Raw genomic sequence first — 57,671 nt, forward strand, 5'->3', positions numbered from 1 at the left:
ACCTTTTTCGATTACTTGGCGCACGGCCTCTTGTTTAAACTCGTCTGGATATTTTTTATTCATAACGCTTTTTACCTTACTTCGGTTTCTAAGTAAAAAGTGTCTACAAAGTTAGGGGAAGATCATAATTCACTCCTATTTAGAGGTGGGGTTTCCTACAAAAAGAGCCGTTGTACTTTAATTCAAATCGATTGAGGATTTTTACTGGGCTCTTGACGGTTGACGGTTGATGGTTGAGGAAAGAGATGGCGTTTAAGGTCAGTTTTTACGTAGGGGAATAGGCTACAAGATATGCTTGGCATGTGTTCGTTAAGGTTATTTCAGGCGTGTTTTAACAGCTGCAACAACTGCTTCGCTTTGGTCATTCCTCGAAGCCGTTGAGCAGAATCTAAGTTTAGTCGTTCTAGTATAGAGCTGTGAGTGTTGTCGATATGGCCCTTATTATCATCACGAATGCAGCGGCCTGTGATATCGACAAACTCACAATAGTCTTTTGGCTAATTCGGCTGTTTCGAGGTTAAGGCACAGCCCATCCACCTCACAGAATGAAACCCAAATTGGGTGTCTTTATATCGTCTTTCATCTGAGCAAAGAAACATGCCTGTCTTGGTTAGATGCCTCTTATGAGTGCCTGTACCTCAAAAGCTATCAATTTTAAGGTGTTATTTTGACTGGCGTTTATCAATTACATATTGAACGGCCATTCTAGCGAGACCAGCACCAATGCCCGACACTACTGCCCACGTTACAGCCTCTTTAAGGTCAGTGTTTTCACTTTCCTTGTCTTTCGGTGCGGGTTCGTTAGTCACCTTTTCCCACGATTTTTGTAGCGTTTTTCTTGCTAGAATGCCTGCCGATGCGGCGGCAAGTCCAATACCTACGTTCGTAATGAGTTGTTTACTGCTCATAATGTACCCCTCCAGATTATTAGTTAATATCTCAGTGCAAACCATAGACCTACTCTGTCAGTTTCTTACGTTATTGTTCGAGTTGTAGTCGTAATGCAGCTTGTAGGCTGATCACAACGAAAAAGAGAAGTGTGCTTTTGCGCCATAACAATCCCAGTAGTAAAATTCGTTAACTATCTTACGGGTACAATTGTAAATATTTCTCAAATAAAGGGCTTTCTTATCTTCTGTGAAAGCATTTGCGCATACCCATAATGTCAGGTAGCCGTTTATAACGTTGAACTTGGCCATTTTTATACAACGCAGCTTCGATTGTTTTGTCGTTTATTGCTTCCTGCAACGGCCGCGATAAATCATTGAGTTGACTTTCTTAAGATCAGACCGATTGATGATTTTCACTGGAATCTTGAGCGCTGAGGAAGGCAACGGTGTTTAAGGTCAGTTGTTAGGCAAGGGAGTAGACTACAAGATATGTAGGGAATGTGTTTGTTATGAGACATAAATCGAGTGTCGTTTAACCTTAAAATTGACCATCCTTATCATGGGCATCTTTATATCACCTCTCTTTATATCGCCTCGTTATATCGTCCAAAATCTAACGCCATCGAAGAACGCCGATCGTTATACATATATCGAACTTAGCGTTTATTCCCATCTGTAATCATTTTGCGGGCTCTCGCATCCGAATTTCGAATCATATCGTCAATCAGTGCTGTTTCAGGCATGTTCTTCCAATACTTTTTGGGCATTGAGCTTAACATCGCGCTCTTTTTGATACGGGCGGGATTAAATATATTAGTGTAATAAGTGAGCCAATATTTTTCTATACGGTCTTCATCAGGACACACACTCGGATCGGGATTATCTTCTAACACTAATTTTTCAGTATCCCAATGAGCAGCACGATAAGGCGTCAGTATCGACCAACGCATATTTTTAAAGCGGGTTTGGAAGAAGTCGAGTTTAACCTCCAAGCTGAAATGCTCTGGTTCATACCAAGCGATAAAGTGCTCTTGTCCGTCAAGTGCAACCTCTCTAAATCTCAAAAAAGCACTCATTTTGTACGCATCGCGTTTTACCGCTTTGGCTAATGTATTGAGTTGCAGTATATCTTCGTCAGTTTTTAACTGAATAAGGTTTTTGTTCTCGAAAATAACGCGCCATAAAACCCGATAACACAGTGCGAAGCGGCTAGCATCTTGATGACACAACGCATATTTAAAAAGCATTAAGACAGACTTGGGAATCGAGTGTTTCACTTGCTCTTTAGGGGCGGGCATAACCTCTTCAGTATGGCCAAACAGGTCGTCTTGTATAGACTCTGAACTTTGCCAAATAATGTTTTCAGGGGGGATAGATTGCGCTAAACATTCTCTTGATGCTATGCGCCACTCGTTGTATCCAGGCACTGAAGTGATAGTAATTGTTCTCATCTTGATGCTACTTCATTTAGGCGCCGAAGAGCTCAAACTGTTTCGGCTGTTTGAACTGCAATTCAAAATTATTGCCATCGAGTAAATGAATAGCAGGTGAGTAGTCACTCACAGTAATGAAAGGTTTTAGCTTTTGTAATGGCAGACGCATTTTAGTGAGATCCATCCAACTAAGCTTTGTATAACGGCGGATCGCCAGAATTTTTTGTACGGTGCGAGCACCAAGACCAGGTACTCTTAACAACATGAGTTTGTCGGCTTTATTTAAATCAATTGGAAATACATGACGATTGCGTAATGCCCATGCGAGCTTGGGGTCATGGTCCATATCAAGCATGTCGTCGTGCACGATTTCGTCAAGCGTGAATCCATAGAAACGCAGTAGCCAATCAGCCTGATAAAGACGATGCTCTCGCACCAAAGGCGCAGGCTTAAGCGGCAAAACTTCTGATGCATCGGGTATTGGTGAGAACGCAGAGTAATAAACTCGGCGTAGCTTTTGTTGGCTATAAAGCTGAACGCTCGCTCCCAATATGACTTTATCGTTTGAGCCATCGGCCCCTATGATCATCTGGGTTGACTGTCCGCCAGGGGCAAAGCGAGGAGGACGTTTACCTGTATGCGTTTTATCTACTTTATGCTCGGCTATTTTGTCTTTCAGAGTATTCATCGAGCTATGAATAGCGCCCAGGTCTTTTTCTGGCGCGTACTTATTTAATGAAAGCTGGGTTGGCATTTCTACATTAATGCTTAGCCGGTCGGCATATAAACCAGCTTCAGCCTGAAGTTCAGGCGAGGCATTGGGAATTGTCTTAAGGTGTATATACCCCTTGAACCCGTGATCGATACGTAAGGATTTTGCAATACGTACCATGCTTTCCATTGTAAGGTCTGGGGAACCGACGATGCCTGAACTAAGAAATAAGCCTTCGATATAGTTACGCTTATAAAAATTCAGTGTTAGCTCTACTGTTTCTTTCACAGTGAAACGGGCGCGTTGAACACTACTTGATACCCTATTGATGCAATAGTGACAATCGTAAATACAGTAGTTCGTCATTAGTATCTTTAGTAAAGAGACACACCGCCCATCAGGGGTAAAACTGTGGCATATTCCTGTACCGCCAGTAAGCGAACCTATGCCAGTTTTATCAGTTTTGCCAGCCTTACGTTTACCTGCCGTACCGCTTGCACATGAAGCGTCATACTTGGCTGCATCTGAGAGAATTTCGAGTTTTTGAATCAGTTTGTCATGCATCGCAGATTATTACTTTCTCTTAATAAATACACAAAGGCGGTCGATTCAGTCATAAATAATGAAAAGACACGGGTGTATCGGTTATTTAGTTTTCAAATTTTCCTAGGGTTTATATCATGTATAAATATACAGTACAATTTACATTCTAGAATAAAAGGGCCATCAATAATGAAGGGAGTCGAGTGCTTTTAAATAAGGGGGACTGTTGGCGCAAAAAGTTCTCTTACCTCATACCTGCCTACCCCATCACAGCCCTTAACTCAGCGAGTGTTTTATACACATTCTTTTCACCACCTTTTACAGCTGGATGAACCTAAAAAGATACCCATAATTAGAATGACGAAATGGTCATCTCTAGTTTCAATAAGGAGTTTCCTACTAGAAGAGTTGAAGTACTTTAAGTCAGGCCGATTGATGATTTGTACTGGGCTCTTAATGGTTGAGGGTTGAGGGAGGAGATGGCGTTTAAGGTCAGTTTTCAGGCAGGAGCCTAAGTCACAGGATATGTATGGAATGTGTTCGTTAGAAGTGCTTTAACCACGCTTTATAGCTGCGTTATACCTCTTTGGCTATGCTCTGTTAGTTTCAAAAATAGGGGAGGGCACATTATCACCTAGTGACTTTATTGAGTGGCATTGGGTAGGGCTGATGACAGCCCCGTTCAAGATTTGTTACTCGCTCTTAGAAGCGATTTAAAAGAAAGCAGGTAAAACAACAGGTGTACTATGACAAAAGCACTAGCCTTCTATCGCATTTAAGCCGAGGGTTGCCTGAAAGGTGAAAATCGTTCTGTTTTCATCTGAACTTACGGTTAGGCTTCCATCATGGGCAGAGGTAATTTGTGAGGCTATGAACAAACCTAAACCTAGGCCGCCGGTTTGTTTGTTGCTTTCATTGCGCCAAAAAGGTTGAAAGAGTTTATCAACCACCTCTGGTCTTATGGGCTCACCGCCATTGGTAACGCTTAATGCGAATACGCCGTTTTCAATGCTTGCGTTAACCTCAATGGCTTGTTGCGGGTCGCCATGCACAATGGCGTTTATCAGCAGGTTCGACAGCAACTGGGCAATTCGCTCAGGGTCGCAATTAACCGAGCCCTGGATATCAATGTGAGTTTGAATTTCTCGCTGTGGATGCAGCCCAGAGAGTTCATCAATCGTATGGATTAACATATCTTGCAGGTTGTTCACCGTCTTGACGTTTAATTGCATGCCGTTACCCATTTTACCTCGGGTTAAGTCCATCACATCGCTAATTAAACGTTTCATTCTTGTTGCGCTGCTGTCCATGCGCGCAAGTATTTTTTGGGAGGTGGCGTCTGTTACGTGGTCTTTTAAAAAGTCTACACCCATTGTCAGTGCTGATTATGGTGTTCTCAAATCGTGCCCTAGAATGGCAATGTATTGCTCTTGCAGTTTGGTTGCAGCCTTCTCATTGAATAGCTCAGATTGGGCAGTGATGAGCTGTTCGTCAACTTCAATCTGTCTAGAGAGTAATTCAGAGAATGACTTGATTTGCTGTTGAATCTCAACCGTTTTTAATTTTACCGGTAGAGGGTCTAAACCGCATAACGTGCCGAAGAAATCACCATTTTTGCTGTATATGGGAAAGGAAAAGTAACTTTCAAACCCATACATAATGGGAATTTCACTTTTACTGTAGTGCTCATCTTTTAAAGCATGCTCAATAACAATAGGTTGAGTCGACCTTTTAACCTGAATGCAAAAGGTGGTTGATATATCAAGTTCATCCCCTGGAAGAAGGTTGAAATTAACCTGATCGAGTACCGCGCATGTGGTCCACTTTTCATCTGTTACCCGGGCAATACAAATGAAGCGCAATCCGGTGGCATCTGACAACATCTGCATGATGTGTGGCACAGCTTCAATAGACTGAATAGTCTGAATATCTTTCTCAATTAACGCGTTCATTAGGTACTCTTTACTTTGCGATCTTATGGCTTATAACCGTTTACGACCTGTATATATTGCCATTCCATGGTCGATAAATCACTGGGGATTTTTGTTATAAATGTTGGCGGTTTAATCGTTAAGTCAATTCGGTGGAATATATAGCAAAACCGAGTGACTTCTTAAATGCCATTAAACCGTTTACTTGGCCTCAAGTCGATCCCTGAAAGGCTAAATTGCTGAATCTGTAATTTAGCGTTTATAAATCCAGTCATTTTAGTCATACCAATTCCACTAAATATTTGCCCTCTCTTCTTACCACTTTTTCCTTTCACTCTGACATTTTTCATTGATTTACAAGCGCTCAATAAAACAACAATTAATGTTGATCTGGATCAAGATGATGATCAATGAAATCGAGTTTAATTTTATTAGCTGATAGGCGATGTTGTGTTAGCAAGCTTATCAGCCAACCCAATTCAAATTTTTGATAGGAGATTGATGATGAGTAATATCAACTTAACGAATCGTTCTACTGACAAAAAACCTTCCGGCCAGTTTCCTCATTTGTTTGGCCAGCATTTTTTGGATGATTTTGTACAAAACTTCAGTTCGCATTTTCCGTTCGTACGAGAGACACCAGCAAAGGGCGACAGCAAACTAGATTTTGTGGATCCAAAGGTTGATATCACTGAGAACAAAAAAGCGTACACCTTAACCGCCGAGTTGCCCGGCCTTGATAATGACGACATTACCTTGGATTTATCCGACGGAATATTGACCTTGAGCGGTCAGAAAAACTACGAAAATGAAGCTGACAAGGACGACAACATACACATTATGGAGCGCAGCTACGGTAGCTTTCAACGTAGCTTTAGCCTACCGGTAAGCGTTGATCAGGATGCGATAAAAGCTGAGTTTAAAAAAGGCTTACTCCAGGTGACTTTACCTAAATCGGTAAAAGCTCAAGAGCTACAGCGAAAAATCGAAATTTCTGGTTAAGGTTAACTGGGTTAGCAGTTTATTAAGCGTTAGCGCTTAACGAATAGTAAAACACTTGGTCAGGGAAGACCTTTATCGGAGCTTGTTATGAATGTGGAAGCAGATATGCAAACGGTAGTAAAAGACACCTTAGTATTAGTGCTTGCTGGCGGTCAGGGCTCACGCCTTGATGGGCTAACGGAGATGCGCGCTAAACCCGTATTAGAATTTGGCAGCCATTGTCGAATTATTGACTTTCCTCTGTCTAATTGTGTGAATTCGGGGCTGAACCAAATTGCCGTGCTGACACAATACAAGTCGCAATGCTTAATACGTCATTTAATGCAGCATTGGGGGCGCTTAAACAGCAACGTTGGCGGTTGTTTCGATGTGCTGCCTGCGTCCCAGCAGAATGACCAGAGCTGGTATCAAGGTACCGCTGATGCTTGTTTTCAAAATATCGCTTACATTAAAGCAAAAGCGCCGAAGTATGTGATGATCCTCTCTGGCGATCACGTTTATCAAATGGACTACCGCAAACTGTTAGCTACCCATGTGAACAATAACGCAGATATGACGGTATCTTGCATTGAAGTACCCACAAAAAATGCTGCCAAACAACTCGGTGTACTCAGTGCAGCGCGCGACGGGCGTATTACAGCGTTTGCTGAAAAACCAGACTCGCCTCACGCTTTAATTGATGCGCCGGATTACTGCTTAGCGTCCATGGGTAATTATGTTGTGAATGCCGATGTCTTGTATGCGCTTTTAGAGAATGACGCGCAAATCGCTGATTCTGCTCATGACTTTGGTAAGAATGTGATCCCTAGCATTATTCAACAACATCGCGTTTTCGCTCATCGTTTTCGCGATGCCAGCGGCGACCAAATACCTTATTGGCGAGATGTTGGCACATTAGACAGCTATTGGCGTGCCCATTTAGATATACTCAACAACCGTGACATGCTGAATTTTACCGACCCTGACTGGCCGATATGGGGCAGTGCATTTTCAAATTCGCCAGTGGAGATCACGAACAGCTCTGACTTGGGCAAGTGCGATATCGAGCAAGTGCTAATAGGTTCGGGTTGTCGTCTAGATAGCTGTAGTGTTAAACAGTCGGTATTGTCTACTAATTGCAAAATTGACCCGTGCGCGGTCTTAGAAAGGTGCGTGTTGTTACCGGATGTCGCAGTCGGCTTTGGTGCTAAATTAGCAAACGTGATTATCGATAAGGGGGTAAATGTACCGGCTGAATTTGTTGTGAACGACAAAGACATAGCTAATCAACAAGGTTTTACCGTGACGCCAAAAGGTATTGTATTAATAACACAAAAGGTACTGGATGCTGTGATAGATGCCCAGCAAGAAGACGTGATGCCCACGCACGTACTGAAACTGTGCGGTGACGAATGGCTTACCGTCGGCGCGAGCGAGAGCGAAACTGAACATGATACAAGAAGGTTAAAAGGAAGCGAAAGGGACAGGGAATTAGTCGATAGAAGAGAATCAAAAACGGAAACGTCAAGGATTAACCAAGCCAACGCTACAGCAAATGAAAAGGTAAGGGCCCGTCACACAGCATCTCAGCGTTAACGCAAGTTCAGGGAGCAAGTTAGCGTCGTTTGCATGTACACCTAGACTTTAACGGCACGAAACGCGGCTGTTACTAAGCTTAGATAAAACGCCACCCCTAAGAGATATAGAAATTGATTGCCTTAGGGGGGGCTTAAAATAATGGCTCACAAAATAGGGCGTTTTCGCTAACGCTTAATCGGTAACGAGTCAGGGTGAAAAACGCAGCCAATACCTACATTACTTCCCTCAAAAAAACGCTTCAGGCTCAATTCATAACATTTTGATATCGATTTCATAGAATAACGTAACCAATTAGCGGTAGTTAATTTAACCAAAACAGGGTGTTTTCATTCGATTGCTTATCTTCGATTGTAGCTAAGTAACTGATTTTTAGTGATTAAGTTTGAGGGCTATGGTTTTTCTTTAACTTATTTAGCTAATAATATATTTCAAAACAAGACGTCTAGACGGTTGACATATAGACGTCTATACGGCAAATTGAGCTCCATGAACGTAGATTCGAAAATAATAACAAGCACCACCGGCATGATTATGATTATTACCTCTTTGAGGTGATCGCTGGCTTGTGCACATTAAACAGACATAAAGCCCGCAAATATAGCGGGCTTTTTTGTTATTTAGCGCAGCAAAAAGTTAATTAATGGTTGTTTCGACGCGGTGAAAGCCCTGCGTAAACAACCACCAGAGGAGCAAAATAAATGAAGGTGTTGAAGTTTGGCGGTTCGTCATTAGCTGATGCAGAGCGTTATTTACGGGTTAAAGATATCTGTTTGGATACCCACGCAACTAACGGCGCAGCAGTTGTGTTATCAGCCCCTAAAGGCGTAACCAATGCGTTATCTCTGTTATGTGAAGAAGCGGGTAATGGTAAAGATTACGGCGAGTTGTTCGCTAAACTGAACATGGTGCTTTTCGGTATTCTAGATGATTTAAAAGATACCCTACCTGAATTCGATGACAGCAAGCTTGCCCCTTACATTCAAAATGTATTGAATGAGTTAAATCAACACCTTGAAGGTTTCGCGCTACTTCGCTGTGCACCTGAATCCGTGGTGGCTAAGATTTTAAGCATCGGCGAGTACATGAGCGTGAACATTTTCAGTCAAATATTGACTACGCTTGGTACTAAAAACCAAATTATTGACCCTGCTGAACTGATTCTTGCCGAAGGCGATTACCTTGATAGCATCGCTGATGTAGCTGTGAGTAAAGCGCGTTTCAGTGACGTAGATAGCTCTGGCGACGTGGTATTGATTATGCCAGGTTTCGTAGCGGTTAACGCTGAAGGTGAAAAGGTCACGTTGGGGCGCAATGGCTCTGACTATTCAGCCGCTATTTTAGCTGCATGTATCGATGCTGAGTGCTGTGAAATTTGGACTGATGTAGACGGTGTTTATAATGCCGATCCTAACCAAGTTGATGGCGCAGTGTTGCTTGATAAATTAACCTATCAAGAAGCTATGGAGCTGTCTTATTTCGGGGCTAAAGTACTTCACCCGAAAACCATTGGGCCAATTGCTCAGCATCATATACCTTGCCTTATTCGTAATACCTTAAACCCAGCTGCCCCAGGCACGCTTATCAGCAATGAAAAAAGCACTAAGTGGACCAGTGTTAAAGGCATCTCACACCTTGACGACATGACCATGTTTAACGTGGCAGGCCCAGGTATGAAAGGCATGGTTGGCATGGCCAGCCGTGTATTTGAAGTGATGTCGAATGCCAACATCTCTATTAGCTTAATTACGCAGTCATCGTCTGAATACAGCATTAGTTTTTGTATTCACAGTAAAGATGCCACCCGCGCTCAAGACTTGTTAGAAGACTCGTTTGCCCTTGAGTTGGCCAATAACCTGCTTGACCCTATCGAAGTGCGTCACGATTTAGCGATAGTGACTTTGGTCGGTGACGGTATGCGCCATTCACAAGGCTTGGCGGCTAAGTTCTTTAGTTCATTAGCGCAAGCACGCGTGAATAACGTAGCGATTGCTCAGGGCTCTTCTGAGCGTTCAATTTCAACGGTAATTGAAAGCAGCAAAGCGAAAAAAGCAGTGAAAGTGGTTCACCAGAATTTCTTTTCAAATTTACACGCTATCGATGTGTTCTTAGTGGGCTGCGGTACGGTCGGCAAAGAGTTGCTTGGGCAAATCTCTCGCCAGCAAGCGGTGTTACTTGAACGTGGTATAAGCTTAAAAATTTACGGTATTGCCAATAGCCGTAAGCTTTTGTTGGCCTCAGGCGGTGTGGATTTAAACTACGATTGGGCAAGCCAATTGAATGACAGCGACCAGTCGCTTTCTGTTGATGCTTTGCAAAATTTTGTGATGCGCAACAGCTTGGTTAACCCGGTGGTAATTGATTGCACCAGTAGCACGGTGATTGCTGAGCTGTACGTTGAGCTAATGAACAGCGGCTTCCATGTGGTTACCCCAAACAAAAAAGCCAATACAGCGACTTATGCTTATTATCAGCAGTTGCGCGAAACGGCACAAAATACCAATCGCCAGTTCTTGTATGAAACCACAGTAGGCGCGGGCTTACCGGTAATCGATAACTTGCAAAAATTGATTTATGCCGGGGATGAGCTGCAACGTTTCGAAGGGATATTGTCAGGTTCATTATCATTCGTATTTGGCAAGTTAGATGAGGGCTTAACGCTTTCTCAAGCCACTGAAATTGCTAAAAAGAACGGCTTTACTGAGCCAGACCCACGAGATGACTTAAGCGGCACTGATGTGGCCCGTAAGCTATTAATTATGGCTCGAGAAGCGGACTTACAGCTTGAACTTGACGATATTCAAATTGAGCCCGTGTTGCCATCGCATTTTGACGATAGCGGCAGCATCGACGAATTTATGGCGAAGCTACCTGAGTTAGATGCCCTGTATTCAGATAAAGTTAACGCGGCCAAAGAGGAAGGCAAAGTACTGCGTTATGTAGGCTCTATCAGCAAAGGTAAGTGCGTCGTGTCGATTCAGGCTGTTGGCGAAGATCACCCTTTGTTTGTGATTAAAGAAGGCGAAAATGCCCTGGCTATCCACAGTAATTACTATCAGCCTATTCCTTACGTAATACGTGGTTATGGTGCGGGCGCTGCGGTAACTGCTGCGGGTGTTTTTGCTGATGTACTTAGAACCATGCCATGGAAGCAAGACGTGTAATGAGCGAATTAAATGACATGACGGGTAAAACGCTTCGCGCTTTTGCCCCGGCTTCAACAGGTAATGTTAGTTTAGGCTTTGATTTGCTAGGCGCTGCGTTAAAGCCCATTGATGGCACAGTACTTGGGGATGAAGTTGACCTTGAATTGGCTGACGAGTTTAGCCTTGCTGTCGAAGGTGCCTTTGCGCATAAATTACCGGCAGATCCTGACACCAACATAGTGACTCGTTGTTATCAGCATTTTGTAAAAGTGATGAGTGAAAAGGGTGTTGAACTCCCGCCAGTCAAAATGACCTTACATAAACATTTGCCTATTGGCAGTGGTTTAGGGTCTAGTGCGGCATCGGTTGTGGCTGCGCTGCATGGTTTAAATGAATTTTACGGTCAACTGCTAGGTGACGTGCCATTTAACCAGCACGAATTGTTGTTGATCATGGGCGAATTGGAAGGTCAGATCAGTGGCAGTGTACATTATGATAATGTCGCACCTTGTTACTTAGGTGGCTTGACCTTAATGGCGGAACAAGCTGATACGCTAGCCTTACAATTGCCAACGTTCAAACATTGGTATTGGGTGGCGTGTTATTCAGGTATTACGGTATCAACCGCGGCGGCCAGAGATATTCTGCCGAAGCAGGTGTCTATGCCAAATACGTTAAAATTTGGCCGTCAGTTGGCTGTTTTTGTGGATGCGCTTTATCGCCAGGACGAGAAGCTCGCGGTGAATATGATGACGGATGTTATCGCAGAACCGTATCGAAAATCATTATTGCCACACTTTGATGAGTCTCGTGAGTTTGCGATGCAAAATGGCGCTATGGCGTTTGGTATTTCAGGATCTGGGCCAACCGTATTTGCGGTGTGCGACAACCTTGAACAGGCGCAAACCATCAGCACGTGGTTGCAAGAGAATTATATCCAAAATGACACCGGCTTTAGTCATGTGTGTCAGCTTGATGAACAAGGCGCTGTGGCAAAAGACATCAGCGCTTAGCATAATATTAAAATACGCTTAGTTGAATAAGCACAAAAGGTAAGAAACGTGGAACTAGTTAATTTAAAAGACCCCTCGGACAAAGTCAGCTTTGCACAAGCGGTTAAAAAAGGGTTAGGCAAAAACCAAGGGTTATATTTCCCTACTAGTTTGCCAAAATTTGATGATATCGATGCCATTCTTGATATGCCATTTGTTGAGCGTTCAGTTGAAATTTTAAGCCAGCTAATTGGTGATGAGATCCCTAGAGACCGTTTGCAGGGCATCGTAGAGCGTGCCTTCGCTTTTGAAGCCCCGTTAGCGAAAGTAACCGACAACGTTTACAGCCTTGAGTTATTCCACGGCCCAACGTTGGCGTTTAAAGATTTCGGTGGCCGTTTTATGGCTCAGTGTTTAACTGAAATCGCCGCTGGCGAAAAAATCACCATTTTGACTGCTACCTCAGGTGATACTGGCGCTGCGGTTGCTCATGCATTCCATGGTTTAGATAACATCAATGTGGTTATCTTATTCCCGAAGGGCAAAATTAGCCCACTGCAAGAGAAGCTGTTCACCACCTTGGGTGACAACATTCACACGGTCTCGATTGAAGATGACTTCGATGCGTGTCAGCAAATGGTGAAAAGCGCGTTTGATGATGTTGAAGTACGTGAAGGCTTGCACCTTAATTCAGCTAACTCTATTAACATTAGCCGTTTAGTAGCGCAGGTTTGCTACTATTTTGAAGCCGTTTCACAGCTAAGCAAAGAGCAGCGTGATGACGTGGTTATCTCAGTGCCTAGTGGCAACTTTGGTAACTTAACCGCAGGCATGATTGCAAAAACCATGGGCTTGCCTGTTAAGCACTTTGTGGCTGCTACTAACTTGAATGATACCGTGCCACGTTACTTGAAAACCGGTGAATGGGATCCAAAAGATACAATAGCAACCATATCTAACGCGATGGATGTTAGCCAACCTAATAACTGGCCGCGCATTGAAGCCATAATCGAACAAGGGTACTTGTCACGTGAAATACTATCAGGTGATATGATTGATGAAGACTACACCCAAGTGGCTATGCGTCAACTTGCGCAATTAGGCTACGTTTCAGAGCCGCACGCGGCGATTGCATACAAAGCATTGCTGCGCCATATGGATGAAGGCGATACGGGGATATTCCTTGGAACAGCGCACCCAGCTAAGTTCCGCGAAACGGTCGAAAACGTATTGGGCCAACCGATTAGTTTACCTCAACCTTTGGTTGACTGTTCTACCAAAGAAAGCTTCGCTGTGGATTTGCCAAGCGATTATGAAGTGTTGAAAAAGCACTTGTTTAGCCTACTAGGCTAAGCGATTTTTTACCGTTTTTAAGGCTGGGTAAATGACGCAAGCCGCAACGTGGCAAACCCTACTCGGAGAAGAAAAGCGGCAAGCTTACTTCACCCATATGATGGACTTTATCGCTAGCGAGCGCGCGAGCGGTAAAGTGATTTATCCCGCCGCTGAAGACGTATTTAATGCATTTAGTTGCACCGAGTTTAATCAAATTAAAGTGGTTATTCTTGGGCAAGACCCTTACCACGGGCCTAATCAGGCCCATGGTTTGAGCTTTTCAGTACAAAAAGGTGTGAAAACACCCCCTTCTTTGAAAAACATGTACAAAGCACTGCAACACGATTTTCCGGATTATATCTTGCCTGAGCATGGCTGTTTGCAATCGTGGGCTGAACAGGGTGTGTTTTTGCTTAATACCGTGCTCACCGTTGAGCAAGGTAAAGCCCATTCGCATGCCAAGATTGGCTGGGAGAGATTCTCGGATAAAGTGATTGCACTTATCAACGAGCATGCACAAGACGTGGTGTTTTTGTTATGGGGCAGTCATGCCCAGAAAAAGGCAGGGTTGATTGATACATCAAAGCACCATATTTTAACCGCTGCGCACCCATCCCCATTATCTGCTTATCGCGGTTTTTTTGAATGTGGGCATTTTGCTCAGACCAATCAAATATTAATAGATAGCGGTCGCACGCCTATTAACTGGCAGATTTAAGCGGCATTAATCCCATGTTCACTAACGACTGTATTGCGACCTCTTTGTTTGGCTTTATAAAGCGCGCTATCGGCTACGTTAAATAGCTCTGTGAAGTTCTGATTGCGCTTAAGCTGTGCCACACCAAAACTACATTGTATGGGCTGACCAGGAGCGACCTCAGCTTTGTTCACACTATATAAAATACGCTGAGCAACCTGCTGGGCATCGATAATGGTCGAGTCTGGCAGTAACGCCACGAACTCATCGCCACCGAAACGCCCTAGTAAATCGGTGGGACGCAACGAGAGCTGAGCGACCTTACAAACACGTTGCAGCGCTTTATCACCGACACTGTGACCGAAGGTATCATTAATTTTTTTGAAGTTGTCCATGTCAAAGACGATGAGACAAAGCGGGTCGCTGTCTTTCAAACTGCGGTTAACGGCTCGCTCAGCTTGTTGCATGAAATGCTGGCGTGACGCCGTTTGGGTGAGAGCGTCAATTGTGATGATGGCTTGCAGCTTTTCGTTGTCGGCCATTAAAGCAGGCACCGCTATGCCAAACAGCGCGTTAGCGGCGATGACAATAATGCCAAATTGGTAAATTAACACGAACTCATTCAGACCAAATAGATTAGTGCATAATGCAATCATCATACAGCTGTAGGTGAGGCTGAGCATGTTGAATAAAGCACTCTCAGTGCACGCTATCCACATGTGCGGAATAACTAACAGAAAGATAACAAATGCACTTTCTGGCTGTTGGGTAAATCGATTCAAGGTCACCGTGAAGAGCACTAATAACGTGACTACTAACAGCTTAGTGAGAAAAAAAGAGTTGGGCTGGGTTTGATTAGGGCTAAGGTATCTTTTTAGGTCAAAACGGCTGTCGGCTAATTTGTTACTCAATACGGCTGCAAAAATAGGCGCTAAGATTAACAATCCTGCGTAGTCACCAATCCAAAAAGCTAACCATGTTTGTTCGAATTCTTCAGGCTGCATCATATTGCTAATGATTAAGCTGTAGATAACTAACAGAGTTGTGCCTAAAGATGCCACGCCTGTGTTAATGATATACATGATGGTTAACCCGGGTATGCTCAATCGTTCAGAACGGGCAGCCCATAAAAACACTTGCGACCCAAGCCAATAAGGAATGATATGTGCGCAGCCAAAAAACAAACCTGCCTGAATACTTTGTGCAAAATCTAGGGGTAAGTTGTATTGCATACAGGTGATGACGGTGACAACAACAGCGCAAAACAGAATCGGGACTAATGCCGCTGTGCCAGCCACAAGAAGCGCTGCATATGTTAAACCGGAAGCTGGGAACCAAACACTTGCGTGGGCGGTATATTCCATCAGCTGAGCAATGGACCACACACCTAGCCACAAAAGTATAAACATTAGTGCATGACTAATCTTTTGCGTTATTGATACTGGGCTGGTATCGGCTGACAAGATTTATACACTCCTCAATTGAACAGCACGAACATCATGGACAAACTTAAGCTATTAATCATGATGACTGACTCAACGCGCAGACCGGCTGCTTGTCGTCAATCGATAAACTCATATGCACGAGTTGTATCATATTGACACATATTTCATTTTGTCACACCTCATAACGTCTTTATCGACAGGCACAATACCTTACGGTATAACGGTTGGAGAGATTTTCAACCTTTTGAGCTGGCAAGTAGATGAAGTGCCGAGCAATCGTTAAGGGTACAAAAAAGCCCAATATATGCACAGAATATATTGGGCTTAATAAAGCGTTCTTTTGTCAGTCACTAAGCATCAAAGTCATTAGACAGAGTCGTTAAACAAGGTCGTTAGACAACATTGGTCCCTGACTATTTTGTAAGGCAACCAAGCAATTTATTTTTGTTTAGATAACCAAACAATCAAATTAACAATGTCGTCGTTGTTCATGTCACGGGTAAACTTAGCTTGGTATTTACCGTTAACAATGAAGTTAGGTACACCACGCAGGTGACTGCGGTATTCCTGAACTAGCTTATTGTTCTTTTTCAACATGCTGTTGACGCCAAAGCTACTCACAAGTTTATCGAAATCCGCTTCTTCTACACCATTAACCATAAAGATATTTTTTAAATCTTTGATGTTGGTGATAGGTGATTTCTGTACATGAATGTAACGGAAAATAGCGGTGCTTAAAGAATCTTCTTTCTTTAATGCGCGGGCAACCATAAGGGCACGACTGGCATCGTCTTGGGTTTCACCACTGGTAAAGCCCATGAAGTTCACGTGTACTTTTTCGAATTTTACGTCATCGCCCATTTTTTCTTGGATCTTTTTAGCGATGGGTTCGAACTGAAAACAATGTGGACACCAATAAGAGAAGAATTCATTAATGACAGGTTTGTCAGTGGCGGTTTCGTTAATGATGGTGTAATGCTCACCTTCTTTCCATGTTTCTTGGGCGCATGCTTGAAGCGGTACTAACACCGCAATAAAAAAAGCAAGTATGATTTTTTTCATTGTTAATTCATCTCTTTAGTAAAAATAACTCGGGGCAGATTAGCATAGCTAACATAAAATGCCGACTGCACTTTGTAACCAGTTATAAGAAAATATATCTTATGGGGCACGCATTAACAGAATCTGAATAAGCTTAAATTCGCAGTTCAGTTTCGTGCAAAGCGGAGAACTGCTCTTTTAGAGCCAGTATTTGCTGCTCCCAATACTTGGGCTCGGCAAACCAGGCAAACGCCTGAGGAAAGGCAGGGTCTTGCCAACGTCTATGCAACCACGCCATATAATGCACCATACGCATAGCACGAAGAGGCTCAATTAGACTTAATTGTGCGGGGTTAAACTCACAAAACTCATCATAGGCTTCAACTATGGTGCTTAGCTGAAGCGATTGAGCTTGGCGCTCGCCAGAGAGCATCATCCATAAATCTTGCACGGCTGGGCCATTGCGGCAATCGTCTAAATCCACAAACGTTGGCCCATCACGCCACAAGATATTACCTGGATGGCAATCTCCATGTAAACGCATAATGTCGCTTGTGTGGTAGCGCTCACGGGTTAGCGTGACCACTTGCTCTAAGATAGTGAAAAACGCTTCGTGTAAGCTTGAAGGAATAAGCTGACTATTTTGTAACTCAGCCACTGACTTTACCAGATAGTCTTCAATATTAATGGTTGGCCTGTGGGTGAATAAACGTGTCTTAGCTACTTGGTGAATACGTCCGATAAAACGGCCCATCCACTCAAGTTGATCCAAGTTATCAACTTCAAATTGACGCCCACCCACTGAGGGAAAAAGCGCAAAATGATAGTCTTGATATAAATGCAGGCTCTTACCGTTGATCACGAGGGGCGCGACGACAGGCACCTCATGTTCAGCGAGTTCTAACGAGAAGCTGTGCTCTTCGTTTAGTTGCGCTTCGCTCCAGCGCTGGGGCCGATAAAACTTTGCCACATAACGCTTACTATCTTGGCCAACAAACTGATAAACGCGATTTTCATAGCTGTTTAGGGCGAGTAAGCCGGATTCTACCAACACGCCTTCAGATTCGATGGCATCTAAGATAAGGTCCGGGGTTAGCTCGCTAAAATTAAATGTACTCATTAACGGTACAAGAATTTAGAGGTTTGCTCGATAACGGCGTCCTCGTCTTCTTGAGCACGAATGGTAAAGCTGAAGGCCGTCACCGGATCTTCTAATTGGTACGGGTCGATTGCGATACTAATTGGCAGGTTATATACCTCGCCGCCCATTACCGTGACACTTTTTTCACCTATGTATCTGTGGCCTTCAAGTCCATTTACTTCAATATCAAAATGCTGAGTATGCTGTGATTTATTCAGTATCTTAAGCGTATATACGTTTTCTATTAAGCCGTCGTTGGTTTCGCGATAAAGCGCGTTACGATCTCGAATAATATCGACTTCTAATGGGACTCGGCTTAACAATTCAAAGACCAGCAAAGCACTCATTAAGACCAAAACAACGGCATAGCCCATGAGTTTCGGGCGAAATATTTTGGTTTGGCCACCGGCTAACTGGGTTTCAGATGTAAAACTGATAAGCCCTTTGGGGTAATTCATTTTGTCCATCACGCCATTACAGGCATCGACACAGGCGCCACAGTTTATGCACTCGTATTGTAAACCGTTGCGGATATCGATACCCGTTGGGCACACTTGCACACATAAGTTGCAATCAACACAGTCACCTAAACCTTTGGCAGCATTTTGCTCTCGAGTTGCTTTGCGCGAACGTGGCCCGCGTTGTTCGCCGCGCTGTGCATCATACGCCACGGTAAAAGTGTCTTTGTCGAACATAGCACTTTGAAAACGTGCGTAAGGGCATATGTGGGTACACATAATTTCACGCATGTAGGCGGCATTACCGTAAGTACAAACCGCAAAAAACAGCACACATACGGTTGCCCAAAAGCTTGATGAAAAGGTAAAGAAGTCGACGAATAAGGCGTCGATAGGCGTAAAATAGCCCACGAAAGTGAGTGATGTGAGCAATGCCACACTCACCCAAGCGATATGCTTCAAGGTTTTGCGGATGAACTTGTCTGTGTCCATCTTGCGTTCATCTAATTTGATGCGCTTGTTACGGCTGCCTTCAATCTTCTCTTCAAACCAAATATAGATGAAGGTCCATGTGGTTTGCGGGCACATAAAGCCGCACCAAACACGACCAGCAAAGGTCGTCACGAAAAACAAGGCGAATGCGGCAACGATGAATATCCACGCTAGCAGTGTTAAGTCTTGTGGCCATAAGGTTAAGCCGAATATTTGAAAACGTTGAGCGCCGATATCCAGCAAAATGGCTTGGCTGCCTTCAAATTGCAACCACGGAAGAATGGCAAAAATAGATAGAAACACTAAACCAAAAAAGCGCCTGAAGTTTTCTAGGGCGCCTTTAACGGCTCTCACATAGATGCGATTGCGAGGTGTGTACTGATCATTGTGTTTGCTTTTGTCAGGGCGATGAACCTGAACTGGAGAAATATCTTTTACGGGAATGCGGTCACTCATTGCTGCTCCTTGACTGAACCGAGATACATAGGGCACTTTAACGCGGCGCATATTAGCATTTTTTTGCTGTCATTACGCTAGTTTGCGTTATCGATTATGTTAAAGGTTGATACAGATCAGCCTGTTGGCTTTTTACTAAATGTGAGTAGCAACACAAGAATAGGGTTAGCGGTCGTGACGGGGGTATCTCAAGGTAAACTTAACACCACCTAACACTGAATCTTGCACTTGGCAGTCTCCCTCATGCCACTGCTGTATTCGTCGGACAATGGCTAAGCCTAGTCCCGCACCACCGTAAGCGCGCGTGCGCCCTTCATCGGGACGATAAAAAGCATCAAATATTCTTTCTTGAACGTCTTTTGGAATACCAGGCCCATCGTCTTCTACACTTAGCACCACGTAGTCATCGTCTTGAGTGATATTGATTAAAATACGTGATTTTGCATATCGACTGGCGTTAACCAATAGGTTTTCTAGCGCCCTTTGTACAAAATGGTCATCCCCAAGAAGCAGTAAATTTTCACCTGTGATAGAGATGTCATGATTGGCTAAATGCGGTGTTTGCAAATGCGAAACCACTTGCTCTACGAGTTCTTTGATGGGAATTTCAGCTAAGTTAAGTTCAGGATAAAGTACATCACTACCCGCGTAATCAAGCATTTCTTGGACGAGCCTTTCCAGCTCTTCCACATCCAGAGACATGGCATTCCATTTTACAGAATCGCTGGCGGGTCGTGCTTCAAGCGCGAATTTTAAACGCGCTAGCGGAGTGCGAAACTCATGCGCCACAGCCCCAGATAGCTCTCGCTGGGATTGCAGTAAACTCTTCACCTTTAGGCTCATGTTGTTGAGTGCTTGGGCAATAGGAGCGATGAGTGATGTATTAGGAATGTGGTTATCTACTAGGCTGCCGTCATCTTGAACGTGACTAACACTGCGTTTAAGAGCGCTTAAATCACGCCACAATGGCCAAAGCCAAAGGGCGATTAGTCCCCCAAGGCACACAAAAAAGATGCCACTGTAGAGCATGAACGTTTGACTGTTGTTTTGTGGACGGGTGATGTTTAGCTCGAGTAAGTCGTTCTCGTTAAGAGCGATGTATAATTGTTCGCCAAATTGCTTGTCGTACAATAAAACACTTTTGCCGTCTTTAAGCTGTTCTGCACTTTGGGCGTTCCAACCAATACTGTGGAACGGCAAGACCGTGTGGGGCAGTGCGGTGCTTTGGGCTAACGCAAGTAAGTTATCATGATTATTTTTGGCCGCATCAAACAAGGTCATTATTGTTGCAACATGACCTGTTGGCTCTTGGGATGTATGGCTGAAAAGTCGCTCTAACCCCGCACTTAGGCCAATCATGGCTAGCACAATAAAAAGGTACAAACTGACAAACAATCTAGCCATGTTGAAAGGTTATTCCCATGCGTCAGCGACGAAGTAAAATCCTTTTCCCCAGATGGTTTTAATACGGTAGGGGTGGCGCGGGTCATCCTGCAGCTTTTTACGCAAACGTGAAATGCGCACATCCGCTGAGCGGTCTAAACCGTCGTATTCTCTGCCGATAAGTTCACGATAAAGCGTGTTGCGATCGACCAGTTGAGACGCATTTGAGGCCAACTTCCAGAGCATATCGAATTCATGACTCGTCAGGGGCACATCTTCTTTTTGCAGAGTTACCTGGCGTGCTAAATAATCAAGCGTTAGCTGGCAAAAACGCAGTTGGCTGGCTCTCTCAAGTGGGGGCTGAACTGCATTACTTCTCCTCAGTAGGGCCTGAATACGCGCTAACAGCACCCGTGGTTCGACAGGTTTCATAACGTAATCATCTGCGCCAATCTCTAGGCCGAGTACATGATCAAAATCGCTGTTTTTTGCTGTCATAAATAATAATGGACCTTGATAGTCGGGCCGTATTTTCTTGCACAGGGTAAAGCCGTTATCTCCTGGTAGCATTACGTCTAACACGACCAAATCTGGCGGGTTCTGCTTAATTTCAGCAAGCAAGCCTTTACCGTCATGCAAACAGCTCACAGTGAAATTATGCTGCTGCAAATATTCACTGACGAGCAGGCTGAGTCGTGCGTCATCTTCAACAAGTAAAATGTGTGGCATTAGAATAGGCTCCAAGGGTTGTTGACCCGAAAACGGGTGCTGCGCTGAGTAGATTTAACGCTTAGCGGTTGTTGAAGAAAAGTTTCGCCCTGCACGTTTTTTAGCAATAAGCTTGTATTGTCATCTATCGTCAGTGTTAAGTCTTTTTGCAGTAGGGCCTCGCTAGAGCAAAACAACTGCTGTGGCGACAGCGTTACAACATAAACACAGTATTCTTGCTGGCGTTGATTTTGTACCTGTACCGACAGCGTAAAATGGCACTGCGCACCAACGTGCTGGTTAACGCACACCGTGGGTTGAATTTGCCAACTAAACTCAAGCTCCTCAGCGCATACTTCGTTCCATAACACCATGCTCAAACAGGCCAGCAGCACTCTCAAATTATGCGTGCTCCAACGATTGAGTTAAAACCATCTGCATCATCTGAATACATATCCAAGGCCGATAAACACAGTACTGGTATATTCTTTGTCTACCAGAGGGCTGTGGGTCATACCTGAATGTAGCCAGGTTACGCTGGTGCGGATCAACCACTGCCATTGCTGATTGATTTTTTTGTTAGCGCTAAGAGCCAAACTAGGTTGCCAGCCCGCTGAAGCGTCATAGTAAAGCTCTCTAAGTACATTATCTTGCTGATCAATGCCGTAGTAATAATCCACTAACTTGCTACTTTTCCAAATTAAGGTTGATGCTAAGCTGACTTGCCACTCGTTTAATGACCAATAATGCTCATAGCCAATATCTAATTGATGGCCATGATGAACGTTAGTCGCATCTGTTTTAGCCGTAATGCGCCACTGTGAGTGGGCGCTGCGTTTATGCCAACGCACACCTGCATCTATTGCCCATTTTCTGCTTTTGACCTCGTCGATTGAGACTCTTCGATCATCGAAAGGAGATGCATTCGAAGGCCCAATGGCATTACTGAGAAAATTGCCAGACGAGCCAAGTACATTGCTGGGATGCCAAAAGGTGAAAAATGCTTTTTCTGTGTTCACGCTGAAAAAAGTGTCCAACGCAGATGTAGGGGCTTGCATCCATTGATAACCGATTTCAGCGTTATCGAGATAAAGATTATCTCCGTAATAGGCAATATCAGGAATGATCACCAAAGGGATAGCGTCGCCACCAACGAGTGGATTGGTCTTCGCACCAGCGCCTAAGGCAATGCCCACGCGCCATTTCTCAATTTCAATGCACTGAGACGGGTTGCAGTCTGCGTAGGCGTGCTTAACGAGGGTGAAAAAGCACAGCAAAATAGATATAACGCCTAGTTTTTTTATGCTGCTTGTACCCATTTGCGACACCTGCACTTCGAAATGACCTTGGTTATAAGACGATTGATAAACATGAATAAAAACTGCGTACTTTTCTATTAATGCATCCTATCAAACCCGCGGGTAAAGCTCACCACAGGGTTACAATTATTCACAAATCCTCGCAATTATGATCGAGACACTCAATGCAGTGTCATTAGGATAATAGCCTACACGTTAAGCCTGTATTAACACGGGCAAAATTGACTCATAACATCAAGGAAACACACCATGTTAGGTACTGGTTTACGCGGCTTATTCATTTTGATTCTCACTTGGCAACTCAGCGCATGTGGGGGTTCTGACGATAAAGAAGACAGCAAAAAATATGATAAGCCCTACCTGCAGTTTTATAACGGCTCTGGGGGAAGTGGTTCTGTTTTCCTCAGTGTTGATGAGGGCAGTAGTGCAGGCTCTGCCGTATACGGCGATGCGACTAGCGTACTCACACTTGATGGTAATGACGTTGATTTGACCTTCACTGAAAAAGACAACGATGGCGTTACGCATACACTGGAAGAATTATCTGTAAAAGTAGCTACGGGTCATAAAATGCTGGTGGTGCTCAGCGGACAAGACAGCGCAACCACGTTCAATACTTATGAAATTGAACGTACAGAACTGGATAAACGTTTTCGCTTATTTGCCACATCAGTACTGACAAGCGATCAAGACTATGATGTGTACTTAGGTGAGAGTGGCAGCTCTTTTGCGAATGCTCATTTGCTGGCGACTGTATCAGCAAACCATCTTGAGCAATTTGACTCATGGCAAACCGAAGATACGAGTTCGTTTAGTCAGGGAGAATACCAGGTGTATTTGACCTTGCCCGGTGAAGCTACCCCTGTGTTCGAAAGCTCGGCGATTGCCTTTAACTATGCCACTGAATACACAATGATCATTCGTGCTAGCTCTGGCGCTATCAAAAATAATCTTGAGGTGGACTTAGTCATCAATTCCTCTTCCGTGAACAAATACACGTCAACTGATGAGGCGGCGCAATATCGCATTTACAATAGTCTTGAAGAAAGAGACGTGATTGTAGATGTAAATGGTGGCCAGGATAACCAGCAACAGGTGACTGTGCCTGCCAACGCTATAAGTGATTTTCGTGCTATTGTTTTCGGTGATTATCAATTGTCAGGCAAGGTCAGTGACGATGACAATCTTGCGTTCTCAAATCGCTTGCTAACCTTGAGCCAAGGCAGAAGTAATGCAATCGTGATATACCAAGATGAGGAGCAAAACTTAGTCTCGCTTAACTTTGAAGAAAGTAACTTGCCACAAAGTGTCGAACACGACATTCAGGTAGTTAATGTGAATCCAGATTATGATGACCTTGATATCTTTTTCGTACGCCAAAATGAAACCATTAGTACGGCGAAGTACCGCACCCAAAATTTAGCGTTTGAGCACTCAGCACGCTTAACCATAAAAAGTGGTCAGTATGAAATTGTGATGGTGCACAACGATGAGAACAACAGCCCGTTGTTACTCGCTCGAAGTGAAATGCTGGAGATTGATCAAGACGTTAATTACATTGTTAGCCTGCAAGCATCAGCATTATCACCCAGCGGCTATAAAATCGTGTTACTGCACTAATGCGTAAGCGTGGGTGAGGCATTAGCGCTATTTGCTAGTGAAGCTAGGCCTTCTGATAGTGGTGGCAGAGTTACAAGAGCGACAATAACGCTCGATATAAGCATTCTGATAGCGTGCGGCTAATGCATTGCGAATTTATTCGCCGCTATCCGGTCTATTTAAAATAAGCAGAGATGAAATACTGTTTTTGGCCCCGATGTTATAGTCAATGCATGTTACTTTTAAGGACTCATATTAGAGAAAGCGCTCTCATAAGTCGTTCTTATTAATAGCCGTTATAAGTAGCGCTAAAAGGTATTAGATAATGTTCAGGCAGTATTCAGCGCGTTTGCAGTACGCTTTGATTAAATGCGATATGTTACAAGGCTCAAGCGCATCTTAAATTCGCACTAAAAGAGGTGGATGAATATGAAAAATTTAGCTGTCGTTCTGTTAACGGGCGTAACGTTAATGTTATCTGGGCAGGCCTACAGTCAGGCCAAAGTGGACGTGACATGGGAGAAGCCAGAGAAGTACACCGATGTGCGCCCGTCAAATGAGTCACGTACGCGTTTTAAAGAGCGCACGTTTAAACAATTAGATGAATATATTGTAGAACTAGCTGAAACTTTGCCTGAAGGGCAAACGCTTAAGATGAACGTGACCAATCTAGACTTAGCAGGGCAGGTTTGGCCTGCTTCGTTTGTTGGTATGGGCAGCGGCGCTAATGACGTGCGCCTGATCAAAAGTATTGATATTCCGCGTATCGCCTTTAGCTTTGAGTTACTTGGGGCCGATGGCGCTGTCATTCAGCAAGGAGAGCAAAACTTGAAAGACATGTCTTTTCAAAACCGCCACAATCCGTTTTTTGCGTCTGAGAATCTAAGGTACGAGAAAAACATGATACGAATGTGGTTCGACGAGCAATTTCCGCAGGAAGTGGCAAAAAAGAATACTCACTAATTTAGAACGTCGCATTATTTGCGACGTTTTTTTGCGCATTACTATGAGGTGATAATATCCGAATAATGTACCATTCGGTCACGGCCACTTTGTTTGGCTGAGTAGAGTGCATGATCCGCTAAACGTTGAACATAGTCTGCATCTTTCGGATCTTGCTGTTGGCAGGTTGATGCACCGATACTGATGGTCAAATGGTCTTCCTTGGGACTGTATTTATGCTCAAGGTTAGCATCGCGCACTGCTTCAAGTAACGCTGTGGCAACACGTATCGCCCCATCTTTATCAGTGTTGGGTAAAATAAATACGAATTCCTCACCACCGTACCTAGCGGCAAAGTCGCCACTGCGCTGGGCGAAGCCTTCGAGCAGCTGTGCAATCGCTACCAGGGCTGTGTCGCCAGAGGCGTGACCATAATTGTCATTGTAAAGTTTGAAATAATCCACATCAATCATGAGTAACGACAGAGACCATTTTTCGCGATTTGCTAGTTTTAGTTCATGCTCTAATCGCTCATCTAACGCTCTGCGATTGGGAATGCCAGTTAATCCATCTAGCAATGATAGTTCTTGTAGGGCCAGTTTTTGCTGCTCAATGGTAGTGGCGAAATAGTCGATGGTATCGGCAATGTCAGATATTTCATCATTGCCTGAGATATGCGTAGTATTGCTCAAGCCATTGGCCCGGTCTTGAACCACCATATTGAGCTGAACTAGTCGTCTTACCACGCGGTTTTGAATAAAGAAAATAATCACTAACAGTAAAATGAGTGCGCCAATGACGTACAACCCCACATTGTCTATTTGTTCTTTGATTCGGGTAGAAGTTCTGCTGGTTTGGGTGATGAGAGAATCACTCAACTGATAAGACTTAAAGTTAAGTAAACGCGCATAATCGGTGATCAAACTATGCACAAAGTTACCACGCCCAGTCACCCGGCCTGATATACGCAACAGGTTGATTTGCAGTGGAAATATTCCTTGTTCATGGATTGCTACTTGGGTGAATTCATCGACAATTTTTATTAATCTGGGGCGTAAGGAAATGGGCAATTCGTCGGCGTTTTTATACAAGGTATCAGTGATAGTTTTAGCCGCAAATGATGACTGGCGGATAGCTTGTAACCGCGACATGTTTACTGCATTGCTTGATAGGGCAACAGCTTCGTACAATGCGGCTTGCCAATTCTGTAAAGCTTGAATATCCTGCTTTGACAATGATGGGGCGGTAGTGATTTTAACCACTTCATTATTGAGCGCATATAAGGCTTTTTGTTGCAAAGCCAGTTGCTTGGCAAGTTTGATCCTGTGTAGCGCGATGGTTTTTAATTCAAGAATTTCACTTTCAATCGCATTCAAATGAAAATCGAGGTACTGGGTCTCTCCGTGACGCTCAGCAACAGTTCGAATCTGTTCCATCTTATCATTGACTTGCCGCTCAGCAATACGCAGTGCCGCCTCAGAGTTGGCATAACTTAGGCCATCACTGATGGCTGAAAGGGCAGTAATATGGTTGTTTATTTGCTCTGAAAATACCACGTTGGGTAACGATTTATTCGCAAGGTTATCGAGGATTTCACGAAAATCACTTAGGCGTGAATGGGCCAATATAGTCACACTGATAAAGATAACGAACACGCTGACAAACGCTATTGCAAACACGCTGCTCAATGAGAGGCGCGCCTTTGATGTATTAAGCGCTTTGCTGGTTTCAGGGAGCTGTTTACTCATGGATATCTACCAGTCGCGCATCCAGTTTTGGACCTAGCTCTTTGTTATTTCTCATGCTTTCCATAAATACGTCAACCACCATTGGCGGCTCCATATACCCCAACGTAATTTGAGGGCATGCACTGAGTACTTGATAGCCATCCCCGCCTTGAGCCATGTAGTCTGTGGTGGCTAGTTTGTACGCTCGGGTTGGCACAATTGCTTTGCCATCAAGGGTGATAGATACGACCCGTTCCCCTGCTTTTTGACTTGAATCGTATTTAACCTCAATACCTGAAATCTGAGGGAAACGGCCGCGTACAGTTTCAATTTCACTTAAACCATTTTCAATCGCACCTCTTAACTGTAAACCTGTCACTGTTAATACAGCCAGTTTACTGCGAAATGGCAATTCTTCAGCTATTTCACGTCGTGTGAGTTGTTGTCCCTTGGTATATGATCGATTTCCGCGAATTATGCCACCGTTAAGCAGCGCCATATCGGCATTAGCAAATGATTTCAATGAGTCAGCCACAGCATTAGCAAAGGCATTTTCTTCGGTGCGCACACTGACCCTTTTGGTTTGAAAAGCTCGTGTAACGTTAGCTATGGGTTGATCAAGTAGGCGGTTTAAGCGAGACGTATAGCCTTTTACTTGCCCTGCTACTATGGGCTCTTTGGTAAATTCAGATAGGCTTTTGTCGACCCAGCTCATTTCGAGCTTAGGCTGCTTGCCTATATGCACTTTTAAGTTTATTTCAGCCAGATGATTTAGGTAATTCAACACAACGGCGTGAGGATGTTGAGGCAATACCTCATCGGGTAAGATCGTGGATTCAGGTGTTGTTGTTACCGAGATGTCGATAACCCGCTTGTTCAGTAGTTGATCGATAAAAGGAAAGCTGTAGGAATACATCAAGATGATAATATCAGCCCCTTTTTCTCGCAACGTTCTGGACGTTTCAGTGATGATTTGTTGTGGGTCGCGAATAACAATCTGTTTTAGTAGGTAGTCGGTGATTGCGCTGTCATCTAGCACAGAAATAACGCCGAGCTTTAACCCTTTTTGCTCGACTATGACGTAATCGAGTAATCCATCTACATTCGCTTTACTGCGTTTGTCATAAACATTACTGGATATAAGCGGAAAAGCCGCCTCGTAAGAGCGTAAGGACAATTCGTCTTCAAAATAGCTAAATTCACGCTTAGTAACAGACATTACGTCGGGCTCTAGGCTATTAAGAATATCAATTATGTGTGTTCCGCGGTCGAGGGATGAAAGCGGACTAGGCGCTAGACTGTTACCACCGAATAAAAAGAACGTGCTGGTATCTCTTCGATTGCGATACAGTTGCAGTGCGCTAGAGAGCTCAGGATAACCTCCGACATTTTTTAAGCCTACAACCGGCATGTCAGATGCGTAAATGATTGTCACATTCTCACTTTCAAGCTCGTCAGCTGTGACTTTAAAAGAAAAACAAGTCAGCATGCTGATGCAGAAAAGTACAAATTGTATCCGTTTGATGTTGCGGTCCTCTAGATCAAAAAAGCGTGTAACTAGCTGAAACGTATCAAACAAGTATTACATATTGACGTTATTCAATAATCAGCTTTTAGTCTAATTTGCACGAAATGATTTCGTTATTTTTTTTAAATCCTTTTTCTCAAACCGCTTTTCTCACACATTCAACCTGTGCTGTTTCTATAACCTGTGTAAGTTATGTGGTGTATGTATTGTTCGTAAATATATTGCTGGCAATAAGCTGCGCAGGCAAGTGCGCCTGCGCAAGAGTGACTACATTCTTACAAATTCTCGATAGTCTGTTTTTGCTCTTTTAACTTCTTCATTTGCATGGTGAAGTCATCAAGCTTGGCTTTTTCTTTATCAATAACCGCGGGCGGCGCATTGCTAACGAATTTTTCGTTACTCAATTTACCTTGAGTGCGGCCAAAGTCAGCTTCAATTTTTGCCAATGCACGGTTAATACGCGCTAATTCGGCGTCTTTGTCTATTAGGCCAGCCATAGGAATAAGAATTTCCATTTCACCCACCAAAGCAGTTGCACTTGCTGGGGCTTCTTCTTCTGGCTGCAACAATTCAACGCTTTCAAGTTTGGCTAGCGCACCTAAAAACTCACGGCTGCTTTGCAAACGTTGCCAATCTTGAGCACTGGCGTTACGTAGCAACACATTTAACGGTTTATTAGGCGAGATATCCATTTCGCCGCGAATATTGCGAATGCCTACGATCACGCTTTTGATCCACTCCATTTCTGCCAGTGTGTCTTCGTCGCGCAGCGCTTCGCTTTGTGCAGGGAAAGGTTGAGTCATGATGCTGTCAGCTTGAATGCCACATAGCGGCGCCAATCGCTGCCATATCTCTTCTGTGATAAACGACATAATCGGATGGGCTAAGCGCAAAATGCTTTCAAGTACGTTAACCAAGGTATGGCGGGTACCGCGTTTTTGTGCGTCAGTGCTCACTTCAGAGTTAAGTACCGGCTTTGATAGCTCTAAGTACCAATCACAGAATTGATTCCAAGTGAACTCGTACACCAAGTTTGCTGCAATATCGAAACGATAACCCGTTAAGGCATCTTCAAAGTCCTTCAAAGTTTGCTGGAAGCGCGCCAAAATCCACTTGTCCGCTAGGCTAAGCTCCATGTCGCCGCCATTTGCGCCAGTGTCTTGGTCTTCAGCGTTCATCATCACAAAGCGCGATGCGTTCCATAACTTGTTGCAGAAGTTGCGATAGCCTTCAACGCGTTTCACATCAAAGCTGATATCGCGGCTGGTGGACGCCATGGCAGCAAACGTAAAGCGCAATGCATCGGTGCCATAAGCAGCAAAGCCTTCTGGGTAGCTCTTGCGGGTGTTCTTTTCAATTTTGGCCGCAAGTTTTGGTTGCATCATGCCTGAGGTGCGCTTGGCGACTAAGTCATCAATGCTGATGCCATCAATCAAATCGATAGGGTCAATAACATTGCCTTTCGATTTAGACATTTTATCGCCTTGCTCATCACGGATAAGGCCGGTGATGTAAATCTCTTTGAACGGAATTTGCCCAGTGAATTTCTTGGTCATCATGATCATTCTGGCTACCCAGAAGAAGATAATGTCAAAACCGGTGACTAATACGGCGCTAGGTACAAAGGTATCAAGCTCAGGGGTTTTCTTTGGCCAGCCCATAGTAGCAAATGGCCATAGGGCAGAAGAGAACCACGTATCTAGCACGTCTTCGTCTTGGCGTAATGCAACGTTGGCATCAAGGGCGTTTTTTTCACGTACTTCGGCTTCGGTGCGGCCAACGTAGATTTTGCCATTTTCGTCATACCAAGCGGGAATGCGATGACCCCACCAAAGTTGACGAGAAATACACCAGTCTTGAATGTTGTTCATCCACTGGTAATAGGTTTTGTCCCAGTTTTCAGGAACGAATTTAATCTCACCACTTTTCACTGCGTCAATCGCTGGCTTGGCTAGCTCTTGAACGGCTACATACCACTGGTCAGTTAGGTAGGGTTCGATAACAGAGCCTGAGCGATCGCCTCGGGGCACTTTCAATTTGTGATCTTCGATTTTAACCAATACGCCAGCGGCGTCTAAATCAGCAACGATTTGTTTGCGCGCATCAAAACGGTCAAGACCGCGGTATTGCTCAGGTGCTTCGTCGTTAATTTTAGCGTCATCGGTGAGAATATTGATCATCTCAAGATCATGACGTTTACCCATATCGTAATCGTTAAAATCATGAGCTGGGGTGATTTTTACGCAGCCAGTACCAAAGTCCTGCTCAACGTAATCATCAGCAATGATCGGAATCAGACGCCCGGTAATCGGCAGTCTGATTTGCTTACCGATAAAGGCTTGATACCGTTCGTCATCAGGATGAACCGCAACAGCTGTGTCACCCAGCATGGTTTCTGGGCGCGTGGTGGCGACAATCAGCTCACCTGTGCCATCGGCTAATGGGTAGCGCATATGCCACATGAAGCCATTTTCTTCTTCGCTGAGTACTTCTAAATCAGATACTGCGGTATGTAATACCGGATCCCAGTTGACGAGGCGTTTACCACGGTAAATTAAGCCTTCTTCGTGTAAGCGCACAAAGACTTCATTCACCGCTTCAGATAAGTCGTCATCCATGGTGAATACTTCACGATCCCAATCGGGTGAAGTACCTAAGCGACGCATTTGCTGGGTAATGTTGCCACCAGACTCTTTCTTCCAGTCCCAGATTTTTTCAACGAACGCTTCACGGCCTAAGTCGTGACGGGTTTTACCTTGGGCGTTCAGCTGACGTTCCACCACCATTTGCGTAGCGATACCCGCGTGGTCGGTACCACATTGCCATAAGGTGTTGTCACCCTTCATACGGTGATAACGAGTTAGCGTATCCATGATGGTTTGTTGAAAACCATGGCCCATGTGTAAGCTGCCAGTCACGTTGGGGGGCGGTAGTAATATGCAGTAAGGTTGGCCTTCGCCGCTGGCTTTAAAATAGCCTTTATCTTCCCACGCTTGGTAGCATTGCTGTTCAATGTTTTGTGGGCTAAATGTTTTATCCATTGTGTTTGGTCTCGTTATTGCGATGACTAATGACCAGCGAGGGAGTTGAGTAACTCAGTGCTGGGTAACGTATCTAGTTGGTGGCCGGCGGCTCGATAATGCTTATAGCGCTCACGTGCTTGTTGCTTGAGGGCATCTGCGGCGGGCACGAAATCAAAAATTCGACTGAATTTGCTATGAAAATCAGGCATGTTGTCAGCCAAATTAATCAGTACCGGCTTGTTAAATTGGCTTGGGCGTTGCCAGCAAATCTCAACAGGGGTACCCGCTTGAGGCCCTTCGCCAGTGAGGTTGTGGGGCACAAAACGATCGTTAGGCAGTTGCCATAATAGCTCGTCGAACTGTTCTGCTTGTGCTTGACTTTGGCACATCACCACACAGCGCTGTTTATTGCTAAAACACTGGGCCGCCAATTGACAAGCCAGCGCAAGGTGCGCTGGCTGTTGGCTGGTTGCTTCTGCTTCTTGTTCAAGCAGGTAAAACGTGACCTTTGACATCAGGTTTTCCGTTTATTAATTGCTGACTAATCTTCTGACTCAATGCCTGCTCGGTTCATTAAGAACTGAGATAGCATAGGTACAGGGCGACCAGTAGAGCCTTTTTCTTTACCGCCAACCCAAGCTGTACCAGCGATGTCCATGTGCGCCCAGTTATATTTACGGGTAAAGCGAGATAAGAAACACGCTGCGGTGATTGAGCCTGCCGGGCGACCACCTAGGTTGGTCATGTCAGCGAATGGGCTTTCCAATTGATCTTGGTATTCATCCCACAGCGGCATGCGCCATGCTTTGTCGCCACTTTGCTCTGACGCATTTACTAACTCATGGGCAAGAGGGTTATGGTTACTGAATACACCCGTTGCGTGGTGACCAAGAGCGATAACGCAGGCACCGGTTAAGGTGGCTACATCGATAACCAATTCTGGGTCGAAGCGTTCAACGTAAGTCAATGCATCGCACAATACCAAACGGCCTTCGGCATCAGTATTTAGCACTTCAACGGTCTGACCTGACATGGTAGTTAAAATGTCACCAGGGCGATAGGCGTTGGCATCCGGCATGTTTTCACAGCCAGCTAATATGCCCACAACATTAATAGGCAAATTAAGTGCGCTGATGGTATGCATGGCACCCAATACGCCCGCTGCGCCGCCCATGTCGTATTTCATTTCATCCATGGCTTCGCCAGGCTTAATGGAAATACCGCCTGAGTCGAAGGTTAAGCCTTTACCGACCAGTACGATAGGCGCTTGATCAGCAGGTCCGCCTTTATGCTCCATTATGGTCATAATGGATTCATTCACAGAGCCACGACCTACCGCAAGGTAAGAATGCATGCCTAGGGCATCCATTTGCTTTTCGTTAACAGAGTCAACGTGCAAATTTTCGTACTCAGCTTCAAGGGCTTTGGCTTGTTCGAAAAGGTACATAGGGTTACAGATGTTGGGTGGCATGTTGGCTACGTCACGCGTAGTTTTGCTGCCTAGTGATACGGCTAAGCCGTGCTCCACTGCGCGCTCACCAATCGTTAACTCGCGGCGCGTTGGCACATTGAATACCATTTTACGCAGTGGTCTGCGAGGTTCACCTTTTTTGGTTTTCAATTGCAAGAAGGTATACAAGGAGTCTTGGGTAGCTTCTACCGCTTGGCGCACGCGCCAGTATGTATCTCGGCCTTTTACATGTAGTTCTGATAAGAAACAGACGGCTTCCATTGAACCCGTTTCATTTAAGGTTTTAATGGTTTTTGAGATGATTTGCTTGTACTGGCGCTCGTCTAGCTCGCGCTCTTTACCACAACCGACCAACAATACGCGCTCGCTCAGTACATTTGGTACATGGTGTAGCAATAGCATTTGACCCGGTTTACCTTCTAAGTCACCGCGGCGTAATAGGTTGCTTAGATAGCCACCACTGATTTCGTCTAATTGTTCGGCCACTGAGGTTAAGCGGCGTGGTTCAAATACACCGACCACGATACAGGCACTACGTTGTTTTTCTGGGCTTCCACTTTTTACACTAAATTCCACGGGGCATCCTCGTCACGAAACTGTTAATCTGTCATTACATACTGGTTGTAACACTGAGCTTTTTAATTTTGTTATTATGATGTTGTGCAAAGCGCTACGGCGTTATCTTTATAAACAGCGTTTCATTGCAATTGCAAGAAGAGCTCAAGCCAGACATAATCTGTAAATTACGTGCGGGCAAGCGCTTTAAAATGGCACACATTGCAAATGAAACGTGTGAAAACGTTAAGTTTACTTAAAATTTTGTAGCTTGCCACTAAAATTACCACTTTTGTGTTGGATATTGCGTGCTGATATTTCGTTATTTAGTCAAAGAAACTGTCAAATCCCAAACTGCCGTTTTTCTGGTTTTGATGGCCATTTTTATTACCAATAAATTTGTTAGAGTGCTTTCTGAAGCCTCTAATGGTGACATTCCTGCTAGCTTGGTCCTGGGTTTTTTGGCCTTGAGTATGCCTGTATTGGCCTCGCTTATTTTACCTCTGAGCTTATTTTTAGGGATCATGCTTGCTCATGGTCGCTTGTACGTAGACAGCGAAATGACTGTGATGCGGGCGTGTGGCATCAGCGAATGGTACGTGACTCGCGTTATGCTTGTGCTAGCTGTGATCATGGCGTTGATAACAGGTGCCATGACATTATGGATTGCGCCCCTGTCAGTAGAGCGAGAATATCAACTTGAAGAACAAGCGGGGGCAGATACCGGTTTAACCACGTTAATTCCTGGGCGTTTTCAACAAACGGCCAATGAAAAAGCAGTTATTTTTGTGCATGAAATCGGTAACGACAGTGAACCGCTCAAACGCGTGTTTATGGCACAACACGACACCACCACCGACAGCCAAAATGTGCACTTAGTTTACGCCAAACAAGGCGGCTTGCGTGAACTGCCTGACGGGTCTGAAACGTTAGTGTTAGGCGATGGTATTCAGTACGAAGGTACACTCGGTGAAAAGGACTACCGCGTGGTCGAATTTGGCGAGTATCAAATTCAAATTGCTGAGCAAGAAGCAGAGCAAAAGCGCCGCAAATTATCAGCCTATACCACAATGCAATTGTTTGAAGACTCATCCATTGATGCAATAGCCGAATTGCAATGGCGTTTTGCTATTCCATTATCCTTATTCTTCTTGGTAATTATTGCTGTGCCCTTAAGCGCAGCTGACCCACGACAGGGGCGCTTCGGTAAAATGTTCCCTGCGCTTATGCTGTATCTTGGCTACTTTTTGTTGTTGCTTGCCGGGCGTAAAGTGCTCGAAGACGGCAAAATACCGCCTATGCTTGGCTTGTGGTGGGTACATGCTGTGATTGGCATTATCGGTATGACATTGATATTTAAAGGGCGGCCTGTGGGCGTGCGAATAAGAGCACGTTTGCGAGGGGGCAAAGCATGATTAAAATCCTCGACTGGTACATCGCTCGCACGTTATTAAGCACCACAGCCATGAGCTTAGGCGTACTCGTTGGCTTAAGCGCACTCATTAAATTTATTGAGCAAATGAAAAGCGTGGGCCGGGGTAGTTATGACATGACGGTGGCAGCCGTATACGTATTTTTAAGTTTGCCCCGTGAGCTTGAGCAGTTTTTCCCTATGGCGACCTTGATTGGTGGCTTAATTGGCATGGGTATTCTCGCCAGTAATAGTGAATTGGTGGTGATGCAATCTGCCGGGCAAAGCCGCTGGAACATTATTATATCAGCCATGAAATCCGCTATTTTAATGGTGTTGTTTGTGATGGTCATTGGCGAGTGGGTTGCACCAGTTAGTGAAACCAAAGCCAAAGAAATTCGAACCCAAGCGATATCGGGCGGCAGTTTGTTCTCATCTGACAGATTAGTGTGGGCCAAAGACGGTGATAACTTCGTGAGTATCGGCGAAGTAGTCGATAAAGATACTCTGCGGGACGTGAGTATTTACGAGTTCGATAACGAATTGTATTTGCGCCAAATTACCACTGCAGAAAGCGCAACGTATCAAGATAAATCATGGGAGTTGAGCCATGTTCAATCTACGGAGTTTTCTGATAACCGCATCCAAGTACAAGACGCTGCCGATGGCGCTTGGGAATCATCGTTAACGCCTGACAAGCTAGGTGTAGTGACCATTAAACCGGAAGCTTTGTCGATCCGCGGCCTGATTGATTATGTGAATTACCTAGAGAATAACAGCCAAAATTCGGAGCGTTATCGTTTGGCGCTGTGGCGCAAAGTATTGCAACCAGTGTCCGTTGGCGTGATGTTGTTAATGGCTTTATCGTTTATTTTTGGCCCACTGCGCAGTGTTACTATGGGCGCGCGAGTGATCATGGGCGTGCTGACAGGGTTCGGCTTTTTTGTCAGTAATGAAGTGTTTGGCTCGTTAAGTACGGTTTACCATATACCGCCGTTTATAGGTGCTATTTTACCGAGTGTTGTTTTTACTGGGATTTCCATACATCTGCTGCGCCGTTAAAGGCGCTTTCAGTCAGTATCACTAACCAGCTAATTCAGATTACGCCAACTGCGATGGTGGTTGGCTTCTTTCGTTAAGCAAATCACTTCGGTACCCGCAATGCGATCTTGCAGCGATTGCTTATGCTTATAATCCAATAATACCAACAAGGTACCTAAACCCAAGAATGACGTCACCATACGTACAAATGCGCGGGTATAAGTTAAAGGGTTGTCACTGGTACTTACAATACGTAAGCGCCACGCGCGCATACCGATTGTTTGGCCGCCGTTGCGCCAAAACCACAAAAAGAACGCGATAACCCAAGTGCCAACCCAACCTTGTAATACGTATTGATAAATAGATGCATGTTGAATTAAGTCGCTGAAATGCTCATAACCCTGGTTATTCAGCACGTTATTTTCAACTAGCAACAACATAGCCACCAACATCACCATGGCGGCGCACATCCCAACAGCAACAGCGACTAAAATATCGTAAATAATCGCGGCTAAGCGACGAAAAAAACCAGCGCGGTAATAATGCTCAGAAGTCAAAAGGGCGTTCTCTCAGGTGAAGCGAAATTCAGCATACAAAAGTGTAAGCGTTTAATGGCGATATTTTCATGCTAACAGTTTCGCATAGTTAGTGAGGGTTAGGGTAGGGACGATAGCAAAAATGGTAAAGTTGACGATAAGTTGAGCAATTAAAACAGCAACGCAAAAAATCACTTGCGCGCGTGATGTAAATCGCTATAATGCGGCGCTCTTAAAGGTTGCACGCAACCTGAAAGCACCTTTGCCAGTGTGATGGAATTGGTAGACATGACGGATTCAAAATCCGTTGCTGAATAAGCGTGGCGGTTCGAGTCCGCCCACTGGTACCAAACATTTAAACCAACTTTTTAGTTGGTTTTTTTGTGCCTGAAATTCACAAAGTCACCACGCATGCGCGTCGGCCGAAGGTCGGTCCCATCGAGCCCGCACTGGTACCATCTCTTTCTACCAATGAAAGAGATAGCAATAAACCGACTTATGTCGGTTTTTTTGTGACTGGGATTTGGGTTCTTGGATGTATTGAGTACAGAGTTAACACGCCCCTGATGAAACTCCCCCAGCCCAGACATCCATGTCTGGTCGTTCAGCAGGGCGCTGCTGCGCAGCTAAAAATCCCGCTTCACCCACTGGTACCAAACATTCAAACGAACTTTTTAGTTGGTTTTTTTGTATCTGAGGTTTGGGTTCAGTGTTAACACGTCCCTGATGAAATTCCCCCAGCCCAGACATCCATGTCTGGTCGTTCATCGGGGCGCTGCTGCGCAGCTAAAAAATCCCTCTTCACCCCTGATGATCGGCACCCAGCCCAGACATCCATGTCTGGTCGTTCAGCAGGGCGCTGCTGCGCAGCTAAAAATCCCCCTTCACCCTTGAGTTGGTTGAAGGCCTACTTAAAGGTGAAGCGTTTTCGCTGTGTCGAGTTGTTTTTTTACCTAGATGTTCTACTCTGTATTCTATCCACTAACCCAGAATGAAGGTTTAGTTAGTAAATGCTTGGTGTGATTTTTCAACCTGTTTTAGATCAGTTTTAACGCTATAGGTCATAGTCATTCAAAAATATACGTTGCGCATGGGTAGTAATAAACCAATTACACATTCGTTTTTTATATGCAAGAGGACTATGATGAGCATGGTTTCACTATTTTTTTCACTAAAGTTATACCCTATCGCAGCAATACTTATATTGATTTCACTTCCAATAATTGGACAAGTTGAAGTCGTAGTAGAAATTCCTTCACCAGACTCGCTCCACACTAAAGATGCCGCAGAAGCTCTGTCTTCTTTTGGCCCACCCGATGATGGCGGTGATGGATTCTCCGGTGCATTTGAAGTAAAAGATTATGGCTATAATATTTTCGAAAATATCAACGATACCCCGGAATTAGCGTCACTTACCACTGGGTTGTTTGGCGATAAGATAAGTATGTTCACAGGTGATATTCGATTTGAGCAAGTCGATATCTCTTTACCTGGAAACTCGGCAATTCCTGTAGCTATAACTAGGACACTTTCAAATCCAGATTCTTGGTTTAAAGAGTCGCTTGAGTTTGAAAATTGGAGCTTAGCAATACCACATGTCCGCTCCACTTATATAACGGATAGAAGCGGTAATTATAAAACGGCCTATTGGCCTAAAGGAAAAGCGTGTACTAGCCCACTTAACGCTAATCCGTCTTTTTCTACAAGTACAGGTGGCACTTCGTACTATATTCATTCTAATGGGTATTGGAATGGAGATTCCATATATATTCCTGGAAAAGGGACGGTGAAGTTAACTACCAAATCTGGGGATTCTTCACACAAGCGATACAACAACCTGAACTGGAAAGTAGACTGCGTAACAAACACAGGTACTGGTCACGAAGGGTTTAAAGTAATAACGAAGGATGGATTAACTTATTATTTCACTCAGAAAAAAATAGTACGTTCAATCAAAGACTTAAATCTTCAGCCTCAAGTTCACCAATGTAGAAGCAATTGCCCATTGCCAACGTTAGCTCCTCTAGGAGACGCGCCAAGACTATCTCGATATCCGCAATATCATTATTTTATGCTGGCTACCAAAATACAAGACCGCTTTGGGAATTGGGTTAAGTATGCATATGATTCTAAGGGGCTTGTAACTCGGATATATGCAAATGACGGCCGAAATATCACAATTAGTAGCAGGAACGGTCGAATTGAGAGCATTACTGCAAATGGCAGACAATGGAGATATCGCTACGATGACTATCGGTTAAGTACGTTAAAAGAGGTAGAGCGTCCAGATGGAAAGCGTTGGAGATTTGCTCATGATAAGTCGTCGTCGAACACTTTTTGGTGGCACGTTAATATTGCAAAACATAGTCAAATACCCACGAGAGGGATAGATTGCATAGAAGGAGGTGCTAGGGACTTCGTTGATATTACTCACCCCGAAGGGGCACGAGGAAGTTTCGTCGTCGATGAGGTTTGTCACGGACAATCTAATATTCCCAAACTAAGAAAAGTTGATCCATCTAGAAGTGGGGTTGACAGTTTCTGGTTTCCTAAAGCATATGCCACTTTTGCACTGAGAGATAAATCTATAATACTGACGTCAGGCGAGCAATATAAGTGGAATTATACATACTCAAGTAACGAAGGCTTATTTAGAGGTGAGACGATTAGAGCGAGACATCGCCTTAGTTTTGGTGTCAGCGGAGTGGAAACAGCCCATCTATCTTCTACAACATTGGAGCATCATGATGGCTCCAAAGAAATACACTATTTTGACAGAAAGCATGGTTCGAGTCAGGGCAATTTGCGCTATGTTGAAACCTATAGTAGCTCCGGCAGTTTACTGCAGCGTAAGTCTATGACGTATGCAAATGGTGCATTCCACGGCACTGCTAAAATGTACCTCAATGTTACAGGATCACAAGATCCTTTTTCAGCTAACGATATTAAAAATGGCTATTCGGCTGAGCAGATTCAGAGGTTAACAAAAAGCATAATCACACAAATATCAAGCTTCAATGACAGTGATAATTATGTAACTCAATTTTCGAGTTTTGATAGTTATGACTTACCTAGTCTTAAATACGAATACAATTCGACTGGAAGTCAAAAGCGGTATACTAAAACGAACTATTTCCACGATACACGGCACTGGCTGTTGGGGTTACACGCTAAAACAGCAATTTCTGCGAATGGCTCGAACTACAAAACGACTAGTCAGACGTCTTATCACAGTTCATCGGGTAGCTATAAATCTCTACCTAACTATTACTATTCTTATGGGCGCTGGCATACACGAAATACCAGTTACCATACTTCGGGAGTGAACGCAGGGTTACCAAACCAAATTCACTATAACGGCACGAACCGCTGGGTGGCATTGTCTAACTATAAGCGAGGAGTAGCTCAAACAATTAGGACTCCCTCAAGCCTTAGCACGTCTAGTCAGTATGCATATAAGCAGGTCGATGCCAACGGTTGGGTGACTAAACACACAGATTTTATCGGGAACTGCGTTAATTATCGTTATGATTCAATTGGACGCCTTACTTTAATCGATCCGTGTAATAGTAAGTGGCTTAGTACCTCTATTAGTTATAACACCACAGCGAATAGTGAGGGATACACCCACGTCAGGCGCGGCATGTTAAAAAGGACGATAAAAAGGGGAAATTATAGCTACCTGACTTTTTATGATAATTTACTTCGGCCTAGAATGACCAAAGAGTCGGACACTTCTAGAGAGAGTGAAACTAAACGTTTCACCCGAACGAATTATGATTCATTTAATCGGCCTACATATCAGAGCAAACCATATAGCCTCAACGCCACTCCTTATGGTGTATCTATTAGATATGATGCACTTGGACGAGCTCTAAAAGAAGAGGACAATACGACCGCTGGTGCCATAACTTACAGTTACCTTTCAAGTAATAGGGTCCAAGTAACTAACAACAGAGGTTACAAAACCACTAGCAAACTTTTAGCTTATGGCACGCCTGAACTAAAGCGACTCCTTACTATTTCTTCTCCTCACGGAGTGAGCACAACTTTGGCGTACAACGTATACGGAAATGTTACGTCTATCAGACAAGGTGGAGTGACTGAATCTCGGGTTTATGATTCATATCAACAACTGTGTAAAACGATCCGCCCTGATATTGGCAACGTAGCTTTTTTCAAAAATGCGCTGGGCAAAACAGAATGGTCTTCACGCGGAAGCTCGATAAATAGTAGCACCAATAGCTGTGATTACTCCGTTAGCTCTTCAGACAAAACGACGGTTAGCTATGATAATTTAGGCAAGGTGAAACGAGTATCATACGGTGACGGCACACCTAGTAAGGTGTACGAGTACGATAAAAACAAAAGGCTTACGCGATTAAGTTTTGGCAATGCTACCCAAAATTACACTTATGATGACCTTGGAAATCTTTTGATAGAGCGCCTGCGTGTCGACAATATCGATTGGTCATTCAATTATCTTTACAACAGTACAGGAAATTTACATAGAACCACTTATCCATCCGGACGAAAGGTAGATTATCACCCTAATGCATTAGGTCAACCTAGATATGTTGGTGCTTTCGCCAACAGCGTTTTATTCCACCCAGACGGCCAGTACAAAAGTTATAAGCAGTCGAATGGGTGTGTGAATAGCAAATCTCTCCGCAGTAGTGGCTTACCCTATACTCAACGTACTCAGTGCGGAGGTACGAATGTGCTATACAACCAATACTCGTACGACGCGAATGGTAATCTAACCTTTTGGGACGATAAACAATCTAGTGTTTATGATTTACGATTTGGCTACGATCAACTAGATCGACTTGATAACATTCGAAAATCTAACAGCGCCCTCATAGGTGATATGAATTATGACTCAATGGGGAATATTACAAAGTTCGACTCTATCGTTGGGACAATCCACTATAGCTACAACAGTAAAAAGCAATTGCAATCTACCAGTGGTAGTCGAAATTATGATTTTAATTATGACCATAGAGGGGCGGTTACTGATAACGGCTTCCACCGATTTCACTACAATTTAGCTAGCCAAATGACTGAGGCGGGTGGCAATCAATATGTGTACGATGGGCATAATAAGCGGGTAAAGGCTAACGATAGTAATGGTATTCGATATTCTATGTATTCTATGCTGAATGGAAAGTTGGTGCAGGAAAACATCAACGGTGCTAATCGGGAATACTACTATTTAAACAGTCAATTAGTCGCTCAGACCGGCGCAGGGAGCCTAACATACATCCACGGTGATTTACTCGGAACGAGTGCTGCTAAGACTAATTCGGCGGGCAGTGTGACTAAGCGGATTAGATATGCCCCGTTTGGACTTCAGTGGGGGCACTCCAATGCAGAAACCGGAGAAAATGAAATTGGTTATACAGGGCACAAGCATGATACAGATATTGGCTTAACCTATATGCAGGCACGATACTATGATCCAGTTATCGGGCGGTTTTATTCGAATGATCCTATTGGATTCCGTGGTGTGCATAGCTTTAATCGCTATGCTTATGCCAACAATAACCCCTATAAATATACCGATCCTGATGGTCGAGATCCAAGTGAGGCATTTAAACCTTTAACTGATTTTTTTGAAAATACTGAGAAACAGGCTCGTCAATTACCTAATGCTCTAAAGGCAACATCTAAAGTTGTGGGTGACGGTTTGGTTGAAGGTGGTCGTATCGCAGGAGAGGCAACAGCGGAAAGTCTTGGGACAGCAAGCACTGTTACAGGATTAATACCAGGGGGCCAAGTCGCTTCGCTTGTTTTGGCAGGTGCAGATGCATTTTTAAATGACACTATGACAAGTACAACCTCTGCTACTGCATCCGCACTAACAGATACAGCGGCTACGGATATAACTAGTAACTCTGGTAAAGTAATGCCTACAAACAAAGTTAAAGCTGCAATATATGTTGTGTCCCAAGTTGTAGGAATTTTTGGTGGTTCGATTCAAGCTGATAATGAAGCTAAGAATATAGAGGTGGAAAAGGATGAAAAGTAGATTAAGTGGCATTAATATATTTTTATCGGCGTTATCTATATTGTGTTTTTGGTACATAAAATTTTCGTTTGAACGTGGGTTTATTGGGTTAAGAGGAAGTCGATTCGAGCAGGATGGTTCTCCCTTTTTGTTCTGGTCTGGCATCATTTTTGTTGCAGGTGTTGCATGTTATCTTCTTTATTTGATTTTTTTTGGAAAAGAAGATGTCGATGAAAAATAAAATGGACATACACAAAATTAATTAGTCAGACTTTCATGTTAATTTGAATCAAAAGCCTCGCACTCTCAGGGCTTTTGTTATTTTCCATCATTTCACATTCATAGATTAACCTATACTCTTAACTTACTGTGTTAACTATATTTTATTGATTGTTACTATGATTGGTCGTGTCGACAAATGTATATGCAGGCACGATACTATGCTCCAGTTATCGGGCGGTTTTATTCGAATGATCCTGTTGATGCTATTTCTCATCTAAGTAACGAAGAAGGCATTAGAGGGTTTAACCGATATTCGTATGCTGTTAACAATCCGTATAAGTATACAGATCCAAATGGGCAATGGATTTTGAATGCAATTGGGGCTGGTATCGGTGGGTATACTGCATATAAGGCTGCGACTAGTATTGAAGGGTCATCTAAGTTAGATGTAGGGTTGTCGGTTCTGGCTGGTGTGGGCATAGGTTTGTTTACGGGAGGGAAAGCTACAGGCACAATTACTGAGGCAGCAGTGAAAATTAGTAGTAAAGCGCCAGGTACATTAAAAGCAGCAGCTACGTTAGCTGAAGGTGGACTAACTGGTGCTATATCAGGTGGCGCATCTCAAATCGTTACTGAAGGCATCACAAGCTCTCCAACTGAAGGTACTGTTGATAGAGTCGCATCTGCTACAGTCGAAGGTTTTATTGCTGGTGTAGGTTCGTCAGTTCCTTTAAGTGCGGGGGTAGCAACAGTTACTTCGACCGCAACAGCTACTGCAATAAGTACGACAGCAGTAGAAATCAAAAATGAATTAAAATAAATGCTTTTATTTGACGAGAGTTTGTAAATGAATCGTAAACCAATTTTAAAAAAACTAGGCTCCGCCTTAAGTATTTTGTTTGGTTTTTTTTTGCTGATATATAAAGTTGTGTTAGCTGATATTGACGTGCCATCACCAGAATCTATATTGGAGATTAGAGGAAATATTGAATCTATTGTCGAGAAAACAGATGGAATATTAATAAAACTTGACGGTTTTGAAGATGTGTTTTTTCTATCTCATAGGACTGGTAACTTAAGACAAATATCAAGTTTATTGCATAATTTGAAAGAAAAAGAAGTTGTAATATCTGTGAAATCTAACGGTGATTATATTCCATATTCTTCCAATGATGTATTCCGTCTGGTTTTTGGAATAAGTTCGAGAGGGGAGACTATAATGTCCTACAGCGAGATAGTAAAAAATTGGAAAGTTACTAGCAGAAAAAAAGAAGTAGCTGCGGTTGCTTTTTTATTCATATTTTTCGGTTTATATTCAATTTGGAAATCAAGTAAAAGATTGTAATGAGATAGCCGCATTGAATCTCTCCTCGCTCACTCGAACAGAAGGTTAGCAAAAAACAATAATTGCCTTTTGAATCCAAAGCCTCGCCCTCGCGGGGCTTTTTCGTATTTAAAAGAATATATTAGGGAGGATGTTCCGATAATCTATCGTGATCAGCCATGTTGATTTCCTTTTTGTTATTTATGCATGATTGGTATTTTTAATCACTTTTCTTTTGGTAGTTCGATTGTGCCGTTTAGCTTTATTGCATTTGAGTTCGCCACAGGTTTAGCTGAACTTGGATTACTAATAACAACTTTAAATGGCAATATGTCACCGATTAAATATGAAATATTTCAAAAGAGAGTGTCCCGTTGGAGCTGTCCAGAACAGTCATGCAGATATATCAACCACTCAGATATATACTCATGTTACCAAGAAAGTATTAAACAAGGTCTACAATAACAGTCACCCATCAGCTTCAAGCGAACAAAGGATAATGGAGTGAAGATGAAAATACTTGAAGTGTACGTAAATTTGCGTACACTATGGTTTGTATTATGGGATTCAAAGATGTGAAAGGTCAGGTGCTAGCTTGTTTAGCATCTGGCAACATCCAACATGAGCAACGACAGGCGATTGATGTCAAAAACCTATTGGTGACGGGGCAAGTTTCTGAAGATGATGTCAGTAGTATTATTGCTAGAGCAAAGGGCAATGAATACGCGCTGAGCAAGCATCATGTTGTCTCAAAAATCGATGTACATATTTTAAAGACACGTTACCAAGGTCAAAGTTGGTACATCAAATGGTATTTTATTGAGCCTGATAGTGTATTTATCAGTGTTCATCACTAGGGTAAGGTCATGAAGATTTATAAAGTAGGCGACAAACAAAAGGCGGTATGCGAGTCATGTCAATCGCTGACTGACGCGACCTTTATGTTACGTGATGTTCCTTTTAGTGATGGCAGTGGCACCGTCAAAAATGCATTAGCGGGTGTATGTGATAGTTGTAACGAGGTTGTGTTAATTCCTCACCAGTCAACACCTGCCATTAAAAAGCAATTAGATACTCATAAGAAAGCTGTGGAGACTAGAGTTCCCGCTCACATGGTTGACATGCTCAACTTAGCCAGTATGGAGCTAGGTGGTAGTACAGACTTTTCTAATGCGTTAATTAAGTATTATCTGCACAACCTGTCAGAACAAAAAACATCCGTCAAAGGCCTTATTAAATATCTTGAAAGCGATCTTGCAAAAGGCGTGGCTCAAAAACGTATTTCGCTGAAAGGAAGACAAGTCTCTAAGGAAATTGATAACATCAAATTTAAAACGAGTATTGGCAGCACTACTGATGTGCTTAAAGCGGTAGTACTGAAAATCAATGATGACGTCTTCGTTCATCCCAAAACTCAGCTCATTAACAGTCTTAAGGGCGTTGCTGCCGCATTCGCATAACATCCACTAACTAATTTACTCTGCCTAAATAGGAGGATCGTGTTTGCAATTACTTTATATGCAAGCCCGCTACTACGATCCGGTGATTGGGCGTTTTTACTTAAATGATCCGGTTGATATTATTGGACACGTGGAGCGAGATAACCCAACACGCGGTTTGTGGCAGTATATTTATGCGACAACAATCCCCACAAGGATACTGATCCTGGTAATGGAGATCTAAGTGAGGTATTTAAACCTTTAACTGATTTTTTAAAAAATACTGAGAGACAGGCTCGTCAACTACCTAGAGAGCACTGCTACAGGATTAATACCCGGATCGAGTCGCTTGTTTTGGCAGGTGCAGATGCGTTTGTAAATGACGTTATGACAGTACAACCTCTGGTACTGCATCCGCACTAACAGATACAACGGCTATAACTCGTAACTATTGTAAAGTAATATCTACAAACAAAGTTAAAGCTGTAATACATGCTCTGTCCCAAGTTGAAGGAATTTTGGTGGTTTAATTCAAGCTGATAATAAAGCTAAGAATATAGAGGATGAAAAGTAGATTAAGTGACATTAATATATTTTTATCGGCGTTATCTATATTGTTTTTTGGGTATATAAAATTTTTGTTTGAACCTAGGTTTATTGGGTCAAGAGAAAATCGATTTGAGCAGGATAGTTCTCCCTTTCTGCTATGCTCTGGCATCATTTTTTTCGCGATATTTTCGCATCAACAGTACAAGGCTGCGCAGAATCTTATAGTGCTAAAATAACACCGCAGCCAAATCACGGGTACAGCGAGGTTAATAAAGGGCAGGATACCTATCTACTGTCCTATGAAGGTATGTCCAGCCAGTCTTTTGAAGCCTAAGATTTTTTCAATATTTGCTGTTATTCATCCACGTTAACCAGCACTGTCGCAATGTGTGCCGTTGTTTGCGTCTTCCTCTTCTTTTACCATCTTCAAGTAGGTTGCCAGGCTCTTATCTTTTTCGTCTTGGTAGCGAGTATTGAGTTTTGCGAACTCGGATATTCGGTCGAGGCGAAAGTTTCTAAAAGCGCCGCGCAGTTCGCACCAGCCGGCCAGTAGCCAAATAGGGCTAAACGAAATCAACGCTAAAGGCCGGATGGTGCGCTGACTTTGCTGTTCGCTTAAATCTGTATAAGTAAAGCTCACAAGGTGCTTGCGCCTAATGCATTCTCGCACTTCGGTGAAGTTTACCACCCATGGGATCTTATAGCGGCTGGGGGCTGAGAATGTACTGATTTGGTGAAGTTCATTAATCAAGGGAGCAGGCAAGGTGGCTTGAATTTTTTTATAGGCGCTTTGCGCTTTTTCAGCAAATTTTTTGTCGGTCCAGTTACTCACCATACCAATACCTAACGCTATCGCTTCTAATTCGTCTGCATCAAACATGATGGGTGGCAAATGGTATTTTTTATCAATCACATACCCCACACCAGCTTCACCCAAAATCGGTACACCCGAATAAATTAGGTCTTGAATATCTCGATAAATTGTTCTGTGACTTACTTCTAATGTTTCAGCTAATGTTTGTGCTGTAACGGCTTGGTGCATTCTGCGTAAGTGATGAACAATATCGTTGAGTCTTTCGGCTTTGCGCATATTTGATTGCTCTAGCGTTGTGAACACCTGACGTTATGTTATTCAAACACTACTGACATTAGCTGTCAGTAGTCAATGGCTACTATGAAGTTGCGTTAAATAACAACTTACAGGAGAGCGCAATGATTGGTTATGTAACGGTTGGAACAGCAGACTTGGCGAAGTCAGGTGCATTTTATGATGCTTTATTAGGAACGATAGGGGCGACGCGGTTTATGGAAGAGCCCAATTACTTTATTGCTTGGGCGAAAGCGCAGGGTGAGCCATCTCTTGGGGTGGCATTGCCGTTTAATAAAGAACCCGCCACTGCGGGTAATGGCACTATGGTGGCGATTGCGCTAGAAACCCCAGAGCAAGTGGATGCGTTTTACCACAAAGCACTTGAGCTAGGCGCAACTACTGAAGGGGATGTTGGCTTTCGCCCCGCGGATGCCAAATCAGGCTTTTATGCAGGGTATTTTAGGGACCTAGATGGCAATAAGCTCAATGCCTTTTGTATCGTAAACTAACGCCTTTTGCCCTTTCACAGGAAACTTAAGTTGTGCTGAGGGTCTTAATAGCGGCAACACAGTAGGAAAGTCAGTTAGTGTTAACTCGACGCTAAAAGCCCTGAGCTCAGGGCTTTTTTGTCTTTCAGCGCATTCAGCGCTTAGTTCAGAAAGTGTAAAGGCAACCTTTACACTTTTGTTGGAGTAAAGTGCTGATATCTGAGTTAGCATATCGTGTTCTGATATACATTATTACTGCATTCGAACTTTATACACCTATTGCATTCTAAAGCGAGCATGAGGGAAGCGCGATGTCGTTTTCATGGTGTGATTAATTGAATACGTGCAGTGTTAAAACCCAAATATCCAATCTACTGAATAATCTAAGGACTTTTATATGAAAAGCAGCATGAAAATATCTTCTGTTTTACTCATCACCACTTTGACTTTGTCATCACAGGCATTTGCCAACGACACGGTAGATAAATTAAAAGGCTTGCTGGGTAAATCTAGCAGTACAGAATCAACGCAATTAACTCAGTCTACACAAGCATCTGAATCCTTGGACATTGCAAGCTTAGTCAGCATGGTGTCTGACAACCTAGGGGTGACTGAAGAGCAATCGCAAGGCGGTGTTGCTTCTATTTTTGACTATGCCAAAGAAAATCTTTCGGGTGGCGATTACACCCAGCTTGCGTCCAGTATTCCTGGTTTAGACAGCCTGATGGATTACGTTCCAGACGTGTCCTCTGATTCATCGTCAAAAAGCTCTTCCATGTCGGGCTTGTTAGACAAGGCTTCTGAATATAGCTCTTCGTTAAGTAGCATAAACGAATTGAAGAAACAGTTTGAAGCCCTAGGTTTGGATTCTGACATGATCAGCAGTTTTGTTACCCAAATCAACGCTTACTTAAGCGGTGACAGCGATACCCAAGCATTGCTTCAATCTGGGTTAGGTAAGTTAACCTCTTTACTTTAATCATCGTTTGGCGAGCTTATTGTCTATCGGTGGTGAGCTCGCCAGCCTATAATACTCTTCTCGTTCTAAAATCAAGCCTGCCATGCCATTCAAAAATTTAGCTTTGACATTCAGTAACCAAGCAAAGTGGGTGCGTATTGCCACTTATCTGGTCGTTACTTATCTCCTTTATGCGCTGGTTTTAGGTGTTATAACGCCTCTGGTGTTGCAATCAAAGCTCCCCAGTGCGCTAAGTGAAAAGACAGGGCGCGCTGTTAGCATCGAAAAAATACGCATTAATCCCTTTTTACTGCGCGTTCGGGTAACGAATTTTCAAATTAATGAACAAGATAGCAATGAGCCTTTTGTGCACGTTGCGCTATTAGAGCTAGATACAGGATTTTGGCAAAGTTTATTGCACCTGACACCGGCGGTTGAGCATGTGTACATAGAAAAGCCATTTGCGCACGTAGCACGCACAGCTGGTGGCGATAACACTCGTTTTAACTTCACTGATGTTATTGAAACGCTCTCACAAAATGGGGATGAGCAACCGCAGGAAGATGAAGCGACTAGCGAAATCCCGCATATTCGCCTTGGATTATTTCGGCTTTCAGATGGTCATGTGATGTTGTCAGATAAGGTAACAGGCACTGATATTAACTATCCTGAATTGGCATTCGAGTTAACCGACCTAGATACACTTGCTTCAATCGCAGTTCCCGCCACAAAGAGGGATGCGCTTTTACCTGAAAATCACTATGCGTTCACCTTACTTACCGATGAGGGCGGGGCGGTTCACCTTGACGGGCAATTTCAATTGTCGCCCCTTGAGGTGAAAGGGAGTATCAAACTAGAGAGTATTGCCCTGCCACCTTTGTGGCCATTGTCGAATGAACTAATGGAAGCAAAACTCACAAGTGGATTGTTAGACCTCAATTTGAACTATGCCATGACACAGAGTGATAGCGACATGCATGTACAAGTTAACCGTGCGCAACTGAGCGTTTCGGACTTGACGATTAGTGATGCTACTAGCCAACCTAAAATTAATATCGCAGGTATACACATTACGGGCGTTGAACTTGATAGCGTTTCGCAGCAAGTGGATATTAACAATATTCGTATCGATGCACCGTGGTTTGAAGCGAACCTCGATAAAAGCGGTGTGGATCTGGTTGCTATGCTGACCCCAAAAGCACAGGGAGAAGCTGCTTCTACTACTGAATCTAAAACTGAATCTGATACCGAATTTAAAACAAGGCCACAATCAGAGCCTGAAACCGCGCAGGGAACAAAGCCACCAAACGAGTCTCAAGCCGATTCACAACGAGTCTCACAAGATTCAGCTGTTACCCAAACCGCGAGTGCATCACATGCCGACTCATCCGCCCACGATTTACCTTCGAGTCAGGCCGCTGACTCTTCGGATGATAATGCTAATTCGGCCCAGACAGCACCCACTTCGGTTACCGCCACTGAATCTAAATGGCGAGTCATCCTGCAATCATTTGCGTTAAACAATGGTGGAGTTGACGTAAATGAAAGCATGATGGCGGACGATGTGCATTGGCGCGTGTTTGATATTAATGCCTCAACAGGGGTAGTCGATACCCGTTTTGGAAGCCCTATCGACTATGCATTACAGCTCGGGATAGCAAGCGATGCCACTAAGCGCCCAACGAGTGCATCAGGCAAGTTTACGACTAACGGTAAGGTCATGGTGAAAGAGCAACAACTGTCCGGCTCGGTAGATTTTAGCCAGTTCGCTTTGTCGCAATTACAGCCTTATATCTCACAGTATTTGAACGTCAATATGCAAGAGGGGGACGCTGGCATATCGGGTACATTTTCTGCTGGCGTTAATAGCCCTATTAGCTTTTCTGGCCAGGCTGGCGTGAGTGCGCTTGTGGTCACCGATGGGCCCAAACAAGAGCCGCTGCTTAAATGGCAATATATGCAAGTGGATGGCATTCAATACGACTCACACAAACGCGCATTCTCATTACAAAAAATCGCCTTTAATAAGCCTTTTGCCAAACTAGTGATTGATAAAGACAAACACACGAATATCAGTGACTTGGTTATACCGCAAACAGCAAATGATGCGAACACTGAGCAACCACAGGCAACTGACGAGGATAGTGATACAGCACGACAATCTGACCAGCAAACTTCACCAGAAACGGCATCTGCAATGGCGATTGATATCGGCGAAATCAGCCTGCTCAATGGCAGCGCTTACTTTGAAGATAACTCACTTAGGCCACGTTTTGCATCCAGTATTGAGGCGCTTAATGGCAGTATTGCAGGCTTGTCGTCCAGTGCTGATCAACCTGCGAAAGTGGATATTGCTGGCAAGATAGATGGCTATGCGCCTGTTGCATTAAATGGGGCCATTAACCCGCTGCTTGAGGACATGTTTCTTGATTTGAATTTTTCGGTGAGTGGCGCAGAGCTGACATCGGTTAACCCCTATTCGGGCACGTATATGGGGCACTTTATTGACAAAGGGCTGTTGTCTCTCGATGTGAAATATTCCCTGCAAGACAATCAGTTACGCGGTGATAACCATGTGGTGATTGACCAGCTAACCTTGGGTAGAAAAACAGATTCTGATCAGGCGCTTAGCCTACCACTAGGCCTCGCTATTGCGTTATTACAAGACTCAGATGGTGTGATTGACTTAGGCATGGAAGTGTCAGGTGATTTAAATAACCCTAGCTTTGGTTTTGGCTCGATCATTTTAAAGGCATTAGGTAATTTGATCACTAAAGCCGTTACCGCGCCGTTTTCCTTGTTGGCCAATCTAGTTGGCAGTGACGATGAGTTAAGTGAAGTCGCGTTTTCCTCTGGCTCTGCAGAGTTAAACGGCGATATATCTGAAAAACTGAATACATTAGCCGAAGCCTTGGCTAAGCGCCCAGGTCTAAGAGTTAACATTGAAGGTACAGTGAACGAGGTGCCAGATGCGTACGAACTGGCCGAACAAAAATTGCAGCAACAGTTACTTGAGCTGTCAGGGGAAGCGGCTCTTCCTGCTGATTTATCCTCAAGCACGCTAGTACTAGCAAGTCCTTTTGGACGTGCATTAACAACATTGTTTGCTTCCGCGACGAATAAACAAGTGGATGAAGAACGGCTGACAGTAAAAGCGCAACTGTTACAAGGCCAGCCCGATGCAGATGATGGCCAGAGCACTACCACCCCAGAGCAGCTAGACCAGGCCCTGGTGATTGCCATGTACAATCAGGTGAGAAGCAGTATTAATATTCCCCCGCGTGCCTTAGGTAAACTCGCTGATACACGGGCCAAAGTGGTTAAAACCTTCTTGGTTAACTCAGCTAATGTTGATACCAATCGCCTATTTTTGCTCAATAGTCGCCAGCATCTACAGCGTGATAAGAGTGGTGTAACGCTCACCCTAGAAGCAAATTGATACGCAGACGAGCACGCAATCATGTTAGGTGATAAAAACAAAAATGCCGCTCAAGTCTTTTACTTAAAAGAACTGGGCGGCATTGTCTTGTTTTGACGTTTATTGCTATGTGCTTAGTAATTAACGCCTTGCGGTTAGTATTTAACGCTAACGCCAGCGAATAGACGAGGGCCGTAGTCGTTTACTTCACCCAGGTTGCCTTGCACGTAGTAGTCCTGCGATTTTGGTGCGCTAAACAGGTTAATCGCTTCTACTTTCACCCGTATATTACTATTGATTTTATACGACGCGCGAGCTTCCCACACACCAACTTCATCAACATAACGCAGACGGGTGCCGTTGCTGGTATAAGGTTGGAAATATTCGCTACGGTACTTATAAATAATCGCCGTGTCTAAATCACCAATTTGATAGTACAGCTGGCTGCTAAACACGTGTTCGGAAAAACCAGGCACTGAGCCAGGTGGTACAATGCCGGCTTTAAGTTGAGTGGTGTTACCGTCTAAATCGGTAATAAAGGTATCACCGTACAAACTGTCTTCGAATTCGAAGTCGGTATCCGCATAATTGTAGCCAATTTTGATACCAATTCCGCTGTCCCACCGATAGGCGATTGACGTTTCAATACCAAATAAATCAGCTTCGTCGTCAGTGGTAACCGAATTGGTGACTGGTAATGCAAAAGTTTCACCGTCGATTTCAAAGTTTTCGAGTACTGTTCTTTGCTGAAAGCCACCTTGGAATTGTTTGTAGTAAAAGCCAAATGCAAAGATAGAATCTTCATTCGGGTACCATTCAAACGCCACATCGTAGTTCCACGACATTAAGGGCTGGGTATTTGGGTTACCAGAGCCGTTTACACCGACCAGTAAGTCTGACAGAGACGTAGGAGCGATATCATCATCTGTTTGGAATGTGCGGCTGTAGCCCATATCAGACGGGTCAGCGCGGGACATGCCACGGTAAACACCACCACGAATTAAAATGTCATCGCTGTAATTAACCACTAAGTTGAAGCTGGGGAGCACTTCAGTGTAATCGCCGCCCCCTTCAATTCTTTCTAATGAGTCGCCTGGCACAAGACTGAGCACACCGAGTTCGTCTGTGACTACCTCAAAGGTGTTTCTAAAACCGATTGAGGTGACGTCTGTATCAACTAGGCGAACACCAAAGTTACCGCGGATCAATTTACCAAACATTTCGGTGTCATAACTTGTCATAACGTAAGCAGAGTTGGTTTTTTCTGTCACATCTATGGTGCCGCTATTTTCGTACTCTAGTTCAGGGTAACCAAACTCAGCACCTTGAGATGCAGCAACCGCCTCAGAAAAACACAAGTTATCATAGGTTGCCCAAGACGATCCTGTTCCGCTATCAACTACGTTGCCGTCACCATCTACATGGGTGACTAAATTCCCGTCAGACACTTCAGACAAAAAGCCACTTTCTGGGAAGTCTTTTTGGCAACTCTCAAGTACTTCAATGGCAGAGGTGTTACCCGTGTCTAAGGTGTATTCATTTCTTGAGCCGTTACCTTGACTGCCGCCGTACTGAATAAAGCTCAATTCAGACGTTCGAAGGCCAGCTTGTACACTGGTAAAAACATCGCCATCTAACTGGTAATCAAAATCTATCCGCGCGGATTTAATTTCATTGTCCCGAGTATTTTCTTTATCGATGCGGGTACGTAAGCTGTCAGTAAAATTACTGATGTCAGTCAAATCTATATCTGTCACCGTAAAGTGCGGGATATTATCACCCATATCCCAGCTAAAGAATTGTCTGTCTGGGGTGCGTCCTCTGTTCGACACCTGCAGCTCTTCACGCTCGGTTTTTGAATAAGACACATCCACATTAATGGTTAGCGCGTCTGTCGCGTAATGCTCTACGTTCAATCCATAGCCGCGGTATTTTTCTTCCCGAGAAAACTGCTCACCTGCTGATTCTATGCGATCTTGACCTTCCCAGTGCAATATACCGCCCACACTATTGGTTACTAGCGTTGGACCGGTTAAACCTGGTATGGCGCGTTTTTGTAAAAAGATTAAGTCATGACGGGATTCTTGTTGGGTGCGGTCAGATACTTGTGCATCGAAGTTGATATCCCACGCATCGGATGGTTGAAATTGCAATGCTAGGAACAGAGCGTCTCGTTCATCCGAGGTCTCATTTTGGCGGTAGCTACGGCTACTGCCAGTCCACGCATAAGGGATTCCATCACTTTCGGCTACGCCTGTTTCTGGGTCAATATTGGCTTGATAACCTTGGTTGCTGCTACCACTGACTTGGTCTTCACAGTCACCTGCGCTGCTACGGTAAAAGCCTTCGTTAGTATTCGTCGGGTCGTTCAGGCAGGCCCATAAAGACGAGCCCGTTGGACTTGAGCTTCTGTACTCAGCTTCTGGTTGGCTAATGTCTTGGCGCTGCACCCCAAAAGACACCCCAAGTGCTTGGCCATTATCGAACTCAAATTGGTCAACATAACTAAAGGTGCCGCGAAACCCTAAATCCCCTTGCAAAGAGTTGTCTACATTGCCTTCCTCAGGGTTGTAATTGGCTTTGACTTCACCTTGAAAGCGTTGCTTGCCAAAGTCTAGCGGCTGAACCGTTTCTAAAGAAATCACTCCAGCCACACCGCCTTCAATCATGGAAGCATCTTGGGTTTTATAGATAGCGACTTTCTTAACCAGTTCTGACGGAAACTGTGAGAAGTTAACCGAGCGGTCACCACTGCCATTCGTCGCTTGACGTCCGTTAATGTGAGTCGCACTTAAAAACGGGCCTAGACCACGAATGGTAATCTCCGTCGCGCCGCCGTTCTCACGGTGTGATGCTGCGCCAGTAATAGATTCCAGCGCTTCACCAATAGAAAGGGCAGGCAAATCGCCAATATCTTCAGAAGAAAGTCCATCCACTACCGTGGTGGACTCTCGCTTGATGGCAATTTGATCTTGAATTGTACGGCGGGTGCCGACCACATCAATGATTTCCAATTCAGCATCACTTTCGTCAGTTAATTGCTGTGCTTCTTGCGCGTGTAATGTTAGGGCCGTTGTGCTGGCTAAACTTACTAAAATGGCTGTTTTTATCCATTTAGCAGTTGGGCTCAGTCTAAATCTTCTATTCTCCATGCTACGCGGATGCGCGGTGTTCTTTTGTTGTGTGTTCAACGACATTTCGAGATCTCCGTTGTGTCTTTTCATGCTTTCTTTCATGCTTTTTTCGCGGCGAATGGTGGTTTCAGAGTGTAAAGGCGCTCGGCGTTGATTATTCATCGCTTGCCACCCACGTTGAACCAACGCCTACTTCCGTCGCTAATATGTAGTGAAGCCCTTTAGCGCCAGCTATTGCTTGTGCGCCAGCAGGGTCGGTTTCAGTAAGCGTGTTGGCAGCCGTAACTAATTCAGGTGCTTCTTTGCCGTTATCTGCTGGGTTTTGGTCAATTGCACCATCTGCATCAAATTCGCCATTACCGTTTAAGCCTCGGATATCAACCCAGTCATCGTCTTCCACATCACCCGAGGCATAGCTGTCGCTAAAACCAAAGTTATTGGAAAATAGGGATTCGTCGTGGTTAATTATGTCGCAATCATATTCAAACGAATGGTCACTGCTGCTATCGTCGAAAGCGAGAAAGAGCCCTTGTGTATTCGCATTGTCGTTTAAACCATTGGCAATTAAATTGGCGTCAAAGTTAATCACGAAGAAATTTTTGGTAATCGCATAAAGGACTGGACTGTTTACTGCGGTAAGTTCATCACAATCACCCACGGGGGCTTTGGAGCCAATCTCGGTACTAAAGACAATAGGTTGTATTGCGTTGAGTACCGTATTGTTAGCCACTGTCAGCGTTAAGTCACCTGTGCCGTCAAGCACGGCTTGGTTGCCTGAATTTGGCACGCCGCCATCGGCTTGTGAAAACGGGTTGGCGGTGAATACAATGCCGCCCGCTTCTTTGTTGGTGGAGCGAATACCTGCGATATAGTTATTGCTGATGGTATGGCCTAATGGCGTAACCAATACGCCACTAGGTCGGTCGTCAGAGCCCGCTATATCTGTGGTGCGCAAAATGATGTTTTCGCTAACCGTATTGAAGCCACCGTCCTCTAATGAGATACCGCCGTTGGCATTGATAATGGTATTACCCTTTATCGTGGCGCCGGAGGTTTGCACCCGCATTAAACGCCGACCGGTGACGAAGTTTTCAACTCGGTTGTACTGTATGGTGAAGTTGGCATCGTCAGCTGCATCACTTCCCGTTGTGCTTCCAAGATTGAGGAGCAACAGGCTAGAGTTGTCAAAATTAGGGTTGTTGCTGTCGCTGAACAAATTGTACTGAATGACGTGATTAGCACTAGATGATGCTAATTTGATTACAGAGCCTTCTTGCGTGATTTCACGGCCTTTAAAGGTATTGCGTTCAATTAATGCACTGTCACCTTTAAGCATAAGCCAATGGTAGGCATCATCTGGATAATTCAGGACTGTGTCTTCACCATCCATAATATTGTGGGAAAAGACAAAGTTATCCCCTTCAGAGTAAATAATCGCTTCTTCGCCACTGTCGCACGTAGAGCCGGAAAGCGTATCTACGTCGTTGAACGTTAACCCAGTGACCGCAGCGCCCTCGACGCCACTTGCTACGTGTATGCAAAACTCACCGGTAATTGTTGGTGATTGGCCTTCTAGCGCTCGTAAGGTAATGGCACTGGTAAATGCTAACTCGGCCATTCCTGTGTAGTTGTTGGTGCTGAGTCCTAATACATCGCCGTCTGCCAAACTGCCAATGGCAGCTTCAAGTGCTGTAGCATCAGCAACAACTTGGGTGTAAACCAATGTTTCGAGCGCGTCAGTGACGGTCGCTGAAAACATATCGTTATCCGTGTATGAAGCGCTAACGGATATGATTGACCCGGCTTGGGTTGTTGGGGTGAATGTTTTGCTGCTGCTATCAGTAATTTCAATACCGTCGGCAGACCAGGTATAAACCACATTGTTTTCATCAACGCCGTTATTGTCAGTAATTTCTGCGCTCAGGGTAGCGCTGGCGAGATAAGGTGACGTGCCCACTATCTCGATACTACCTGCTTGGTCCACCGCTACGATAGTGACAGCAATAGTTGGCTCTGAAGTGTAGTTTTCATCAAAGCCGTTATCGTCGACATACATTAGCTCGACTGTAATGACACTGCCTACGATAGAAGCATCAACAACATAGCTACTATTAGTCGCGCCAGCAATGGCGTTATCGTCAGCGTACCATTGATAACTTACCGTACCTGAAACACCGTCAAGGTCAGTTATTTCTATCATCAAGGTATTATCGACTGTTGGGGCTCCCTGAATAACAACTGCACCAACCGAATTGACTCGAGATACGCTATTCGTTCCACTTGAAGTAGGAGACTCGCTAAAGCCTCGGTCATCTTCAAACGCTGCAGTAACAGTAATGACCGTTCCGAACTCATTTTCACCTAGGGTTAACTCTGATGTTACTTCACCGTCGATGACTGCATCATCTGCAAACCAGGTATAGATAATCGTTGCGCCTTCGATACCGTTTTGGTCTGTCACCGAAGCGCTTAGCGTAGAGCCCACCAAAGCATCACCACTTATGCTG

At 44.1% G+C, this 57,671-nt stretch carries 43 protein-coding genes, 1 tRNA gene and 1 pseudogene (1 of these 45 running past the window's edge); 21 read left to right on the forward strand and 24 right to left on the reverse strand.

What is annotated here, in order from left to right; all coding sequences use genetic code 11:
• Positions 1-320: 320 nt before the first annotated feature.
• The 6 genes and pseudogenes from GMES_RS22520 to GMES_RS22880 form a co-directional block, all read right to left on the reverse strand.
• A pseudogene (locus GMES_RS22520) lies at positions 321-494 on the reverse strand (transposase); the annotation flags it as partial.
• Positions 495-662: 168 nt separating this feature from the next.
• On the reverse strand, positions 663-908 hold the full coding sequence (locus GMES_RS17950) for a DUF4235 domain-containing protein (protein WP_006994189.1): 246 nt from the start codon (positions 906-908) through the stop codon (positions 663-665).
• A 638-nt stretch (positions 909-1,546) separates the two neighbouring features.
• A complete protein-coding gene (locus GMES_RS17955) occupies positions 1,547-2,341 on the reverse strand; it encodes a TIGR03915 family putative DNA repair protein (RefSeq protein ID WP_006994190.1) in 795 nt (264 codons plus the stop codon).
• A 16-nt stretch (positions 2,342-2,357) separates the two neighbouring features.
• On the reverse strand, positions 2,358-3,599 hold the full coding sequence (locus GMES_RS17960) for a putative DNA modification/repair radical SAM protein (RefSeq protein ID WP_039987762.1): 1,242 nt from the start codon (positions 3,597-3,599) through the stop codon (positions 2,358-2,360).
• Between the two features lie 737 nt (positions 3,600-4,336).
• Positions 4,337-4,867 carry a sensor histidine kinase gene (locus GMES_RS22875; protein WP_226990333.1) on the reverse strand — a complete coding sequence of 177 codons (531 nt, stop codon included), beginning with the start codon at positions 4,865-4,867 and terminating at the stop codon, positions 4,337-4,339.
• Between the two features lie 96 nt (positions 4,868-4,963).
• A complete protein-coding gene (locus tag GMES_RS22880; RefSeq protein WP_226990334.1) occupies positions 4,964-5,530 on the reverse strand; it encodes a GAF domain-containing protein in 567 nt (188 codons plus the stop codon).
• 483 nt (positions 5,531-6,013) lie between these two features.
• Here GMES_RS22880 and GMES_RS17970 point away from each other — a divergent pair, with 483 nt between their 5' ends.
• The 6 genes from GMES_RS17970 to ung all read left to right on the forward strand — a co-directional run bounded on the left by GMES_RS17970 (position 6,014) and on the right by ung (position 14,277).
• Positions 6,014-6,511 (forward strand): Hsp20/alpha crystallin family protein, encoded by a 498-nt coding sequence (locus GMES_RS17970; RefSeq protein WP_226990335.1) that lies wholly within the window; start codon positions 6,014-6,016, stop codon positions 6,509-6,511.
• Positions 6,512-6,598: 87 nt separating this feature from the next.
• Entirely contained in the window at positions 6,599-8,086 is a 1,488-nt protein-coding gene (gene glgC / locus GMES_RS17975) for a glucose-1-phosphate adenylyltransferase (protein ID WP_006994194.1), read from the forward strand.
• Between the two features lie 701 nt (positions 8,087-8,787).
• The gene (gene thrA, locus GMES_RS17980; protein ID WP_006994196.1) at positions 8,788-11,250 is read left to right on the forward strand and encodes a bifunctional aspartate kinase/homoserine dehydrogenase I; all 2,463 of its coding nucleotides are present in this window, start codon (positions 8,788-8,790) and stop codon (positions 11,248-11,250) included.
• Entirely contained in the window at positions 11,250-12,245 is a 996-nt protein-coding gene (gene thrB, locus GMES_RS17985; RefSeq protein WP_006994197.1) for a homoserine kinase, read from the forward strand. Before thrA ends, thrB begins: the two co-directional genes overlap by 1 nt.
• Before the next feature lie 48 nt (positions 12,246-12,293).
• Positions 12,294-13,577: a threonine synthase gene (gene thrC / locus GMES_RS17990; RefSeq protein WP_006994198.1), complete on the forward strand. Its 1,284-nt coding sequence runs from the start codon at positions 12,294-12,296 to the stop codon at positions 13,575-13,577.
• Between the two features lie 31 nt (positions 13,578-13,608).
• Positions 13,609-14,277, forward strand: coding sequence for a uracil-DNA glycosylase (gene ung / locus GMES_RS17995; RefSeq protein ID WP_006994199.1), 669 nt, complete (start codon positions 13,609-13,611; stop codon positions 14,275-14,277).
• Here the strand turns inward: ung and GMES_RS18000 are convergent.
• From GMES_RS18000 to GMES_RS18035, 8 genes are all read right to left on the reverse strand, one after another.
• Positions 14,274-15,719, reverse strand: coding sequence for a sensor domain-containing diguanylate cyclase (locus GMES_RS18000; protein ID WP_006994200.1), 1,446 nt, complete (start codon positions 15,717-15,719; stop codon positions 14,274-14,276). The genes ung and GMES_RS18000 overlap by 4 nt on opposite strands.
• A 420-nt stretch (positions 15,720-16,139) precedes the next feature.
• The gene (locus GMES_RS18005; protein WP_006994201.1) at positions 16,140-16,763 is read right to left on the reverse strand and encodes a thiol:disulfide interchange protein DsbA/DsbL; all 624 of its coding nucleotides are present in this window, start codon (positions 16,761-16,763) and stop codon (positions 16,140-16,142) included.
• A 133-nt stretch (positions 16,764-16,896) separates the two neighbouring features.
• The gene (locus GMES_RS18010; protein WP_006994202.1) at positions 16,897-17,862 is read right to left on the reverse strand and encodes a serine/threonine protein kinase; all 966 of its coding nucleotides are present in this window, start codon (positions 17,860-17,862) and stop codon (positions 16,897-16,899) included.
• Positions 17,862-19,289 (reverse strand): cytochrome c oxidase accessory protein CcoG, encoded by a 1,428-nt coding sequence (gene ccoG, locus GMES_RS18015; RefSeq protein WP_006994203.1) that lies wholly within the window; start codon positions 19,287-19,289, stop codon positions 17,862-17,864. The genes GMES_RS18010 and ccoG overlap by 1 nt, the downstream gene beginning before the upstream one ends.
• Positions 19,290-19,454: 165 nt before the next feature.
• Entirely contained in the window at positions 19,455-20,693 is a 1,239-nt protein-coding gene (locus tag GMES_RS18020; RefSeq protein ID WP_006994205.1) for an ATP-binding protein, read from the reverse strand.
• Positions 20,694-20,702: 9 nt separating this feature from the next.
• A complete protein-coding gene (locus GMES_RS18025) occupies positions 20,703-21,401 on the reverse strand; it encodes a response regulator (RefSeq protein ID WP_006994206.1) in 699 nt (232 codons plus the stop codon).
• Complete coding sequence (locus GMES_RS18030; protein ID WP_226990344.1) at positions 21,401-21,775, reverse strand: DUF3019 domain-containing protein; 375 nt, start codon at positions 21,773-21,775, stop codon at positions 21,401-21,403. Before GMES_RS18030 ends, GMES_RS18025 begins: the two co-directional genes overlap by 1 nt.
• A gap of 45 nt (positions 21,776-21,820) precedes the next feature.
• Entirely contained in the window at positions 21,821-22,699 is an 879-nt protein-coding gene (locus GMES_RS18035) for a MipA/OmpV family protein (protein WP_006994208.1), read from the reverse strand.
• 249 nt (positions 22,700-22,948) lie between these two features.
• On the opposite strand from GMES_RS18035, the gene GMES_RS18040 reads away from it, so the two are divergent.
• Positions 22,949-24,319: a hypothetical protein gene (locus GMES_RS18040; RefSeq protein WP_006994209.1), complete on the forward strand. Its 1,371-nt coding sequence runs from the start codon at positions 22,949-22,951 to the stop codon at positions 24,317-24,319.
• 408 nt (positions 24,320-24,727) lie between these two features.
• Positions 24,728-25,261: a DUF3016 domain-containing protein gene (locus GMES_RS18045; RefSeq protein ID WP_006994211.1), complete on the forward strand. Its 534-nt coding sequence runs from the start codon at positions 24,728-24,730 to the stop codon at positions 25,259-25,261.
• 41 nt (positions 25,262-25,302) lie between these two features.
• Here the strand turns inward: GMES_RS18045 and GMES_RS18050 are convergent, their stop codons facing one another.
• From GMES_RS18050 to pepA, 5 genes are all read right to left on the reverse strand, one after another.
• A complete protein-coding gene (locus GMES_RS18050) occupies positions 25,303-26,988 on the reverse strand; it encodes a GGDEF domain-containing protein (protein ID WP_006994212.1) in 1,686 nt (561 codons plus the stop codon).
• On the reverse strand, positions 26,981-28,402 hold the full coding sequence (locus GMES_RS18055) for a bifunctional metallophosphatase/5'-nucleotidase (RefSeq protein WP_226990336.1): 1,422 nt from the start codon (positions 28,400-28,402) through the stop codon (positions 26,981-26,983). The genes GMES_RS18050 and GMES_RS18055 overlap by 8 nt, the downstream gene beginning before the upstream one ends.
• Positions 28,403-28,770: 368 nt before the next feature.
• The gene (locus GMES_RS18060) at positions 28,771-31,536 is read right to left on the reverse strand and encodes a valine--tRNA ligase (RefSeq protein ID WP_006994214.1); all 2,766 of its coding nucleotides are present in this window, start codon (positions 31,534-31,536) and stop codon (positions 28,771-28,773) included.
• Between the two features lie 26 nt (positions 31,537-31,562).
• Positions 31,563-32,033: a DNA polymerase III subunit chi gene (locus GMES_RS18065; RefSeq protein ID WP_006994215.1), complete on the reverse strand. Its 471-nt coding sequence runs from the start codon at positions 32,031-32,033 to the stop codon at positions 31,563-31,565.
• 26 nt (positions 32,034-32,059) lie between these two features.
• A complete protein-coding gene (gene pepA, locus GMES_RS18070; RefSeq protein WP_006994216.1) occupies positions 32,060-33,565 on the reverse strand; it encodes a leucyl aminopeptidase in 1,506 nt (501 codons plus the stop codon).
• Between the two features lie 287 nt (positions 33,566-33,852).
• Between pepA and lptF the strand changes: the two genes are divergently transcribed.
• Both lptF and lptG read left to right on the forward strand, forming a co-directional pair.
• Positions 33,853-34,959 carry an LPS export ABC transporter permease LptF gene (gene lptF / locus GMES_RS18075; RefSeq protein ID WP_006994218.1) on the forward strand — a complete coding sequence of 369 codons (1,107 nt, stop codon included), beginning with the start codon at positions 33,853-33,855 and terminating at the stop codon, positions 34,957-34,959.
• A complete protein-coding gene (gene lptG / locus GMES_RS18080; protein ID WP_006994219.1) occupies positions 34,956-36,017 on the forward strand; it encodes an LPS export ABC transporter permease LptG in 1,062 nt (353 codons plus the stop codon). The genes lptF and lptG overlap by 4 nt, the downstream gene beginning before the upstream one ends.
• Positions 36,018-36,046: 29 nt before the next feature.
• Here the strand turns inward: lptG and GMES_RS18085 are convergent, their stop codons facing one another.
• Positions 36,047-36,553 carry an RDD family protein gene (locus GMES_RS18085; protein WP_006994220.1) on the reverse strand — a complete coding sequence of 169 codons (507 nt, stop codon included), beginning with the start codon at positions 36,551-36,553 and terminating at the stop codon, positions 36,047-36,049.
• Between the two features lie 243 nt (positions 36,554-36,796).
• Here GMES_RS18085 and GMES_RS18090 point away from each other — a divergent pair.
• Positions 36,797-36,882 (forward strand) — tRNA-Leu (locus GMES_RS18090).
• A 202-nt stretch (positions 36,883-37,084) separates the two neighbouring features.
• Here GMES_RS18090 and GMES_RS18095 read toward each other — a convergent pair.
• On the reverse strand, positions 37,085-37,300 hold the full coding sequence (locus GMES_RS18095; RefSeq protein WP_039987768.1) for a hypothetical protein: 216 nt from the start codon (positions 37,298-37,300) through the stop codon (positions 37,085-37,087).
• A 373-nt stretch (positions 37,301-37,673) separates the two neighbouring features.
• Here GMES_RS18095 and GMES_RS18100 point away from each other — a divergent pair, with 373 nt between their 5' ends.
• From GMES_RS18100 to GMES_RS22530, 7 genes are all read left to right on the forward strand, one after another.
• Positions 37,674-42,563, forward strand: a complete 4,890-nt coding sequence (locus tag GMES_RS18100) for an RHS repeat domain-containing protein (protein ID WP_226990337.1) — start codon at positions 37,674-37,676, stop codon at positions 42,561-42,563.
• Entirely contained in the window at positions 42,553-42,783 is a 231-nt protein-coding gene (locus GMES_RS18105) for a hypothetical protein (RefSeq protein WP_006994223.1), read from the forward strand. The genes GMES_RS18100 and GMES_RS18105 overlap by 11 nt, the downstream gene beginning before the upstream one ends.
• Positions 42,784-42,960: 177 nt before the next feature.
• The gene (locus tag GMES_RS18110; protein ID WP_006994224.1) at positions 42,961-43,584 is read left to right on the forward strand and encodes an RHS repeat-associated core domain-containing protein; all 624 of its coding nucleotides are present in this window, start codon (positions 42,961-42,963) and stop codon (positions 43,582-43,584) included.
• A 27-nt stretch (positions 43,585-43,611) separates the two neighbouring features.
• Positions 43,612-44,109 (forward strand): hypothetical protein, encoded by a 498-nt coding sequence (locus GMES_RS18115; RefSeq protein WP_039987769.1) that lies wholly within the window; start codon positions 43,612-43,614, stop codon positions 44,107-44,109.
• A gap of 539 nt (positions 44,110-44,648) precedes the next feature.
• Positions 44,649-44,945: a hypothetical protein gene (locus tag GMES_RS18120; RefSeq protein WP_006994226.1), complete on the forward strand. Its 297-nt coding sequence runs from the start codon at positions 44,649-44,651 to the stop codon at positions 44,943-44,945.
• Between the two features lie 9 nt (positions 44,946-44,954).
• Positions 44,955-45,548, forward strand: coding sequence for a hypothetical protein (locus tag GMES_RS18125; RefSeq protein WP_039987771.1), 594 nt, complete (start codon positions 44,955-44,957; stop codon positions 45,546-45,548).
• Positions 45,549-45,591: 43 nt separating this feature from the next.
• Positions 45,592-45,771, forward strand: a complete 180-nt coding sequence (locus tag GMES_RS22530; RefSeq protein ID WP_006994228.1) for an RHS repeat-associated core domain-containing protein — start codon at positions 45,592-45,594, stop codon at positions 45,769-45,771.
• Between the two features lie 672 nt (positions 45,772-46,443).
• On the opposite strand, the gene GMES_RS18135 is transcribed toward GMES_RS22530, so the two are convergent.
• Entirely contained in the window at positions 46,444-47,166 is a 723-nt protein-coding gene (locus GMES_RS18135) for a helix-turn-helix transcriptional regulator (RefSeq protein WP_006994230.1), read from the reverse strand.
• Positions 47,167-47,288: 122 nt separating this feature from the next.
• On the opposite strand from GMES_RS18135, the gene GMES_RS18140 reads away from it, so the two are divergent.
• The 3 genes from GMES_RS18140 (at position 47,289) to GMES_RS18150 (ending at position 52,051) form a co-directional block, all read left to right on the forward strand.
• Positions 47,289-47,675, forward strand: coding sequence for a VOC family protein (locus tag GMES_RS18140; protein ID WP_006994231.1), 387 nt, complete (start codon positions 47,289-47,291; stop codon positions 47,673-47,675).
• A gap of 376 nt (positions 47,676-48,051) precedes the next feature.
• The gene (locus tag GMES_RS18145; protein ID WP_006994233.1) at positions 48,052-48,633 is read left to right on the forward strand and encodes a DUF2780 domain-containing protein; all 582 of its coding nucleotides are present in this window, start codon (positions 48,052-48,054) and stop codon (positions 48,631-48,633) included.
• Between the two features lie 82 nt (positions 48,634-48,715).
• Entirely contained in the window at positions 48,716-52,051 is a 3,336-nt protein-coding gene (locus GMES_RS18150; RefSeq protein WP_039987774.1) for a DUF748 domain-containing protein, read from the forward strand.
• A gap of 134 nt (positions 52,052-52,185) precedes the next feature.
• Here GMES_RS18150 and GMES_RS18155 read toward each other — a convergent pair whose 3' ends face one another.
• Both GMES_RS18155 and GMES_RS18160 read right to left on the reverse strand, forming a co-directional pair.
• Positions 52,186-55,182 carry a TonB-dependent receptor gene (locus tag GMES_RS18155; protein ID WP_407636011.1) on the reverse strand — a complete coding sequence of 999 codons (2,997 nt, stop codon included), beginning with the start codon at positions 55,180-55,182 and terminating at the stop codon, positions 52,186-52,188.
• Between the two features lie 136 nt (positions 55,183-55,318).
• On the reverse strand, positions 55,319-57,671 hold the 3' portion of the coding sequence (locus tag GMES_RS18160; RefSeq protein WP_006994237.1) for a poly(beta-D-mannuronate) lyase. 362 nt of this gene lie beyond the right edge of the window; only the last 2,353 of its 2,715 coding nucleotides appear in the window; its start codon lies beyond the right edge, outside the window; its stop codon occupies positions 55,319-55,321.

The organism is Paraglaciecola mesophila KMM 241, assembly GCF_000315015.1.
GTDB lineage: Bacteria > Pseudomonadota > Gammaproteobacteria > Enterobacterales > Alteromonadaceae > Paraglaciecola > Paraglaciecola mesophila.

Bases quoted from the DNA above. Each gene is read 5' to 3' on its own strand.
- GMES_RS17950 (WP_006994189.1), bottom strand. From the start codon at position 908: ATGAGCAGTAAACAACTCATTACGAACGTAGGTATTGGACTTGCCGCC.
- GMES_RS17955 (WP_006994190.1), bottom strand. From the start codon at position 2,341: ATGAGAACAATTACTATCACTTCAGTGCCTGGATACAACGAGTGGCGC.
- GMES_RS17960 (WP_039987762.1), bottom strand. From the start codon at position 3,599: ATGCATGACAAACTGATTCAAAAACTCGAAATTCTCTCAGATGCAGCC.
- GMES_RS22875 (WP_226990333.1), bottom strand. From the start codon at position 4,867: ATGAAACGTTTAATTAGCGATGTGATGGACTTAACCCGAGGTAAAATG.
- GMES_RS22880 (WP_226990334.1), bottom strand. From the start codon at position 5,530: ATGAACGCGTTAATTGAGAAAGATATTCAGACTATTCAGTCTATTGAA.
- GMES_RS17970 (WP_226990335.1), top strand. From the start codon at position 6,014: ATGAGTAATATCAACTTAACGAATCGTTCTACTGACAAAAAACCTTCC.
- glgC (WP_006994194.1), top strand. From the start codon at position 6,599: ATGAATGTGGAAGCAGATATGCAAACGGTAGTAAAAGACACCTTAGTA.
- thrA (WP_006994196.1), top strand. From the start codon at position 8,788: ATGAAGGTGTTGAAGTTTGGCGGTTCGTCATTAGCTGATGCAGAGCGT.
- thrB (WP_006994197.1), top strand. From the start codon at position 11,250: ATGAGCGAATTAAATGACATGACGGGTAAAACGCTTCGCGCTTTTGCC.
- ung (WP_006994199.1), top strand. From the start codon at position 13,609: ATGACGCAAGCCGCAACGTGGCAAACCCTACTCGGAGAAGAAAAGCGG.
- GMES_RS18005 (WP_006994201.1), bottom strand. From the start codon at position 16,763: ATGAAAAAAATCATACTTGCTTTTTTTATTGCGGTGTTAGTACCGCTT.
- GMES_RS18010 (WP_006994202.1), bottom strand. From the start codon at position 17,862: ATGAGTACATTTAATTTTAGCGAGCTAACCCCGGACCTTATCTTAGAT.
- ccoG (WP_006994203.1), bottom strand. From the start codon at position 19,289: ATGAGTGACCGCATTCCCGTAAAAGATATTTCTCCAGTTCAGGTTCAT.
- GMES_RS18020 (WP_006994205.1), bottom strand. From the start codon at position 20,693: ATGGCTAGATTGTTTGTCAGTTTGTACCTTTTTATTGTGCTAGCCATG.
- GMES_RS18025 (WP_006994206.1), bottom strand. From the start codon at position 21,401: ATGCCACACATTTTACTTGTTGAAGATGACGCACGACTCAGCCTGCTC.
- GMES_RS18035 (WP_006994208.1), bottom strand. From the start codon at position 22,699: ATGGGTACAAGCAGCATAAAAAAACTAGGCGTTATATCTATTTTGCTG.
- GMES_RS18040 (WP_006994209.1), top strand. From the start codon at position 22,949: ATGTTAGGTACTGGTTTACGCGGCTTATTCATTTTGATTCTCACTTGG.
- GMES_RS18045 (WP_006994211.1), top strand. From the start codon at position 24,728: ATGAAAAATTTAGCTGTCGTTCTGTTAACGGGCGTAACGTTAATGTTA.
- GMES_RS18050 (WP_006994212.1), bottom strand. From the start codon at position 26,988: ATGAGTAAACAGCTCCCTGAAACCAGCAAAGCGCTTAATACATCAAAG.
- GMES_RS18060 (WP_006994214.1), bottom strand. From the start codon at position 31,536: ATGGATAAAACATTTAGCCCACAAAACATTGAACAGCAATGCTACCAA.
- GMES_RS18065 (WP_006994215.1), bottom strand. From the start codon at position 32,033: ATGTCAAAGGTCACGTTTTACCTGCTTGAACAAGAAGCAGAAGCAACC.
- lptG (WP_006994219.1), top strand. From the start codon at position 34,956: ATGATTAAAATCCTCGACTGGTACATCGCTCGCACGTTATTAAGCACC.
- GMES_RS18095 (WP_039987768.1), bottom strand. From the start codon at position 37,300: ATGAACGACCAGACATGGATGTCTGGGCTGGGGGAATTTCATCAGGGA.
- GMES_RS18100 (WP_226990337.1), top strand. From the start codon at position 37,674: ATGATGAGCATGGTTTCACTATTTTTTTCACTAAAGTTATACCCTATC.
- GMES_RS18105 (WP_006994223.1), top strand. From the start codon at position 42,553: ATGAAAAGTAGATTAAGTGGCATTAATATATTTTTATCGGCGTTATCT.
- GMES_RS18110 (WP_006994224.1), top strand. From the start codon at position 42,961: ATGTATATGCAGGCACGATACTATGCTCCAGTTATCGGGCGGTTTTAT.
- GMES_RS18115 (WP_039987769.1), top strand. From the start codon at position 43,612: ATGAATCGTAAACCAATTTTAAAAAAACTAGGCTCCGCCTTAAGTATT.
- GMES_RS18120 (WP_006994226.1), top strand. From the start codon at position 44,649: ATGGGATTCAAAGATGTGAAAGGTCAGGTGCTAGCTTGTTTAGCATCT.
- GMES_RS18125 (WP_039987771.1), top strand. From the start codon at position 44,955: ATGAAGATTTATAAAGTAGGCGACAAACAAAAGGCGGTATGCGAGTCA.
- GMES_RS18135 (WP_006994230.1), bottom strand. From the start codon at position 47,166: ATGCGCAAAGCCGAAAGACTCAACGATATTGTTCATCACTTACGCAGA.
- GMES_RS18140 (WP_006994231.1), top strand. From the start codon at position 47,289: ATGATTGGTTATGTAACGGTTGGAACAGCAGACTTGGCGAAGTCAGGT.
- GMES_RS18145 (WP_006994233.1), top strand. From the start codon at position 48,052: ATGAAAAGCAGCATGAAAATATCTTCTGTTTTACTCATCACCACTTTG.
- GMES_RS18150 (WP_039987774.1), top strand. From the start codon at position 48,716: ATGCCATTCAAAAATTTAGCTTTGACATTCAGTAACCAAGCAAAGTGG.
- GMES_RS18155 (WP_407636011.1), bottom strand. From the start codon at position 55,182: ATGGAGAATAGAAGATTTAGACTGAGCCCAACTGCTAAATGGATAAAA.